Origin of the sequence: Paenibacillus agilis (assembly GCF_007786455.1) — a bacterium.
Classification (GTDB): domain Bacteria; phylum Bacillota; class Bacilli; order Paenibacillales; family Paenibacillaceae; genus Paenibacillus_B; species Paenibacillus_B agilis.
Genome location: NZ_VNJK01000001.1, coordinates 1,253,417 through 1,311,087, shown reverse-complemented (window position 1 = coordinate 1,311,087; position 57,671 = coordinate 1,253,417). Strand labels below are relative to the sequence as shown.

Sequence of the window (57,671 nt, the reverse complement as noted above, 5' to 3'; positions counted from 1 at the left end):
GACCGAAGTACTAGAAGGGCTGAAGCCTGGAGATCAAGTTACGCTGCAATAATTTATTTAGCTTCATAAAATGTGAAACAAATAAAGCAGTCCTCCCAAGTAAATGGGTTGGACTGCTTTTGTTATTGCCTCTCAAGCGGTACTATGATGTTGTTTAGTCCAAACTTAAATCGATGTCATCCAAGCTTACAAGCTGCATCAATTCAACATCTATTATAGGAATGGTTATATCTCTTGGCTCGGCTTGAGCTCCTTCTTCACTAGACACGATTTCTAGCAGCAAAGCTGTCTCGACCCGTACAATACCAAGCTCAATGCCCATACAAATGTCCGGATATGGAGCCAGCTTATGTAAAGCAGCTTCCCATAATTTAATCGCTCCTGCAGTATTACGATGATGCCAATGATGCAGCCCTACTGCCACTTGCAGCAATCCTTGATAAAATGGTTTGCGGCCCTCTTCCAACCACAGCTCCTCCATCACATCATGGCAAGTATAGTAATCACGATGTTCATTGAACAGCTTCAGAAAACGGATGAACAATCGATCATAGGACGTTCTCATCCTTCTGATTCGCCGCTCTTTTTCTTACATTCTTTAATCAAAAGACTCAGCTCTTCTTCCAATTGTTTAAAGCCGGTGAGATCACGTTCCATCCACAGACTGTTAAAGCGGCTTTGGAATGCTATCGCCTCACTAATACGATGATAGAAGTACAAATCTTGAATTAGCGTCAAGCACTTTTGAACGAGCTTCGCATCATCTTCGAAGTTCTTTTGAGCATCCAATATTTCTTGACGTATGCTGGACATCTCATTATCCAGTATAAAGGCTGCTTCCGCAGACTTTTTCAAGCGTTCACGCACTTCATCAGGCAAACTATCCCGATATTTATAGTTCAATGAATGCTCAATCGTTGCCCAAAAGTTCATCGCCAACGTACGGATCTGAATTTCGGCCAGTACATGCTTATAGCCCAACGCTGTCTGTACCGGATATTCTACGATCATATGAAAGCTTCGGTATCCGCTTTCCTTAAAGTTTGTTACGTAGTCCTTCTCATATAGAACAGTCATGTCCTTACGGTGACGGATCAGCTCTGCCAGGGAATGAATATCTTCTACGAACTGACACATGATACGAATACCTGCGATATCCTCAATACCACGCTCAATGTCATCCATATCTACCGATAATCGTTTCGCTTTCTCCAGAATACTGGAAATCCTCTTCACACGTCCCGTAACAAATTCTATAGGGGCATATTCCTCACGCTTCTTCAATTCGCTGCGCATTGTCTTGAACTTAACTTTCAATTCTTCAACAGCTTGTTCATAAGGCAGCAAAAATTTCTTCCAATCTCTTCCGTCCATAACGAACGCCTCCTGTCCGTTCCCATCGTTCATTGTATGCGGTTAGGTATGTTAACGTTGTCTGACTTTGTTATCGATTATTATTTATGATCTCGGCCGACTGCTTCAGATATGTGTCGGTAGCCATCGCGCTTCAACAAGGCTTTCAATCCCGTCGTTATCTCACGACTAATGCCTGGACCGCGATAAATAAGCCCTGTATACACTTCCACCAGGCTTGCACCCGCACATATTTTGGCATATGCATCCTCAGCTGTAAATACACCGCCTGAACCAATTATCGGAATACGTCCTCCCGCTTGGCGGTATACTTTACGAATAATTTCAGTAGAATGCTCCGTCAAAGGCTTGCCGCTCAAGCCGCCTGCCTCCATACGATTCGGATGATTCGTCCCTGCCCGTGACAACGTCGTGTTCGTTGCAATAATTCCTGAGACTCCGCTTTGCACGATTGTCTCTGTCATAGGGATCAAATCTTCATCAGTTACATCAGGTGCTATTTTAACCAAGATTGCTTTATTTTTCTGATTGTTAGCATTTAGTGTCTGCATTTCCGCTACAACTGCATTCAACAAAGTTCGCAGTTCATCACCATGCTGTAAATTACGCAGATTAGGCGTATTCGGAGAACTAATGTTCACTACGAATAAGTCTGCTACATCATAAAGCTTACGTATACATGCCAAATAGTCCTGCTCGGCCTGTTCATTCGGCGTTACTTTATTTTTGCCAATGTTCACCCATACAGGAATACGTCGTTCCTTTACACTTGTAAGACGATGCAGCATATGATCTGCGCCTTCATTATTAAATCCCATGCGATTGATGAGTGCTTCATCTGGAGGGAGTCGGAACATGCGAGGCTGCTCATTGCCTGGCTGACCGACAGGAGTAACGGTTCCTACTTCCATAAATCCTAATCCAATGGAGGAGAAGCCTTCCACAGCGGCGGCATTTTTGTCTAACCCTGCAGCGAGTCCGATTGGTGAATGAAAATGTAAGCCAAACAAATCGGTCGCAAGTGCTGGATCTTCTTTTACCCCATATATCGAACGCATCAGCGGCTTCATACCAGGAACTTTAGTAGCTCCTGCAAGCCCTCCGATGACGAGGTGGTGTGCACGTTCTGGATCCATTCGAAAAAATATCGGTTTGCCAATGCTGCGGTATATCAATCGTTCCACTCCGTTCTTCGCTCTTCATTAAAACAGCTTTATATTTTTTTATGTTATCTATTCTAACATAAAAAAGGGGTTCGGTCTCGAAAATACGCTTAATCTTATACAAATTCGCGTACCCATCCTATCATATTTTACTGATTTTCAATCAAAATGAAAAGAGATCCAAAAATTTATTATCACTCTAGCCAACTACTTAGTAAGCGATTACAATAAAAATAGGAATACATACGAAAGGTGATGACTTTATGAGCGCGAAGCGAATGCCACCCATTCGAAAAACAAAACAAGACGCACAGGTAAACCGCAAAGCAATCTACATCATTGGGAGTTCATTGCTTTTTCTTACTGTTCTACTAAGCGTGTTTATTTTACTGAAGTAACAATCCACATCTCATAACAAAAAGGTCTGCTCCTTCCACAGAGCAGACCTTACTTTTTTTAGCTTTTAATAATTAATCTAACCATTTGTAAACTTTTTTCGGGTTTTCTTGCCCTGGCGTTAGTGGTACACGATAACGCTCATCATCTGCCGGTACAACAGACATGTCTGGTAAATGGCCCGACGTAATGGTTACTTTCGTTCCCATCGCCACCATATCGAACAACTCTTCCACATCCTCATTGGACATTCGAATGCAACCAAGCGACTCATCCTGACCGATTGAATCCAGATCATTTGTCCCATGAATCGCATACTGTGTATTTGACAAGGCCATTCCACGGCTGCCATATGCCCCTGAAGAACTACCATTCGGATTGACCACTTTCTCAGATATAACAAATGAACCTTCCGGTGTACGATCGCCTCCTAAACCTACTTTATAATTTCGCAGCATAATGGAACCACTCACGACTGCTAATCGGTGTGTCTTTTTATCAATAATAATGCGAAGCGGCTCTTCGAAAGGTTCTGCTGCACCTGTCGCCCACTGCTCATCCAACACACGCTTCATCTTAGGCACAGTCTTAATGGGTGTAAGTTTTTTATGTACATCTTTATAGATCCCTGACCACTCTGCATGAACTCCTGAAACTACATTTCGAGGATAGCCTTTTGCTAATTCGCCGACCGAAGCTGGCGGCTGCTTCCCTCGCTGCAGTACAGCAGCATGTGTAGACATTGCCATTAAACGCTGCTCAGCAGCACGCGCCCATAAAGCAGCATCTTTTACTGCTTGCATACGTTCTGGCTCACATTCGCAATCAGCATCCCCTGGGAAATACGTTTGGCTGCTCTTACTTTCACTTTGCGCCTTGCTTTTAACGATTGCCCATACCTGTGGCTGAGTTGACCAGATACTCCAACGTCCATGTTTTTGCAAAGTAACAAGCGTGGACGACTGATTCTGTTTTGCAGCCTTAACGACTGCTTGTCTCAATTGGCGATCACTCTGGGCTGAACTCGTCTTTTCCACATACACAACCGTTCCAAGGCTAGGTGAAGGCAGCTTATTATCCTTCCCTGGGTCTGCATCTTTACCTACAGCATGTTTATCGACGGGCTTTAACGTTTGATTCTCTCCACCTTCAGGCTTTGGCTGTGCAATCTCCGTTTCACCCGGCTTAGAAGATGGTGCCATTGCATCTTCACCTGCTAACATAGCTCCGAATAATAGCAAAATAAGAAGAGATGCTAACACCCTTATTCCTAGCTTGATTCGATTACGTTTTCTCATTCGCTTCTGTACGGCTTGCATCATTAACAGTTGTTCTTCCTGAAACCGCTCTATGGGCAAAGGCTCATTTTCAAAAGCTTTATATATGTCTCCTGCTTGATTATAACAATAGCTAGCTTTACGCAGCTGACCGTCTTTTTCATATTGCTTTCCAAGTAAATACCATGCCATGCGATTGTCAGGATGAGCTTGTACATACTTCTTCATGTAGGCTTCGTCTTTCTCCGTCCATTCATCAAGCCGTTCGTTCATTATGTCCTCAACTCCCCCTGCCTCTATATTTCCTATATCGGCAATTGACAACCAGATCACAAGTGTTCCTTCATATGAAAATATGTATATAGTTAAAAATCCCCGCCGAGGCGAGGATTTGGTTGGTTGGGTGTATTCTCTTTATAATCTCTATATAACTTAGTTGAATGGCGTATCAGCAATTTTGATGGAGTCTGTTGGGCAGCCATCGCATGCATCTTGCATATCATCAAATAGGTCTTCAGGGATCACCTTCACACCCATATTGCCGTCTCCATCATAAATTGTTTCTGCTAGACCTTCATCATCGTAGTCATAAACGTCAGGAGCTGTTGCTCCGCAAGCGCCACAAGCGATGCACGTGTCTTTATCAACCCAAGTATATTTTCCCATTGGTAGTTCCCTCCTGGTATTCAAGTCAGATCGTCTTGATTCCTCCGTATTCAATATAATACAAACAAGTCTCAAGTTCAAACGATTTCCATGTTTTTTATAATAATTCGATATAGCATTTTCAGCTAATTTTGTATAAAATATTATGCCCAAAACTGCTATCTTACGTTTATTTCCAATCTTCGCCATCCTGTTTCTCATACTCTCGCAAGAAATCCGTCTGCAAGGAAGTCCCCCTCACACGATGGTTACGAATTAAAGCGGAGGGATCATCCCCTAGCATCCCCAACATGACGACCGCATTTTCACCATATTTGTTACGCAAACTGTCTACTGTCTCGTTCAATTTGTCACGCTTCGGCTGTTGTTTGTAGGCAAATAAATCAAGTTGTACAACCGCCTCTTCCTTAGCAACTAGATTTTGCCCTGTAATTCCCAACAATCGCAGTGGCCCACGACCTTGCCAATGACGCTCATACAGTTTCCATGAAGCTTCCAACAAATGCTGGGCATCATCTGTCGGCGTATCCACCGTTAACGAACGCGTAAACGTCTTCATATCTGGCGTGCGTAATGTTAACTGCACCGTCTGCGCCATCATTTGCTGCTTCCGCATACGACGAGCTACTTGGTCGGCCAAGTTTAGCAGTACTCGACGTATGTCACCATCTGACTCAATATCTTTCGGCAAAGTTGTCGTATGACCAATGGATTTGCTTGCTTCCCTCTCGGCTCGAACCTCGCCATGATCCATCCCATTTGCTGCCTGCTTCATTCCTATTCCAAGTACGCCGAAATGGTGCTCCAACCGCTGCGCATCTGTCCTGGCAAGCTCTCCAATTGTATGAATGCCAAGGCGACGCAGCTTCTCTGCAGTCTTACGGCCAATACCGAACAGCTCTTGACACGGACGATGCCACAGCTTATCTGGCACATCTCGTATTCTCAGCACGGTAATGCCATTCGGCTTTTTCATATCGGATGCCATTTTGGCCAGCAATTTATTCGGTGCCACACCGATCGAGCAAGGAATGCCTAATTCCTCACGAATGCGCATCTGCAGCTCTTCAGCAATGTGCAACGGAGTTCCGAACGACTTCGAACCCGTTATATCAAGGTAGCATTCATCAATAGATACAGCTTCAACTAATGGCGTATAGGAACTAGCTATATTTAGAAAAGCACGCGAATATTTACGATATAAATGAAAGTCTGGCTTAATAATCATAAGAGACGGGCATATTTTTTGAGCTTCACGAACACGCATGCCTGTACGAATTCCGTAACGTCTAGCTTCATAGGAGCAAGTTACAATAATCCCTTTACGCTGCTCGATGCTGCCTGCTACAGCGGTTGCCTTATTTTGATACGTATCCGGATCCTCGGCTGCGTGTACAGAACAGTAAAATGCGTTCATGTCCAAATGAAGAATAACTTTCCCTTTTGTCGGGTAGTAACGATGTATCTCTTCATTGGAAGTGCTCTCGTTCATCTTATACCTTCCTCTCTTTTCCGAAAGACTAGAACCTATCTATGAAATAAACGGCTATTATCTAATGCAACGCAAGACAATACCATGCAGCACACAAGCTTGTTTTCCCTATATATTGTAATACATTCGTACTCCCAATTGTTCTCTAGGGCATTAATCGGGTGACGCAGGAAATTACTGCTATACAAATACAAACGCAATGCTATAATTAGAAAAAAAATAATACCAGATTCATCCTGAAACGATCTGGAGGAGGAACTATCATGAAAAAGTCGATTGCAATATTCGATACGACCTTACGTGACGGTACACAAGGAGAAGGCATTAGTCTATCAGCTGAAGACAAATTTAAGATCGCCAGGCGACTCGATTCCCTTGGCGTTCATTATATTGAAGGCGGCATTCCGGGCTCCAACAGCAAAGATATCGAATTTTTCAGAAGAATCAAATCCTACACTTGGAACGCACGCTTTGTCGCATTTGGAAGCACGCGACGCAAAGATTCAATTGCCGATCAAGATGCGAATTTGAATCGCATTATCGAAGCCCAAGTTCCTGCAGCAACACTCGTCGGTAAGGCATGGGACTTCCACGTGCATACCGCCCTGCAAACCTCATTGGAGGAAAACTTGGCGATGATTGCCGACTCTATTGCATACTTGAAACAGCATCAATTAGAAGTGATGCTTGATGCCGAGCATTTCTTCGATGGCTTTAAGCACAACAGTGAATACGCCTTACAAGTGCTTCGTACAGCTGCAAATGCTGGAGCTGATTGGGTTGTTCTATGCGATACGAATGGCGGAACGCTCCCTCATGAGATTCATCAGATCGTAAGCGCTGCTATAGAAGGCACTCAAGTGAAGATAGGCATCCATACGCACAACGATTGTGAATTAGCAGTTGCAAACAGCTTGGCTGCCGTGCAAGCAGGCGCACTCCAAGTACAAGGCACAATGAATGGCTACGGAGAACGCTGCGGAAATGCAAACCTATGTTCGATTATACCAAATCTTCAGCTAAAACTCGACTATAACTGCATCGCCGACGATCAGCTTCAACAACTGACTTCAGTTGCGCGTTACGTAAGCGAAATCGCTAACGTTAATATGCCTGTTAATCAGCCATACGTCGGAAATGCATCTTTCGCTCATAAAGGCGGCATACATGTCTCTGCTATTCTAAAAGATTCGCGCACATATGAGCATATCCAACCAGAGCTAGTCGGCAATAAGCAGCGTGTACTCGTCTCTGAGCTTGCAGGTCAGAGCAACGTATTGTCTAAGGCGCAGCAGCTTGGCTACGAATTGGACGCCGGCAAGCCTGCGACGAAAGCAATCATCGAACGTATCAAGCAATTGGAGCATGAAGGCTATCAATTCGAAGGAGCCGATGCTTCATTAGAGCTGATGCTGCGACAAGCGATTAGCAATGAACAAGAACCATTCCAATTTGAATCATTCAAAATATTAGTAGAAAAATCCAAAAATCGACCTGTTGTATCCGAGGCAATCGTGAAGATTAATATCGATAACGAGTCGATTTATATGGCTGCTGAAGGCAACGGCCCTGTCAATGCGTTGGACAATGCCCTTCGCAAAGCATTATCACGCCATTATCCAGGCATTGAGGATATGCATCTAACCGATTACAAGGTTCGCGTACTAGATGAAAGCGACACGACTGCCGCCAAAGTCCGTGTACTTATTGAGTCAACAGACTTCGAACATACGTGGAGTACCGTTGGTGTTTCCCAGAACGTAATTGAAGCAAGCTGGGAAGCCCTTGTGGACAGTATCCGTTACGCTCTTTATGGCAAGGAGAAAAAGCTTCAGACCAATGAGCGCAAGGAAAGTCTCGGCATCGTGAATCATTAAAATATAAATGCCCCGAACAGCTTGTCTCTAAGATGTTCAGGGCATTTTGTATATACCTATTTCTCATCCAACAGCTCTTGAATGTCAGCTTCAATCTGGCTTGCTGGACGGAGTCCAATATAAAGTTTCCGTATGGTACCGCTTTTGTCTATAAGCAAATTCGTTGGAAAAGCCATACCGTTATAGGCACCAAACACACTGCCATCCAAATCCATCAATATCGGGTTAATTAGCCCATATTCATCGACGAATGCTTGGGCATCCTTCTTACTATCTGTAGATGTCACATTAACTGCATACATATCGAGCTGACTTTGATACTTCGCATATATTTTTACGAGATCAGGAGCTTCCAACTTGCAAGGGCCGCACCATGATGCCCAAAAGTTAATCAACACAGGTCGTTCCCTTTCTCCACCTACTCGATACGTTTGCGTGCCATCGATCGATTTCAATTCGAATGCCGGCGCCTGATAATTTACAAGCGGAGCTACTTTTGAATTCCGTACTGCAGCAGATGTTTCACGTTCTAAGCCTGCTGATTTTGTATTTAACCAAATGCCTGTTGCGCCTAAAAGAAGCACCAAAGCTAGTATGATTGTACTTTTTCTCATCATCCGCAATGCCCTTTCTGGTAACCGTATTCTTATTATTGTACCCTTTTTTCTCCAAAGATACAAAAAATACGAGCAGGTTCCTCCCAGCATACACCATACAAAAATAACGACAGAAAGACCTCACCAAATCTTGTGAGGTCTTTCTAGCTTCAATCACCGAACAGCTAGTCTAGCAATGACACCTAGTTTATGGAACGAGCTTCCACAGCGCTGGTACAGAAGTCGGCTCCCAACCTAGTAATGAAGTGTGCGGTTGACGACACTCGTAGGTCGCTCCATTGTAGGAAACCAATTGACCAACTGTATAAGCTGTATTGGCTGCCCAAGGCGTAGCTGCAGGAGGCTGAGACGTTGTAGCTGAGATAGAATTGCTGGCTGGCGATTGGTTGTTCGCGCCATCCACAGCATATACGGTAAAAGTATACGAAGTAGCTGCTGCCAATCCCGTAACCGTATAGCTAGTTGTACTGCCTGATACGGTAGCTACAAGATTTGAGCCATTATACACTTTATATCCTGTAACCCCAACATTGTCTGTCGAAGCAGACCACATGAGTGGCACCGAATTAGATGTCGGCGAGCCCATCACATGTAGATTGCTTGGTGCTGTAGGCGGAGCTACATCTACAATAGCTGGATTAGTTGTGGCTGCGATAGAACCGCTAGGCACTGAAGAGTTGCCCGCTCCATCTACAGCAACGACTGAGAACGTGTAACTTGTATTCGGCGTTAAGCCTGAAACCGTATAGCTCGTATTGGAACTAGAAATGCTTGCCACCAATGAGCTTCCGTTGTAAATCTTGTATTGGCTGACGCCTACATTATCTGTAGCCGCATTCCATGACAGAGAAACTGAATTAGAAGTTTTTCCTGTCACAGCTAGTGAGGAAGGCACTGTCGGTGGAGTTGTGTCGCTAGATCCTCCGCCGAAATTCGCGTCAATGACATTGTAGAATGCATTAGGCGTATCATGGACGGTCCATACCGCCAAAATAACATGGTAGCCTGTCCGCTGCGGTACATTACAAGTATCCGAATAATTAAATGGCGGTCGTGCACCACCGGTGTTGACAGAACAGAAAGGCGTCAAATCGAATTGAGCACGAGACAACGGCGCATTCGGATCCCAATTCGGCTTCGTAATAAAGTACTCCCATTTTGTTGTTGCATGTGCTGCTGTTAATTTCCAGTTAAACGTTACGGTACCACTCGACATATTCACCTTTGTCCAGCGCGTCGAAGATTGCGCGTTCAACTGATCAAATCCACCAAGACCAGCACTTGCCAACTTGCCGTCCGCCGGACCAGCAGCTGGGAATCCTTTTGGTCCTTCCAAACTTTGTGGCTCATACACAATTGGCCCACAATTCGTATTTTGACCCGTTTTACACAAATAGCCCCTGCTAGCAGGCCCTTCGATATAACCGTGAGCGAAAGCTTTGTCAGACATAAGCAGTACCAAAATTACTGTGAGAATAGCGGTCATTCCTACTAGCAGCCACTTGGAACCCAACATGCGCAGGTTGAACCTTTGATCCATCATCAACAGCCTCCTTTAATTTTTGGACTTGTCTTAGCCATGACTGAACGCTGGTAAACGCTCACCCCTCCTTTTAGAGAAATTTATATAAACGCAAATAAGCGTCTATATCGTGTGTTGTATATCGCTCACATATCGGAATATGGAATTTTAATGTAGGAGTTGTAGGAACTTTATAACACTTGGAGAAATAGATTTACAAAGCTAAACCATGCTAAACAATGTGAGTTAAAGCATGCTGCTTCAAAAAAATATGTGGGATATCTGTGAAAATGCAGTATTTAAATGATAGGCAGATTATTATTGGAGAACGAACCTTGTAGGTCGAATAAGTGGAGTGAGAAAAATCACTGGGTTATACTGGGTGTGATCACATACTAGCACATTTCCCTCTCAAATGACAACGCTTTCTTTTTTGAGAAATACAATATTTAAAGTTTCTTCATCATGAAATTGATTCCATAGATCTAGCAATGATTGCAGGTACTGTCAATCGTTTTCTTACTCCGCTGTAACAGATTCATTCCACTAACGTTCGCCATTGAGGCTATGCACACCTTCATCTGCTAAGGTAGCTTCCTATATTATTTAGCTGCGAATCTCACTTCATTAGGTGTAAAATTGATTATTAGACATAAAAAGGCGCTCCCAAGCCTTCCATTGAGATACGCCCCTTCTATGAATAATCGTAATAAATCAGCTATAATTTATATATATACACATTGAAAAGCAGGAGAGCGCTAAAACACAATGACAAATACACATAACATTCAAGCCAACCCGTTACCTATAGGCACGCTATCTATTATGCCGTCTGCTATTCAATCCATGCTGGAGCATTTGCGCATAAACTATCCTAATGAAGCATGTGGAATATTGCTACGTGATAAACACCTAAGACCGCATGCTTTTCACATTTTCGAGCCTATTCCAAATACGGATCAGCATCCACAACATCGTTTTCATCTTGATCCATCCATATACATCCCACTGTTATTCCGTTATCCAGAGACACAGTGGGAACGCATACTCGTACATTCGCATCCTCATACCCCAGCCACAATTAGCCTCGAGGACAAGCTGGGATGGAGGGACACGCAAGCAATATGGGCAGGATGGCTAGTTGTTTCGTTCCAATCTGGATTGGATAAACCATCGTTTAGCTATTACACGCACTTCTAAACTACTAAACTGAAATACTAGTATTGGCTTAAATACATATACATTTCCCTTAACGTCGTCACCCTTCTTTTTTCAGCTTGTTCAACAAAATGCAGCCATAGCTCAGCCGTCGCTCGCGCATCCCATAGAGCATGATGGCGCTGCTCTACATTGATGCCAATATGCTGCAGAAGCATATCTAAATCGCTGGACCTAAGCTGCGGATAGAGCCATCGAGCAATCATCATCGTATCCAACATACGATGGCGCCACGGAATTTTAAAATATCGCCACAAGGCTGTACGCAAGAACGCTTTGTCATGCGCGCTTGCATGCGCAATGACGATTCGCTCTCCTACGTAATCCATAAACTTCGTCAACCCTTCTGACACAGGAATCGCTTGAGCAGCCTCTTCTGAAGTTATATTCAATAATCGCTCCGTTGCAGCAGGTATCCGTATGCCCGGATTAACAATTTGATAAAAATGTGCGTCTTCTCCTTCACCCCATTTCTTCCCTTGCAGACGCCAAGCCCCAAAGGATACAATTTCATCTGCATGCGGTTCAAATCCTGTCATCTCCAGATCGATCACGACAACAGGAAGCTCCTTCAATGGAATATCAAGCACATGTAGACGTTGTATACTGCCATCGGATTCAAGTTTCAATCTTTCTTTTTGACGAGCACGCTCGTACGCTTTTTTAGCCCCTTCCGTCTTCAGATTGGAAGATGCCAGACCTGACATCCACGACTCAGAACTGGAAGGTGCGCGCTTCGGTTCAGCACCTGCGTTTTTAGGCTGTAACCGATCCAGCCGCTTCCACCAACTTCGACGTAAGTTATCTTCTCCTTCAACCACGCTCGCACCTCCTATTCAATACTTTTGACCACTTCTCTATACTTTGCGAACTTCTACGCAAGGCCAGCTTCTGTAATTCATGCAATTGTTCGGGATCAATCATCCCCGTTCCATTACACATGCCATCTTGAACCTCTGTCCCACACATCCATCTAATTGCCAGCACATCATCCCAGTATGCATACAATTTTCTAATCGTCTGTCGTTCCTCGCTATCTGACCACGTAGATAAAATACCTTCCATACGCTCCTTCGTAGATAATGAATGAGCAGCATCATCCACGATCCACGAGGTTGTTCGAACAAGCTGCACAATAGGTACGTATATCCGATATTTAATGTCAACTTGACCGACATAAGGATGTGTTCGTTCCTTTATTAATTGTCCAAATGCATTATGAGCCAGCTTACGATGCTGCTGATTGCGCACCAATGCCGTATGAGAAACCGCAGTAGAGTCAGAACAATCTCTCAGTTTCCTTATATATTGTCTCCACTCTGCTTCTAAATGAGCTGCTCCATAAACAGTTCTCATATCAAGCGCAATCGAAAAATATCGAATATGTTCCCAATCAGCCATCCGAATCCATTGTTCTGCTTTCATCTTCCATTCATCAAGCGAACCTCGCCACATCACTTCACTTGCCAGCACTTTCCCGCTGCACGGTGTAAATCCAATCTCCCTTAGCACATTTACCATGCAGCTTCCCCAAACACTGAAATACTGCTCCACTGCAATTCGCTGTGATTCATTCTCAACAGGCTGCCATAGGAGACCATGATCCTGATCACTCCAAGGAAGCATCTCCTTGCGCCCTCCACTCCCAAATAAGACGAAAGCATACGGAACAGGAGGTGGACCATAGCCGCTATTTATGAGTTGCCTTTCTACATATAAAGCAACTTCCCCAAAAAGCGCATCATAACAGGCGGTTACAATTTGATAACGCACACCTATAGATAGAGGAAAATCAGGCAAATCAAAATCGGACTCGACTCCAGACAGCCATTGCATTCGGAGCTGCTTCCATCCTTTTAATTTTGCATCAAATGAATCCTCATACCTATTTATCACTTGTAAATAACGCATCCACTGCTCTAAATAGGCGGAGCAACTGTTATTTCCTATAGGATGATTCACGCAATCAACTCACCCCTTCATGACGATCCACTTTTGAAGCTGAAGATAGCTGTTCATGTTGATGCAGCACTTTCATTTGTTCTGGATAACCGTAAACGCCATGTTCGCTCATATCCAATCCAACAAGCTCTTCTTCTTCCGAAACTCTTAGCCCAATCGTTATTTTTAGTACAAAGAAAATAGCAAAGGACAAAATAGCAACGAATACAAACACACCCATAATTCCTATCGTTTGTACAACGAGCTGTTCCCAGCCCCCGCCGTATAATAAACCTGCTTTACCAACTCCAACTTTCTCTACTAACGCAGGAGCTGCAAAGAACCCTGTCGATAGCGCTCCCCAAATTCCAGCTACACCGTGTACTGAAAACGCATATACCGGATCATCAATTCCAAGACGTTCGATCCATTGAGCTGTGAAAAAGGTAATAATACCTGCTACTGCACCAATGACTAACGCTGCCCACGGCTCAACAAATGCACATGCCCCCGTAATCGCAACAAGCGCTGCCAGCACTCCATTCAGCATGCTTGGAATATCAGCCTTCCCCCACACCAACCAAGACACTATCAATGCAGCAACTGCACCTGCCGCCGCTGCCAGCTGTGTTGTCATCGCAATATAGCCAAAAAATCCATCATTAACTGCGCCAAGTGTACTACCTGGATTAAAACCAAACCATCCTACCCATAATAGCAATACACCGAGTACAGACAGCACTTGATTATGGCCAGGTATAATGGTCGGCTTACCTTCAGCATTAAATTTTCCAAGACGAGGTTTCAACATAATCGTTGCAATTAAAGCCGCTGTCGCACCTTGCATATGAACAACTGCCGAGCCCGCAAAATCCTGCATGCCTAATGCATGCAACCAACCGCCGCCCCACACCCAGTGAGCAGCTACAGGGTAAATGAAAATAGTAAAGAGAAAACCAAACCATACATATACACTTAGCTTTGCACGTTCTGCAAAACCTCCGCATGCTATGGCAAGCGAAATCGCTGCAAATGCAAGTTGGAATAAAAACTTAATCGTTATCGGAACTTGTGAGAAATCAAGGGAGCTGAACAGCGCTGCCGCTGTTGATTCATTACCGTCGAAGAAGAAACCTGTTGTACCGAAGAAACCATTCGATTCACCGAAGCCAAATCCAAAGCCGAACATCCAAAATGCAATTGCACATATGCCAAATGTTAAAATTGTCTTACCCGCAACATGCCCTGCATTTTTCATCCGAGACGATCCTGCTTCTAACAGCGCGAAGCCTGCTTGCATCATAATAACAAGTACCGCTGCAATTAAAATCCAAACTGCATCAAGGGCTTGATGTACTTGAGCCGTAGTTACCTCATCAGCAGCATAAGCTAACGATGAAATCCCCATAAATAAACTTAACATTATAGCCACACTTACTAACAACTTGCCATACATAGACCTTAAATAACTAAACACGATGAAACACTCCCCTTTTATGTTATATTTTCTAACACAATAAATGATTAATGATGACATTATAAGCTTGCGAGGTAAGTTTTGACAATCATTTATTCAAAAATAAATTAAAAAATGAGTTCTCGAGTGATTTTAATGTCATATTATCTAACATTATGGTTTAACCAAATGTTTGACTGCACTGTTCAAAATGCAGTAAAATAAGAAGAAGAATTGAGGTGAGAACCGATGGGGATAATCAACTGTTGCGTATCGGAGAATTAGCTCGTTTAGCTTCGGTCAATCAGCGAACGATTGATTATTATACTTCACTTGGCCTCATCGAGCCTACGAAGCGAACCGATACGAATTATCGTCTCTACCATATGGAAACGATAGAACGACTACAACGAATTATTCAGATGAAACAAGAGAAATATACCCTTGATGAAATCAAAGAGTATTTCTCACAACTTCAGCAAGTTTCGATTGATGAGCAGCTTGTCAAACGTTTGACTGATTTGCAAGTCCATTTGCAGCAGGTCGAGCGCGAAGCAAAAGAACTCCAACCAATATTAGACAAGCTGAAACCAACTCAGGCGAAGTCTTTGTTCCAGCGCATCGCCCCACAAAGCGCAGCCTGCATTGATGTGTTAATTGCCCTCGCGGACAAACAACACATGCTTTAAAACAGCATAAACCAGCCCGGGAGGTAATCATCATGTTCTTTCACCCAATGGATTTTCTAATCCTAATCGCCTTCGGTATTAGCATATGGGCACAATTCCGAGTCAAAGGTACGTTCAACCAATTTGCTAATGTACAAGCTTCCAGCGGATTGACTGGCTATGAAGCAGCAAGACGCTTGCTTGATGCACAAGGCTTGTACGATGTTCCTGTCGAACCAGTCAGAGGACATTTATCAGATCATTACGATCCGATTCAAAAAGTTGTACGCCTATCAGAGCCCGTTTACTATGAACGCTCTATCTCAGCTTTGTCTGTTGCCTGTCACGAAGTTGGACATGCTATTCAAGATCAGGAATCTTACGCTATGCTAAGATTGCGCCATCGTATGTTCCCGCTTGTGAATATTTCCTCAGGTGTTGCACCATTTTTGCTGATTGGCGGTTTTCTATTCCAAGCGTCTGGACTTATTCTGCTGGGGATCATCTTCTTCTCAGCTGCAGTCGCATTCCAACTCGTAACATTACCTGTAGAGTTTAATGCGAGCAGCCGTGCTAGAGATCTGATGATTTCAGAAGGATTCATCAGAAATGATGAAGAGCAGGGAGTTAGCAAAGTATTAAACGCAGCAGCGTTAACGTATGTAGCAGCAGCCCTAATATCCTTGCTGGAACTGATCAAGTACATTATGATCTTCCGCAGCCAAGATAATTAACACAACCTTAATTCGATGAGCTAATTACAATGACAAAAGCCCCGTACGCATAAGCGCACGGGGCTTTTTGGAGCCGATTCCTATTCTAAATTAAGATTGCACATTAAAGTATTCAAGCAAAAAGCGATGGAACGTCTGCGCCACCAATGGCAGCTTCTCGTCTTTGCGACGGATAAGCCCGATCGTCCTTGTCACTTGCGGCTTATTAACCTTAACACAGACTGGTTGCAGCTCAGATGTATGACGCAAAGCCATATCAGGCAACAAGCTCACTCCCATACCCGCTGCTACGAGCCCACGAATCGTATCCGTCTCTTCCCCTTCAAAACCGATTCTTGGCGTGAATCCCGCTTCAATACATGCGTCCCACACAATTGGACGAAGCGAATAACCAGGACTAAAGAGAACGAATGTATCATCCTTCAATTGAGCCAAATCAATCTCTTCCTCATTTGCCAGCGCATGATTAGGAGGCAAAATTGCCGACAGCCTCTCCGTAAGTATGACTTCCCCAGTCACATGCTCTGACGCCTCAGGGAACGGCGAAATAAACGCCAAATCAACTTCCGCACGCACCAAATCACGAATGAGGGAAGGGTACATTCCTTGTTTAAAGCGAAACTTCACATTCGGATGCGTTTTGCGGAAAGCAGCTACAACCGAAGGGATTAAATGAACACCCAAGCTATGCGGAAATCCAATTCGAATCTCCCCCAACTCAGGATTAATAAATTCCTGGACTTCCTGTACAGATCGATCTAGCTCTTTCAAAATGGCTTCCGCACGCTTCATAAATAACTGCCCAACAGGAGTTAAATGAAGATTTCTTCCCTTCTGCAAAAAAAGCTTAACTCCAAGCTCTTCCTCTAGCTGGTGAATCTGCCTGCTCACCGCAGATTGAGCCACATGCAGCTCCTCCGCTGCTTGTGTGACATGTTCTTTTTGCGCTACTTTGACAAAGTAGTGCAACTGCCTAAGTTCCACAGTCCATCAACGCTCCGTTCTTCACATTTATCCTATCGTATACGCCGCAGCAACCAAAATAGAACGAAGCCCGCAGCCAAACCTCCAAAATGAGCATATTGATTAATACTGTCAATGAGGAACGTTTGAAGTATGCCAATGACTAGAATAACACCAAGCGTCTTCTGCGTAGCGAAATCCATTGCTTGTTTGTAGAACAAACCAACAAATAAATAAGCTCCAAACAAACCATAAATCGCACCCGAAGCCCCCACTGACAATGTGCCCCATTCATTACCCCAGTTACTTACGACATTTCCAACAAATCCACTCGCAATATACAGCACCGCATACGGAAGATGCCCCATCGCACGCTCCAAGGGAGGAGCAAATACAAACAACGTAAACATGTTAAACAGAAGATGCTCAAAGTTTGCATGCAGAAACATTGAAGCAAACATGCGCCATGTATCATTTATAAACAGATCCACCTTAAGCATTGCCCCGAAACGGAGCATCGTTTCCAGATCATCCGTACCGCCGTTCACGACGACCAAAATATACATAATAATATTCGCTGCAAGCAACAAACTCGTCACTTTGTAAAACTTTAAATAACTTCGCCAATCTTCATTTCGTTCAAAAATCATTATTACCCTTCCTTCCTTTACCCACCCTTACCTTTCTCAACCGAAGCTCATTTTCATTCCATACGAAGATTGGACACACCCTATCCTTTACGCTTATAATGAAATGGATTTACTATCCCGTTTCACCAATTTGAAGGAGGATCTACATATGACTACAGAACGCACAGGCGTTGCAACTCTAAAAGGAAATCCAATCACACTTATCGGACCAGAACTCAAAGTAGGAGATCAAGCCCCTGATTTCAACCTTAACCGTTCATTGGTCGAATTCGCAAGCCTTAAGGACTTCGAAGGTAAAGTAAAGCTTATCAGCGTTGTTCCATCCATTGACACAGGCGTGTGCGATACACAAACTCGCCGCTTCAATGAAGCAGCAGCTGAGCTGGGTGACAACGTAGTTGTACTCACAGTAAGTGCTGACCTTCCATTTGCACAAGCTCGTTGGTGTGGAGCTGCTGGTGTAGATAAAGTAGTTATGCTATCCGATTACAAAGAACTTAGCTTCGGTAAAGCATATGGCGTTCTTATCAAAGAATTCCACCTAGATATGCGTTCCATCTTCGTTCTAGATGCATCCAACACCATTCAACATGTTGAATACTTGGCTGAAATGAGCGAGCATCCTGACTACGAGAAAGCATTAGAAGCGGTTCGCGGTTTACTATAAACCACATTCTGTGCTGCTATGTGCAAAAAGCGAGGGAAGAATGTATTTACATTCTTCTCTCGCTTTGTTCTATTCAGCCTCTTATTACATAAGAAGACAATTTCTTATCAAACACATCGAATAATTCCATTACAACCCGATAGTTCGACCCTAAGTCCCCCATGCCACCCCGAGAAGCAGAGTACACATCAACAGCAGTCTTCGATGGACCAACAGATATCAGGGAGACGGTAATATCCATGGCTCGTCCAGTCATCGTTCGTTTCTCTAATGTAATTTCCCCTACTGAAGGCACCTCATGCAGCACTTTGTAGCCTTGCATTTTTTTTAAGGTAGAAGTAACCTCTGCCCATGTTTTTTCTTTGGAAAGTTGATAATAGTGCGTCTTTAACTTGGGATCTTTAGCTCGGTCACTGCTCGATTCAAAGCTTCGAAACAGACCAGCGAGTGTGCGCTTGAATGACAACAGCGTGTTCCTCCTTTACTCTACTACCCTTTGCTTATATACTCATCTCTAGTTTAGCATTGTTGTTCGCTAACTGGAAAGGCTAAATGTCGAAAAGTCTTGCAGTATTCATCGAATCCTACACAAACGAGTGTTGAATGGAACAAAAAAAGCCTTCAAGCGAATTCTCATTCACCTTGAAGGCATTGTTATTTCAGTTATACCCGCAATTGCCGTTCGGCTTTAATGTTTCTGAACCTGCTCTGGCAGGTGGGTGTCCTCACAGACGAATTTGACTACTTACGCAAAAGGAAAGCCTGTCAGCAACGCCTAGATATCGAACTCCCGTGAAACAAACATTGGTTCAAAACAACGAAAACCGTGACGTACATTGCAGGATATAAACTCATTATAGTGAATCCATTAGACAAAAGCAATTCATAATCGGGATAAGTAAACATTTTACACAATCTTTATAGAAACAACCTAACATGCTTCCATTCGAATCCTAACTTTCTGCTGCTTCTCGGGCCTCCACTGCTTGCTGAAGCTTCTGATAAGTGAGGTAAAAGTTAAAGAACGATAGATAAGCAATCAATGAACCCGCCCCGAAGATGATGATCACTGGATATTTCAATCCCATAAACAAGATGGCAACGCTCACAATTCCAGATACAACCACACGGATCGGACGGAAAATCGTCATAAATATGCTATTCTTAATTACCTGCAAAGTAGTCGCGTGGTAATGAGCAATAATCGAGAAAAAGTTAAATAGTGACGCAAGAAACACAACTAACATAGCCAATACCATAATTCCAAGCACCTGCATGGATTGCATCTCTGTCATGTATATCGTATAACCTGCATACATAATGACAGCTAAAACGGTATAAAAAATACCACCAAGCATCGCTTGTTTGTAGTTGGCCTTGTATGAGCTAAAAAATGTCTTAAGCAGTTTCGCATCTACATCCCCCATCACCCACTTGCGAGTAACAGAGAACATTGCTGCCGTTGCTGGAAATAACGTAAATGGAGCCAAAATCCCCATTAACCATTTCATCTGCAACACTTCATTCATAAAATTACTGTTGGCCATAATGAGCATCATTACAAAACAAAAGAAAAAAGGAGCCGAACACAGCAACCATAAAATGTTCGTCACCGAGATTCGCATAATCCATTCGCTAATGCGATACAACCCACCCATAATCCCTCTAGTTTCCAACCACAATTCCTCCTCCATGCTGCCTCTATAATGTAACTATAATACAAAGCCCACCCTTAGACCAGTGCCTAATTTCTCTCGAGTGGGTGAATATCCATGCCAAGTGCGATAGCCTGCATAGTATATACAGTGATTCAAAACAAGAGTCTTGAAGGAGGTAATACAATGGGTCAACTCGGATACGGCGGCGGTTATGGTGGATGCGGTGGCGGTTACGGATTCGGTACTGGAATAGGTTGCATTTTGGTACTCTTTATCCTACTCGTCATCATCTCCCGTGCCATCTGCTTCTAAGGAAACGGCGCCCTTCCAACAAGCAAGGAGAGGAACTCCCTCTCCTATGCTTTCACCGGCAGCTGCTTGCGCTTAATCCAGTTCGAGCATAATCTATTGGCGCACAAACCATTAACTTACGACACACGTGTATTCCACAGAGTTTGAGCATAGGGCAAAGGGCGATCTGCTGCGAGCATTCTCAGATCGCCCTTGTACTCTAGCTTCAATCTCGAACATTTTCGAAAGTCATCAGGGGTAATCCATTCTGCAGCTTGTTCAAACAAGTCAATTCCCGCATATGTAAATAACTCTGCAACGAACTGCGAGCAAAAATAAGCTTGATTCCGTTCAATCCGTACTTTAAGCGCAATCCCGAACAGTCCTAACAAGTTATATTTGTAGCTATCTTTGCGCTTATCAACATATCGTATTCGCTGGCGTATGATTTCGTACTGCTCTTCACTTACTTCGCAGCTGTACAACGCCCCAAGTGTAGGACGAAAAGGCGATCTAATAAGATCACCTTCAAGGTTTTCCTTCACAAATCCTCCTGTTAAAGGATGCATCCCCCTCGTGCGACCAAAGCTATATATTTCTTGCAACTCTTCATCCAGTACAATAGAGCAATGATTCAACGGCTTATCTGTATACCATTTAATACATTGAGATAGCCACGAACCTGTATCGGAAAGTAGTACATATACTTTTCTATTTTTAATGTTCATGTGATTAAATCCACCCATCATTCAATTATGTCGTTACTTACATTTTAGATACGAAGATGAGTTTCCACTATGAACCAGAGACGTATATAAAACCCCGACTTAGGTTGAGGTATATTCTAGTTTTTATAGCATTTTTACAGAAAAAGGGACTCCTCCCAAGCAGCTATTAACTGCTTGGGAGGAAGTCCCTTATTACATTTCCTATTCTTATTCGCTATCTGTTGAGCGAGTACGGTTGCCTTCGTACGGACGACGCGGACGACGATCTTGGCGCTCACCGCCACGATCATTGTTCTCACGACGTTGACCGCCGTTGCCACCATTGTTACCACGATACTCACCGCGCTCGCCACCACGAGAATCACGGTTACCGCGGTATCCACCACCGCCGCCGCCTTCACGACGACGATCTCCACCACCAGTACCACCTTCACGACGACGATCTCCACCGCCGCCTTCACGGTTACCATAAGAACGGCCACGGCCGCCATATGGCGCGGACAATTTACGACCGCTTGTGCGTACATCCGGTTTGCGACGCTTCGCACGGATAGGATCTTCTGGTGTAAGTTGAATATTAACATCTTTCTTCTCACCAGTCAGAAGCTTGAACGCTGCAGACAGAAGGTGAACAGAATCCGTTTGATCCAACAATTGAATTGCAATCGCTTTGTACTCTTGAAGATCGCCAGCTTGCAATACATCAAGTAGACGCTCAGCAACAACACGTTGTTTACCTTCGATCGCTTCAGCCAAGCTTGGAATTGGCTTGCGTGCAATACGATGGCGTGTTACGCGTTCAATAAAGTGCAAGTGATCAATCTCACGCGGAGTAACGAACGACCAAGCACTTCCTTCTTTACCAGCACGTCCTGTACGACCGATACGGTGTACATAAGACTCTGGATCTTGCGGAAGGTCAAAGTTAATTACATGCGTTACACCAGATACATCAAGTCCACGTGCAGCAACGTCAGTTGCTACAAGCACATCGATACTGCCATCGCGGAATTTACGCATAACATTATCGCGCTGATTCTGGGACAAGTCACCATGTAGACCATCAGCAGTATAGCCGCGCTTCTGCAATGCTTCTGCCAACTCATCTACACGACGCTTTGTACGTCCAAATACGATTGCAAGGTCAGGAGACTCCATATCCAACAAGCGGCTAAGTGCATCGAACTTCGAGCGCTCAGGAATTTCCATATAGCATTGCTCAATAAGCGGAGCACTAACTTGCTTCGGCATTACGGATACATGCTCTGGGTTCTTCAAGAACGTGTTTGCCAACTTCTGAATGTTAGGAGGCATTGTTGCAGAGAACAACATTGTTTGACGCTCATCTGGAACTTGGCTAAGAATGCTAGTGATGTCTTCCATGAAGCCCATATCCAACATTTCATCCGCTTCATCCAATACGACTGTAGTCACATCAGAGAGACGAATTGTCTTACGATTAATATGATCAAGCAAACGACCTGGTGTACCGATAATAATATGTGGGCGTTTTTTCATTGCACGGATCTGACGACCGATATCTTGGCCACCGTAAATCGGCAAAGAACGAACTCCTTTAAAACGAGAAAGCTTTCCGATCTCTTCTGCTACTTGAATAGCTAGCTCACGTGTCGGTGTCATAACAAGCGCAACTACTCGCTCATCTTCAACGTCGATTTTAGAAATTAGCGGGATACCGAAAGCGGCCGTCTTACCCGTACCTGTTTGAGCTTGTCCAATCATGTCGCTCCCCGTCATCGCTACAGGAATCGCTTTTTCTTGAATTGGTGTTGATTCTTCAAATCCTAACTCTGTAATTGCTTGAAGAACCTTAGGATCTAAACCAAATTCTGCAAATGTCTTCAAAATATTCATGCTCCTTCGTTGTGGACAATCCACAGCCTTATCTGTATTCTTAAGTAGCGTGACTAGGTGACGAATGGCACTTCAGGCCGACCGTCTCATCATATACAATGCGGTGAGGCTTACGCCCTCCAGCCGCGTATGGGTCTGAGGTTAAATCAATCTTTATGCGTACTCAAGAATATCCTATACATTATAGCATAAAGCTAACGATGAATACCAGTAATGTAGTCACGATTTATTATTTTATGAGGTGAGCTCGTCTTGAAACGCATCATGGATTGCATCGTCATCATAATAGGTGCCGCATGCATAGCAGTCGGATTTAATTTATTCCTCATCCCCCACCAGTTGTTGAGCGGTGGTGTGTCCGGTGTATCGATGATCACAAGCTACTTTACACAATGGAATGTAAGCGTGCTTTACTTCGCACTCAACTTACCACTCATCGTGTGGGGCTGGTTTATTATCGGCCGTCGATTTATTAGTTATAGTTTGTTGAGTGTTGTTGCTACTACCTGGTTCATTAGTATCATACCCGAAATTTCAATATCACCTGAGCCTTTGCTCTGTGCAGTTTTTGGAGGCACATTTATAGGTATAGGCGCTGGAATTTCGTTACGGGTTGGAGGCTCTTCAGGGGGCTTTGACATTGTTGGATCTATTATTAATCGTTATCGAGATGTACCAATCGGCATGATATCTGCAGCAATGAACGCAATTGTCATATTGACTCATGGCTTATTGACTAATGATTGGGAGCTAGTGCTTTACTCAATGGTCTCGATTTATTCGACGGGTAAAGTTATCGACACCCTATACATTAACCATTACAAAGTAACCGTATATATCATTACAAGTAAACAGGAGCAGCTGTTAGAAAAACTGCTGAATTTACCACACGGGATTACAGTCATTAAGACAAAAGGCGCCTTCTCCAACATCGAGCGCGATATGCTTATGACGGTCACTACTCGATATGAGCTGAACGAGCTAAAACGAGCAATACAGGAAACGGATCCTAAAGCCTTTGTGAACATCGTAGAAACGGTTGGCATTATGGGGAACTTCCGTCGTCCTAAACCATTATAAACAACAGATAGGAACTCCCTAATCATCTGGCATATGACTAGGAAGTTCCTTTTTTACATCCACTTTGTGAAATGTTTGATTATTACTACTTAACATGGTAATATCTACATCAGCTTACTTTATTCCCCGTAACAACACTCTATAGGTTACCACCCAGCTCTGCTATCTGTATTTTCATTCCCAATAATGATTTTATTTCAACTTCATTTGCACAAGGAGGAAGATAACAATGGATAACACGACGACAAAAGATTATCTTGATAGTGATCAAGAGGTTTGGGATCAAGAGTATAAGAACAAGACATGGGATTATTTAGCTGATATCACCGAATTTTCAAGATATTCGATTGTTTATGGGTACATAAGAAGGTATTTAGGATCAAACGGAATATTGGATATGGGCTGTGGCACGGGGATTTTGTACGATTCACTGCTCGATAGCGAGAAAAAAGGCTTTACAGGTGTTGATTTGTCCACAGAAGCCATTAAGATAGCATCGCAAAAAGCTCCATCGAATACGTTTCAAGTTGGCAACATTATGGACTATACACCTCAGAAGCAATATGACATCATCGTGTTCAATGAATCCTTGCACTACGTAACAAACACGACAAAAGTCCTATTAAACTACTCAAATCACCTAACTTCAAACGGAGTAATCATTTCTTCTTTGTATTCTCATAAAAACACCAATGACCCAGCGTATACGATCATAGAGAATAAAATTGCTGAGATGGAGAATTCACCCGACTTCGAAGTGCTTGATAAAGTCAGCTTGTTTAACCATCAAGCAGGACTGAAATGGTATATTCATCTTATGAAAAGAATAGATGTAAAGAGCTAATTTAATAGCAAACAAAAGTAAACCCGTCAGCCTACACTGACGGGTTGTTGTTTATATATCTAAAATATAATGATTTCCATTATTGAGAAAGACGGCAAGACAAGTCATAAAGTTCTTGATTGAATTCTTTCTTCGTGTTAACAACGAGGTCGATATCAGTTGCAACACATTCTCCTTTGATGACTCCACAACCTTTACCGGAGTCACCTTCCATAAGTCTGCGGACAGCGAAATCACCAAGACGGCTCGCAAGAATACGATCATTAGCCGTAGGTGTTCCACCACGTTGAATGTGCCCAAGAACTGTTACGCGCGGCTCAATCGAAGGACAACGCTCAACGATGCCGTTAGCAATGTCATCGCCTTTACCTACACCTTCAGCTACAAGGATGATACTGTGGCGTTTGCCATTTTCAAAGTTTTGTTTCATGCGATCTGCCACTTCATCCAAGTTGAATGGCACTTCAGGAAGCAGGATAGATTCCGCACCACTCGCAACACCAGCATACAATGCGATGTCTCCGCAATGACGGCCCATTACTTCAACAACAGAAGAACGTTCGTGAGAACTCATCGTATCACGAAGTTTGTTAACTGCATCTACAACGATGCTTACTGCTGTATCAAAGCCAATTGTATAGTCTGTAAAGGAAATGTCGTTATCAATTGTACCTGGCAGACCCATCGTTTTAATGCCAAGCTTGCTTAGTTTATTTGCGCCTTGGTAAGAACCATCTCCACCGATAACGATTAGACCGTCGATGCCGAATTCGCGCAAAATTTCTGCGCCCTTTTGCTGACCTTCAGCTGTTCTGAACTCTTGACAGCGAGCAGATTGAAGAATGGTACCACCGCGTTGGATGATGTCACCTACGCTGCGGATATCCATCTTGCGCAAGTCTTTATTAAGCAATCCGTGGTAACCACGTTGAATGCCGTATACCTCTATTCCATGATAAATGGCAGTGCGAACAACAGCACGTACAGCCGCGTTCATCCCTTGAGAATCTCCACCACTTGTTAATACAGCAATTCTTTTTACAGCAGACATCATTTCTTCCTCCTCTTATCCTCATTACATATGTTTACGAATCCAGCGGCTATTTATCCAGAAAAATAATCTCATAATTGGACTACCTTTCATTAACCTTTTGGAAACATCTAAAACTTCTCTCTGTTCTGCTACTTTAGGATCTGACAAGTACAATGCCAGCAATCCCTCTACAATCATTCGATGAAAACGATTGTCCGACAGATGGCTCACTCGTTCACAAGAACGATCTGCAAAGTACCCAATACGCTGAAACATCATTTCGTCATTTTCGTAGTAATGACAGAAATTCAAATCCCCGCCAATTCGATCTTCTTCTTGATCAATGAAGTAATCGAGCAATATATGAAGACCGCATACATATGGAAAATACGCAGCGCTAACATCTTGAGCTTCTTGAAGTGTACAATCCTTGCATGAGGCTAACACAAACAATTGGAACATACCTAGTGTGGATCCCGTAGCTGCTGCGAATTCGTTCCAAGAAAGGTCAGGATAGCGGGCTTGATGTAACTGCCACCATTCCAACAACGCTTTTTCGCGCTTCGACCATTCAATATGCTTATAGATTTGCAGTTCTGTGTACAGTTTCACAAGAGGTACCAGCTCTGACCTTACTTGACTGTATCCAGGAAGCTTAGCGATGCAGGCGCGGCAACGATTCACAAGTGATACTAAATAACCACCGTCATCGTTATCCTCTCGCTCCGCATAATAATCCGTCAAATTTCGTTCTGGCTGCACGGCATCCAACATGGACTCATGCAATAACCGGAAATCTTCTGGATCAAGCGAAGTGCTGCGATCACATAGATTATCCAAGTAGTCACTAATCGTTTGAAAAGCAACAATTAATGGAATAAGTACATCTCGCGTATCAGGACACACTGCTGCGTACACAGCTCCGCCTTGACAATGGAACTGCTTCGTCCGCAAACTATCTAACGCTTGTTTGCGTAACTCCTGACTCGGAATTTGCTCAGCTTGGCTTGTCCAATAAGATAGCTCAGACCGAACCTCTGGCAATATGTATTTATATACACGGTACATTAATTGCACAGACCCTTTGGGGGCTGCTGTTCTAAGCCTTTTACTATCCAAAACAAGCCTCCGATCTCACCTTGTTAGAGTTGTATTCTCATTTTAACCGATACTATTATATTACGAAGTGATTGAATGCACAAACAATATCAGCTACTGGTGTAATTTGGCATCTACATCTTGCTGCGTCCGGTACCAAATATGAAGGTCATTAATGGCACTCGCAAGTTCAGATATTTCACTATTTAGTCTGCATGACTCTTCAAAACAATCCTCTTCATAGAGTGCTTGCTGCTTTAGAATAATGACACGTTCTAGATCAAAAATACGATCAGGTATACGGCCACGAATGATTTCCCACTGCATAAGCAGATTATTCTGCTCTTGAGCGCTTAATTGTTCCCATTCGCAAAGCAGCACCGGCGTATGAATTTGTAAACGTTCATCCCAATCGAATCGATATCTTTTCATACGCACTCCCTTCTCCACCTATCTTTGCCTAGATTCGACACCAGTCTACATCCTTCTATCTTCTCTATGGTAATGTACCACTTCTCATAAGTGCCTGTAAATGTATCATCATTCGTATTGCTGCCACTGCCTGTCGGCTTCTTTGCAAGCATGATATACTACTAACTAAATTAGATAGAGAATGATTACCATATTGGATCATTTAAAAATATGGAGGGAGCCTACATCATGAATCCAGCTTCACCGACATCGGAAATCAACAAGCTGCGTACGTATACGTTTGCTGTATTTATGATTTCTGCCGTTATTATTTCATATTTACCTTTATATTTAAAATCACTTGGGTATAACGCTGTACAGATCGGACTGCTTTATTCGATAGGTCCGCTTATATCCATTTGTTCAAACTTTATTTGGGGTGTAGCAAGCGATAAGTCTCAAACGATTAAAAAAATCATACTCATTCTACTTGCTGTTCAGACCATTATGATCGTCATCCTAAGCTTTGCCTCGTCATATACGACAGTTATGATGCTTCTTGTCGTGTTCTACTTCTTCTACTATCCGGTCTTTCCACTGACTGATACGCTAACGATTGTAACTACGCAATCCCATAACCGCAGCTTTATTGGTGTTCGGGTGTTTGGATCGATTGGTTTTGCTTTTTCGGCGTTAGCCTTCGGATATTTGCTAAAATCGATTGGCGCTTCATATACGTTGGTTGTTATCGGTGCATTAAGTGTGCTGTCATTGATGCTCTTATTAGTTGTTTCTGATAAAAAAGCCTCGATCAAAAAGATGGAGTTCGGTGGTCTATGGGAAGTCATTAAGCAACCAAATGTGTATCTCTTCCTTATCTGTGTACTGCTGCTAGCGATTGGACATCGGTTCAATGATGCATTTCTTGGTCTCTCTCTCCTTTCGCTTGGTGCCGACGAATCGATTGTTGGATGGGCTTGGATGATTTCTGCTGTTAGTGAAATCCCTATCTTTTTCCTATTAAATGCATATGGAGAACGAGTAAAGGAACTTCCCTTGTTAGCGATCTCCTGCGTTATGTACATGCTGCGCTTTCTTATAGCTGGCTATGTTCAAGATCCGATCTGGCTGATTAGCACGCAGGTGATGCACAGTGTAACGTTCGGTATTTTTTATTTCGTTGCAATTCGTTACTTGAACAAAGTTATTCCTGAGCAATTCCGCTCAACAGGTATGGCAGTCTACACGATTGTCTGGTCAAGTATATCTGGTCTGCTTAGTGGTACCATTGGTGGGAAACTATTAGAGGTATATGGAAAAGATATCGTCTTCTTCTCCGCAGCCGGCTTCGCAATAGTTGCTGCCTTTGGATTTGCACTGCTTCATCTATATGTAAAGCGCAATGAAAAATCAACAGCTGCATTGCATTTTTAACAGTTCCTCTTATAATAGTAGTAGGTATTAGTATTAGGTACTAATTTTTTTGTTATGTGAAGCAAATTGGATAGGACCACTACCTTGACAGAGGATGATTGAAATTGAACACATATGAAATTGTAAAAGATACGATTCACGGAAGACGAAGTGTTCGCAATTATGATGAGCGACCTGTATCGGCAGAGGATATTCAAGAGCTAATTGACTGTGCACGATATGCACCTAGCGATACGAACTCACAGACTTGGGAATTTATTGCGATTTTGAATGCAGATATGATACGTACTATTGAGGAGTTAACATGGGAGAAGCTTCATGAAAGAGCTGCTCAAGCTGAATCGCAAGGACTTACAAGAGAAGCGCGCATGCTGTTAAAGTCATTTGGTCCCTATGCCACTGCTTTCTCAGGAGCTCCTGCGCTATTAATCTGTCTGGCAACACCGTATCAATCTAAGTTCCGTGCAAAAATCTTCGATCCTATACAGCTTGTTCCTGAGTCTGTATGGCAAGAAGAAGGGATCAAAAGCAGCTGTTTGGCAGTACAAAATGTGATGCTCGCTGCCCATGCTAAAGGGTTAGCTACATGCCCGATGACTGGACCTGTGTTGCTGGCCGAAGAAGCTATTAAGGAGCTGCTTCATATTGAATCCGATCGGACAATTAATATGGTACTTTCGCTCGGCTATGCGAAGGAGAAGCCAGCAAAGCTTTCTCGTAAAGAGGTAAGCGATATTTTGCGCATCATTTATTGAAGACTTGTTACCTTAGTTAAGAACGAAAAAGGAGCCCACTCATTCTATATAGAACGAGCGGGCTCCTTTAACAATGCTATGGCACTATTTATAAAGATTCCCTAAGGAATTCGATTATAATTTAATGACATTAGCAGCTTGTGGTCCACGATTTCCATCGGAAATCTCGAATTCCACTGCTTGGCCTTCTTCAAGTGTCTTGAATCCATCTGTTTCAATTGCGGAGTAGTGTACGAACACGTCGTCTCCACCGTCAACAGAAATGAATCCGTAGCCTTTTTCTGCGTTGAACCATTTAACGGTACCTTTCAAAGTAAAAACCTCCTCACATCTTCGCCTCAAAGGCGAATATTTACATTATAGTCGGCTGTATACGAAAAAGCAACTTTTTTCAAATACCTCTTGCTATTATATCAAATATCATGTATGTAGATAAGCTTTATTTGCTTTGTTTCGACCCCTGCGTTAATATGAACGTAAGGTTGTTATTGCTTGATACATCAAGGAATAACATAGATTTGAAACTAGAAAGAGCGAGGTACAACATGGCTAAGAAACATCTGATTTACAAGAAGGACAAATGGAATATGCTTACGGTAGAAGTTCACGGACGCCAGCTCGTCCTTCGTGAAATATCTGACCAATGGGGAGAAGAGTGTCATACGTTCCTCGGTCGCCCTGAGATGATGCAATGGGTTTCTCAACGCTTCCCTAAAGAACAATTCGCTGGGAATGAAGAAGAATGGGATCAACTAATGGCGGCTTTTAAAGAAGTATAGTTAGTTCTCCCCTATCCTTGTAAGAAGGTACGGTGATTATGGATTCTTCAATGACGCTTGTATTTATCATTACAGCATTCTCACTAGGTGCTGTTATCGTTTGGAAGAAGGATACTATACCACAGCAACTGCGCAAATTTATGGCTCTCACTACGCTAGGGCTAGTATTATTTGCCTTTTTCCTAATCGTGTACAGTTTCATTACGCTTGGTTCAGCCTCATAAGAGGCTGTTCGCATACATATCGTTATTTATCTGGCCTGCTTATCATCTGTATTGGATAAAACAACAAGCTGAAGCATTAATCTTCCTCCTTCTCGGTCATACTAGTCCTGAGCCCAAGTCGTCGGATACGGGACTGTAGACGACAGGAGGAATACGATGAATGGCAATTATCGCACTACCATTGCACGCTGTCTCCTTATTGCCATTATACCGCTGGCTCTTGGCATTTGCCCGTCAACCGTACGGTCATTTCGCAACAGTCATGCTGTGCAAGCCAGTGTAAGCAACTTCAATACATATAGTGATTTTAGGAGGGTACATATGTCACAATTGACGAAACGTTCGGAAGTACCACAGGAACACCGTTGGAAGCTTGAAGATTTATTCGGCTCGCAAGCTGAATGGGATCGTGAGCACGCATTATTGCAACAACTGCTGGCAAAAGCAGATCAATTTCACGGTAAACTAAACGAACCAGCTGCGCTCAAAGCATGTTTTGAGCTGGAAGATGACATTTCACTTCACGCTGAGCGATTATATGTATACGCTAATATGCGTCATCATGAAGATACGGCTGAAGCACAGTACCAGGCACTATCCGATAAGGCTAAGAAACTAAGCGTTGAGGTTAGCGAGAAATTATCCTACATCACACCAGAGATTCTTTCTCTATCTGATGATAAGCTTGATGCATTTATAGCAGATGAACAATTGAAGCCTTACCGCTTCACTTTACAAGAAATGAAGCGTCAGAAGGCTCATGTTCTTTCCAAACAAGAGGAAGCACTACTTGCACAAGTAGGCAGCTTATCCAGAGCTCCAGAAACCATTTACAGTATGCTGAACAATGCTGACATGAAGTTCCCTAAGATTAAAAACGATAAAGGTGAAGAAGTAGAGCTTACGCATGGCAGCTACATTCAGATGCTGGAAAGCCGCAACCGCGACGTGCGCCGAGCAGCTTTCGAAGCCGTCTACAGCACCTACAAGAAGCAAAGCAACACAATTGCAGCTGCTTTAAGCGCAAACGTTACGAAGAACTTATTTTATGCGAAAGCTCGTAAGTACCCTTCAACTCTGGAAATGTACCTTTACGGTGACAACATTCCAAAAGAAGTGTATACGAATCTAATCGGTGCCATCCATAAGCATCTTCCGCTTATGCATCGCTACATGAAACTTCGTGCTAAGCTGCTTAAGGTCGACAAGCTGCATATGTATGACTTGTTTGCCCCTATTGTGGAGCAATTCGATATGAACATTCCTTACACGGAAGCAACTTCGATTGTAAAGGAAAGTTTGAAGCCGCTAGGCGAAGACTATTTGAATGCCATTCAAGAAGGATATGATAACGGCTGGATTGACGTATATGAAAATGAAGGCAAACGCAGCGGAGCTTACAGTTGGGGTGCTTATGGCACACACCCATACGTGCTCTTGAACCATAAAGATAACTTGAACAGCATGTTCACGTTGACGCATGAAATGGGTCATGCACTGCACTCCTACTATTCAGACAACAATTTGCCATATCGGGATGCGCAGTATACCATCTTCCTAGCTGAGGTTGCTTCCACTTTGAATGAAGCATTGCTAATGGACTTCATGCTCAAGAAGAGCAATGATCCTAAAGAAAAGATGTATTTGCTCACCTACTACATCGATCAATTCCGTACAACGGTATTCCGTCAAACGATGTTTGCTGAATTCGAGTTGATTATTCATGAGCGTGCTGAGAAAGGTGAAGCATTGACTCCGCAGTTGTTGAATGAAGTTTACTACGACTTGAACAAGAAATATTACGGCGACGAAATGGTCGTTGACCAAGATATTGAGATCGAATGGGCTAGAATCCCGCATTTCTACACGAGTTTCTACGTGTATAAGTACGCAACAGGATTCTCTGCTGCACAAAGCTTCGCGAAGCAGATTCTAGATGAAGGTCAACCAGCAGTTGATCGTTACCTGGGCTTCCTGAAGAGCGGCGGCAGCGACTTCTCCATTAATATTTTGAAGAAAGCTGGCGTTGATATGTCCACTCCTGCTCCTATCGAAGAAGGAATGAGTGTACTCGAATCCCTTATCGAGCAAATGGAACAGATGGCAAAAGAGCTGTAATAGCCTATCTCAACTAAGCTACTAATCGCATTACCAAGTAAATAAGTCCACTTGACTCCTTCCCTTGCTACGCATCGGAAGGAGTTGCTATTTACTACAATGAGCTTACACGATAATCACCCGATTTATCTCATAATGAGATTGTGGCGCTGGATCAGTAAGGATTATACTACAAAGAAGGAGTTGATCAAACATGGCTAACAAAACAACAAAAGTACCCAATTCCAACAACAAGAATAATGACTTGCGCATCCAGTGGACCTTATTTGCTGCACTCGTATTTGCGCTTCTAACAGCGATTTTTGCCATCGTGAATGTAGAGCCCGTACAAGTCAATTTGTTATTCGGCACATTCGATGTACCACTTATCCTGCTTATTTTAGGATGTACACTGCTAGGAGCTCTGATCGTTGGATCTTACGGAGTATATGCACAATACCGTATTCGACGCAAAGTGAAAGAGCTAGAGGCCAAAGTGGCACAACTCGAAGCAGAATCTGAGAATGGATATATGTTTCCTGAACCAACGAATGCGCAGCTGCAAGAAATTGAGGATGTTCTTGCGGATAAACGTGATTTAAAAGATTCAAAAAACGAGTAGGCTTTCAGGTGAGAATACCTCTGCAGCAGTAACTTGGGTTTCTCACTAGGCTACTTTACATTTCAAATCAAAGGAGCAAACTTCTTATGAGCACACTTTTTGATTCCCCATATGCTGCAATAAAGAACGAAGCACTTGCCATTCCAATCGATGAATCTTACGTGCTTAGCCTGCTGATGGAACTGCTTCAAACCTCTAGCCCAACAGGCTACACGCACCATATTATGAACCGTATTCACGAAGAAGCACATAAGCTCGGCTATACAATGGAACGTAATCAAAAAGGCGGCGGCTACATTCGAGTGAAAGGCTCTCAAGAAGACAGCACGCAAGTAATCGGGCTTTCTGCTCATGTGGATACGCTCGGCGCTATGGTCCGTTCGATTCACACAGACGGTACACTGCGACTTACGCCATTGGGCGGCTACATGATGAGTTCCATCGAAAATGAATACTGTCAAATACATACGCATGCAGGACAAACGTACACAGGTACAATCATGACGAAGCAGCCGTCTGTTCATGTCTTTGATAAAGCAAGCGAATTGGCTCGCAACGAAGAAAACATAATCGTTCGTATCGATGAGATCGTACATACCAAAGAAGATACAGCGAAGCTTGGCATTCGTACCGGAGACTACGTTTCCTTTGACGCTCGTCCCGTTCATCTTCCAAGCGGATTTATCAAATCGAGACATTTGGATGACAAAGCAAGTGTAGCTGCTTTATTCGGCTTGCTGCACAGTATGAAGGTCCATCAATGGAAACCTCAGCACGATATCATCATCTTCATCACCAACTATGAGGAGATTGGTCATGGTGCCTCATCATTGCCTAGTGGCATCACTGAGCTTATTGCCGTGGATATGGGTGCAATGGGAGATGACCTAAACTGTAAAGAAACAGATGTATCAATCTGTGCCAAAGACTCGTCTGGCCCTTATGATTACTTTATGACTTCTCGACTCGTTCAGCTTGCGGAAAGAGAAGGCATTGCTCATGTCGTCGACATTTATCCGCGCTACGGTTCTGATGCTTCAGCTGCGCTGCGTGGAGGAAACGATATACGCGCTGCTTTAATCGGTCCTGGTGTGCACGCTTCTCATGCGATGGAACGCACCCATTTGCAAGCCGTGATCAATACAGCAAAACTGCTCGCAGCTTATATTACGGAATAAGACCTTGCACTTGCATGAATTTAGAGTAGTAGTTGTTTACGTGAAACGTATATAGGGAGTCATGAATCGTATATAGTGGGTTGTAAAAATAAGCTGCGTTTACTTTTACTTATTGCAATAACGTTGGCACAGGCTATTCGGCTTCTATCACGGAGTAGCAGTTATATAAGCCTTGTAAAATAGCAGCATTTTTATGGCCTTATTGTTCTAACGGTCGACACAGAGGCTATTGAGCTTAATTTCACTTATTTGGATGTGTAAGGGATGTAGGAGAGCTTATTTTCTATATTACACGTGTAAAATTGCCATAATAGCTGAAATAAGCTCGCTGACAACCGTTAAAATTCTACTTTAGACGTTTTCATTAAAATAACGTCAATGGCGCTCGTTAGAGTAAGCTGAGATGTTTAATGTTTAATGTTTAATGTTTAATGTTTAACAGCAGTTACAAATGCACTGGCAATTGAAATTTCCCTTTTAATTGTATTTGCAATTGCATTTGTACTTGCATGAATTAAGCTTTCATTTACACAATGGTGTAAGGATATACAGTTACAGTACCTTTGCAGCTTCCACTAGGTATGTTGTTTTTATTGAATAAAAAGGGTTGGAGGAATACGAACATGACAGAACATCCACTTCCGCAAGTTTTCCCTAATGACTTCAATGCCCTTGTTGTTGAACCAAATGAAGCTGGTGATATATTACCTAGCGTTCGTTCGATTTCTATACATGACCTCCCTGAAGGAAATGTTACGATCAAGGTCGCTTATTCCAGCTTGAATTACAAAGACGCTTTAGCTTGTTCGCCAAATGGCGGGATCGTCAAATCATACCCTTTCATCCCAGGAATAGACGCTGCAGGTACAGTCGTAGCATCCGCTGATGAACGTTATCAAGTTGGACAATCTGTCCTGCTGACTGGCTATGAATTTGGCGTTAGCCACTCCGGTGGATTGAGTGAGTACGTCCGAGTTGCAGGTGATTGGCTTGTCCCTTTGCCTGCCGGAGCTAGCCTTCGTGATGCGATGGCATTCGGTACAGCTGGCCTTACTGCTGCTCTTTCCATCGATAGATTGAAGAATCACGGATTGAAGCCTGAAGATGGTCCTATTCTCGTTACGGGGGCTAGCGGTGGAGTTGGTTCTTTATCCGTCGGCATTCTATCGAAGCTAGGCTATGAAGTAGTAGCTGCTACTAGCAAGGCAACTTTCGAGCCCATTCTGAAACAGCTAGGGGCTGCAAAAATTATTTCCCGTGAGCACCTGCTTCCTGAGAAGCAGCGTCCACTGAATAAGCAACTGTGGGCAGGCGTCGTCGACGTCTGTGGCGGAAATATTTTGGCATCTGCGCTTGCTTCTGTAAACTATGGTGGCGCAGTCGCTGCGAGCGGATTAACAGCTGGAGCAAACTTGCCAACAACGGTGCTGCCGTTCATTTTACGGGGTGTTGCCCTATACGGCATTGATTCTGTCTATGCATCGATTACGCAAAGACAAACGCTATGGAATAGATTGCTCACGGACTGGTCTTCCATTGTTCATACAGACGGCTTCGTACATGAACATACGCTGCAAGAGGTTCCAGCATTGACGACCAACATGCTGCAAGGGGCCAGTGAAGGAAGACGCATCATTCGTTTGGAAGAGTAAGCATTGCTCATATGTGGATAGTACGACTAGAGAGTTAACAAGACATAGCATTATAATGTGTCTTAAAACTTAGTAATACAGCATACAGCAAGCAGCAAGCAGCAATCAAGTTCAGTAAGTACTGTAAGTTCAGTTCAAGAAATCTAGAACTACCATTTCAGATGCCAACCGGAGGATGAGACGACACATGGATAGCTCTATCAAGCAGCCTGCATGGGACTCCGAGCTAAAGCAAGCGGTTCAATTGCGGCAGGAGTCTCAGTTAGAATCTTCACTGCAATTGTTGGTAAAGCTCGCAAACAACTACCCTGACGAAGGTGTCGTACAGTATCAATGTGCATGGGCACATGATGCACTTGGAAAAGAAATATCCGCCGTCCCCTACTATGTACGAGCACTATCGTTACAACTCACGGACGAGGATCGCCGCGGTGCTTATTTAGGATTGGGCAGCACCTATCGAGCCATTGGTGAGTATGAGAAATCAAAAGTACTGCTAGAAGAAGCAATCGCCCACTTCCCAGATGCACGAGAATTCAAAGTGTTTTACGCCTTAGCCTTGTACAATCTTAATTATCATGAAGAGAGTACTTCTTTGCTGCTTCGTCAGCTCGTGGAGACTACACAAGATGCTCATATTTCGCAATATAATCGCGCCCTGCTCTTCTATGCAGATCATCTGAACGAAGTGTGGGCAGATGAGGAATAAATGCAGTCATCTCATATAAAGCAGAACAACAACTTCATGTAAAGTCAACATCCGTATCCAATGCACATCAATACGCTTTCGCTGTAATCCCTAATGATTAGAGAGGCTCAACTATTCGTAACATCAATCATTATCGAGCGAGACTCAATTACATATAAAACAACCCGCTTCACTCCTAAAAGTGATACGGGTTGTTTTTGTGTTACGCTATTTTAAAAAAAGTATGCGCTGTTGAAATCAGTTTATCTCCGTTTGGAGTATATCATCGTAAACAAACGTTTCCTCCATAGCCTGTACGTACAACAGTTATGAACGTTTTGCCGCCTCGATCTGCTCAGCCAGTTCATTTAGCTCTGTCCAACGCTCCAACAGGTCACTTAGTTTCTGCTCAGCCTCTTGCTGCTGCTTCATTAGCTCTTGCAGGCGCACGGAATCGTTGAATGCTGCTTCCATCTCAGCGTTATTACGCTCCATTTGCGCCTCTACATCTGCGATCCAGCCATCAATTTGATTGTAGTCCTGCTCTTCCTTATACGACATTTTCAGCTTTGGCTTGCGTTCTGACTTCGCCGCTGCTGCTTCAGTCGATGTATGAGCTTGATTGCCCTGCTTATCGCTTGCTGCAGACTTCTGGTCGTTAAGTGCAGACAAGCCTTGAGCTGCTCTCCACTCCACGTACTCCGTATAGTTACCAACATGATTACGAATTTCCCCATTTTCAAACGACCAAATCCGATCCACAACCCGATCAAGGAAGTAGCGATCATGTGATACGGTAATTACAACACCAGGGAATTCATCCAAGTAATTTTCTAACACCGCTAACGTTTCTACATCCAAGTCATTCGTAGGCTCATCGAGCAGCAGCACATTTGGCGCAGTCATTAACAATCGCAGCAATTGCAAGCGACGCTTCTCGCCACCAGAAAGCTTGCCAACGAGCGTCCACTGCATCGATGGATTAAATAAGAAACGCTCCAACATTTGTGCAGCACTAATCGTGTGGCCTTCAGCCGTCTTTACCGTTTCAGCAGCTTCACGAATATATTCGATAACGCGCATCGATTCATCCATTTCATCATGCTCTTGCGTGAAGTATCCGATGCGCACCGTTGGTCCAAGTACAATGCTCCCTTTATCCGGCTGTCTCGTCCCCGCAATAATTTGCAGCAAGGTCGACTTACCGCTGCCATTCACACCAATAATACCAATGCGATCATGCGGAACGGCGATGTAATCCAACCCACGGAACAACTGACGCGTTCCAGCATCAGCCCCAATAGACTCGAGCTCCATTATCTTTTTCCCAAGACGAGCACTAGCAGCAGACACTTCAACAGCGCCCTGCTTCTGTGTCGGTCCTTGAGATTGCAGATCTTCGAAGCGATCAATCCGTGCCTTCTGTTTCGTTGTACGCGCCTTTGCTCCACGGCGAATCCATGCTAGCTCTTGGCGCAAAATATTTTGACGCGTCGATTCAGCGGAAGCCTCGCGTGCTTCACGATCAGCCTTCAATTCAAGGAAACGCGTATAGTTCGCCTCGTAGAAATGTGCACGGCCATAATCAAGCTCGATCATTCGATTCGCAACACGATCAAGGAAATAGCGATCATGCGTAATCATAATTAACGCACCTGAGCGCTTCTGAAGATAGGATTCCAACCACGCAACCGTATCATTGTCAATATGGTTGGTAGGTTCGTCTAGCAGCAGCAGATCTGACGGGTGAATCAATCCTGCAGCAAGTGCGACTCGCTTGCGCTGACCGCCGGACAACTCACTAACGCGAGCATCATAACGAGTAATACCGAGCTTGGACAAAATAGTCTTCGCGTCACTTTCGATTTGCCAAGCCTGTAGTCGATCCATATCATCACTAGCTTGAACGAGCTGCATTTGTAGCTTCTCGTCTTCTGGTTGAACACGCAAACGCTCTAAAATATCTGTATATCGACGAACCGCCTTCATTTCAGGCGCATCCCCGCTCATGACCGTTTCCAATACCGTGGCGTGCGGTTCAAATTCAGGTTCCTGTGCCACATACTGCACACGGATCGCATTCCCTTTCATGATACGTCCCGTTTCAATCGAGTCAATTCCTGCCAACGTACGCATAAACGTTGATTTGCCGGTTCCGTTCACACCGATGATTCCAAATCTATCTCCTGTCGCTATACCGAAAGATACATCTTTAAATAGTGTCTTCTCGCCGTAGCTTTTACCAAGCTGTTCTACGGTAATTACATGCATATTTCTTCCCCCGAACTTTGTGAATATCAATAAACAAGGAGAACCTATGGTTCTCCCTAGCTTCTTATCTATACAGCTATGATCGCTATGCTAGCCAAAATAGATTCTCGCTGTTAAATCAGTCTTATACTGGCTAATTCAGCCTCTACGTCATCTACTTCTGATGCATGCAACCATTCATAAACAAGTTTGTAGCAAAAACCACTCGCTGTTGTACATCTTCCTCTTTAAAAGTCGGATCGAATAGAATATCCATCTTCATCATATCCAAAATGCCTACAAATGACTTGGCAAGCAGCTTAGGCTCTGTAAAGCCACCATCATCAAGCATATCCGCTAGAATTCGTATATACTGAGCCATAAAAGACTGTATCTCCTGCAGCATCTCTGGATCATTGTTAGGCATCATGAAAAATAGCTTCGTATAATCCCTACGGTCATAGAAATAACGCAAATGATGACTAGCTGCTACGGATAAGCGCTCTTTCAAAGACTCACCTTGCTGCAAGCCGTTCGCAATCTGCTCTAGAAATTGCTCAAAGTCTCGCTTCGTCATAGCCGCAAACAATTGCTCCTTGCTGCTAAAGTACAAGTACAATGTCCCTTTCGCAATTCCCGCTCGATCAGCAATCTCAGACATTTTCGTTTCATAGAAGCCGTTGGCACCGAAGAGCTCGTAAGCTGCATCCAAAATCAAATTCCATTTGTCTCCCTGTACTTGACTCATCGGCCCACCTCCTTCTGCTAAACATGACTAAACACCTTTTTGATATGTCTTATTATCATATATCGAATATAACACGGTACATAAAAGATGTCGATTCAGAGCAAGGGCAATCCAGTGAATGTGACAAGCCTCATGTACTATCCTAGCAGCAAACTACCGATTAACCAAGCCAACAAACCGCCAACGATGGAACTTAGGCTATTGACCAAATCATTCGTCATCCAACGGAAACCGCGAACGAGTGTAGTTGCCTGATCACAATGCTGCAATCTTTCTGTTGCAACACCACACTTCTCGCATCGGTAGGCAGCCTGCCAAGTTGCACCCAGCAAGGAATCTGTAAATGCACCTGCCACACCGCCAACGGCTCCACTAATGCCGATTGCAAGCAGCAAATACCAGCTATATGGATATGGAAAAGCGAGATCTTGAGCGATGTACAAGCAGACAACAGCCGCTCCTCCAATGGTGAGCGCTCCTCCAACTGCAGCCCAGCTACCGAGTGCCGATACAGCTCCTGACGTACCTGCTGGCACAGGGCGCCACGTGATGACCGAACGCGGCTGCGAGCGGCTCAAGCTGCCAATTTCCGTCGCCCATGTATCCGCATTAACGGTAGCCATAACCCCAACGAATAAAAATACCCAAGCTGGATGTGGAAATAATGCGTTCGCCACACATAACAGCATACCGATTCCGCCGTTAGCCCATACTTGGTGCGCATCTCGCTGACCCGTTTTTTCATAAATCGTATCAAAGCGGCTTTTCGCGCGCTTTTTCCATTTTGACCAACCCGTTGACGTTATAAAAAAGGTGAGCAGCAGCCCGAACCATAGCAAACTACCACTTCCAAAGTACACCGTTCCCATTACAAAAGCTGCTAGTGCACCTGAACGAGTAAGTGAGCGTTTTTTATAAGCAGCGCCGGCCATAAAGAAACTACCAACTAATCCAATTATCCAGTCCATTTTGTTTCCTTTCTCGTTTCCTTACTATCTTAATTGCTTTCTTACATTGCTATTTTAATGACTACCTATACAAATACTATTATTACTATTGTTTAGCCTCTATAACACAGGAACCGATCGTCTCGCCATTCCATTGCAGCTCAAGTACATCTCCAGCTTGTACCGCCCCAACGCCTGCCGGTGTTCCCGTGAAAATAACATCACCTTTACTTAAGCCATAGTTAGACGCTACAAATTGAATGAGCTGCTGCAAATCGAAAATCATATCAGCTGCTGTTCCCTGCTGCACGACCTCACCATTGCGCAGCAACGCAAATGGCGTACGGATAACTTGCTGCGCTCCCTCAAAAGGAATCGTATTCGTGATTGGTCCTGAATTATGAACGCCTTTAGCAGGCAACCATGGATGGCCTTTCGTCTTTAGCGTCTCCTGTACATCACGCAGTGTAAAATCAAGGCCAAGTGCAACGGCTTCAATCGCCTCATCAACCTGCGTATCTGGTGTAATCTCTCTGCCAATGTAAAGTACAATCTCAATCTCATGATGAACCGCCCCTTGATGCAGCGGCAATGCGAGCGGCGTACGATCACCAATTGGCACGACCGAATGGGATGGCTTCATAAACACCATTGGCTTCGTAGGAACGTCATTGCCAAGCTCAAGCGCGTGCAGCTTGTAATTGCGACCGATGCAGTAAACATTGCGAATATTTGCGGCAAAAGAATGCTCATAATTGCTAGCTTGTTGATGTGTCATTAGAAACCTCTCCTTATTGTTGATGAACGCTGATTACTAAAATCATAGGGACTATAAAGATTCAAAGAGATATGTACAAGAACATTAACTATGTTCATTGTATTCGAATTCGGCCATTCTTTCATCTATATCACATAATTGTGACTTCAAGTGTAATGAAAAACCAGTCGCCGATTGCAACATCGACGACTGGCAGTTAACTATACCATCTATTCCGTTAAGGGAGGACTACAACGGGATTTACAACACGGAATGTTCCTGTACCAATCGTTCCTAAGGCTCCACCGCTGCTTTCCACCTTACCTGTACAGGTCAGTGAACGACCTGACTGATGAATGACCTCTGCCGTCACAATAAGCTCTTCGGCCTTCATGGGAGCAACAAAATTAACATTTAAATTGGACGTAACCGTATTTTCATGCGGACGAAGCAGCATCGTAGCCAGCCCCATCGCATTATCGAGCAGCGAAGCAAGCACACCACCATGAACGATTCCGATCACATTCAAATGGTGTGGCTGCACGTTAAGTTTGAGTACAACCTTAGCTGTAGAAGCTTCGATCACTTCGCAGCCAATAAAGTCCCAGAATGTACCGCGTGCACGCTCCGTTAACGTACTCAGCCATTTCTCTTGTCCTTCCGTAACCGGCTTTAAACTCATCGGACAATTCCTCCTGATTTTTACTACACACAGACTGTATTGCGGCTGTTATACACTTTTATTACTTTTATTACTTTTATTACTCTTGCCTATTTCATCAACGCAGTCGTCTCTTCTTCCAAGAGGGCACGTTTCAGCACTTTACCAGCAATCGTCTTCGGCAGTTCAGCCCTAAATTCATAGTGGCGCGGCACCTTATAGCTGGCCAGACGAGCTCGGCACCATACATTCAACTCTTCTTCCGTTACATGCTTGCCAGCACGCAGCACAATGTATGCCTTGACCGTTTCCCCCCGGTACTCATCTGGAATACCGACCACACTGGCATCTTGAATGTGAGGATGCTCAAACAGCACCTCTTCAATTTCTCGCGGATAAATGTTAAATCCACCTGCAATAACGAGGTCCTTTTTCCGATCAACAATCGTGAAAAATCCTTCCTCATCCATGCGTGCCATGTCGCCGGTATATAACCAGCCATCGCGCAATACTTTGCTCGTTTCTTCAGGTCGCTTCCAATAGCCCTTCATCACCTGTGGTCCCTTGACGACTAACTCGCCAATTTCGCCAACGGGCATTTCTTCGCCTGTATCAGGAGCTACAACCTTGGCATCCGTATCCGGAAATGGAATACCGATCGTTCCATTTTTCCGCTTCCCCCACAGTAGATTTGCATGCGTTACTGGAGAGCTTTCCGATAACCCATACCCTTCAATAAGCTTACATCCGCTCAATTGCTCAAACTTCGTCTGCACTTCAAGCGGCAGTGAAGATGCCCCACTAATGCACATTTCAATGGAAGAAAGATCGTAATTAGTAATAGTAGGGTGATTGATGAGTGCAATATACATGGTTGGAGCCCCTGGAAACATCGTTGGTTTGAGTCGTTGGATCGATTCCAATATGTCTTTGGCATCGAATTTGGGGATAAGAATATTCATCCCTGCCGTAAGGATCGACAAGTTCATAAGTACCGTCATGCCAAACACATGGAAAAAAGGAAGCGCTCCCAAATATATAGACTCGCCCCGCTTTGCCTTATAGAACCAGCGGGAAACTTGCAGCGTGTTGGCAATGAGGTTACTGTGTGTCAGCATGACACCCTTGGCAGCACCCGTTGTGCCACCTGTGTATTGCAGCAGTGCAAGCTCATTCACTGCGTCTACATCAACGCATACAGCTTCCTGCGAAGCAAGTTGTATAAGTGAATGAAAAGAGTGGACGCCCTTGCCGTAAGGGACGTCCAGATTCGCTCCACTGCGCTTTGCTTTGAATGGATAAAGCAAATTTTTAGGAAACGGCAAAAATTCTTTAATGGAAGTTACAATAATGTGCTCTAGACCCGTTTGCTGCTTTACCGCATGCACACGAGGGAACAGCAGGTCCAGTGTAACCATTATTTTGGCCTCGGCATCATTGAGCTGATGTTCAATTTCCCGCTCCTTGTAGAGCGGATTCGTAAGCACGGCAACGGCACCAATCATTAGAGTTCCGTAGTAGGCAATGACTGTCTGAGGACAGTTAGGCAGCATAATTGCCACCCGGTCACCGCGTTTCACACCAAGGCTCTTCAACATATTTGCGCAGCGGTATGCAGCTTCCAACAGTTGCTCATAGTTTATCTTTTTTCCCATAAAATGTAGGGCGGTTCGTTCTGGATAATCACGTGCCGCCTGAATGAGAAACAATGCCAAATTATGCTTAGGATATTCGTAGGTAGAGGTGATCTCACTAGGATAATGACAGAGCCATGGCTTATCCAATGGCATACAAGCTCATCCCTTTCCCCAGGTCCACGCCGTTCGATTACGGCGTTGTTGGTTAGCGTGTGTCAGCCATATTTTCGACGATATCAACCGTTAGACGATGTACTTTTCTGCACCAATTACACGAGCCGCAATACCGCGCTTTACAGCTACCGTATCAATCGGCGTGTTGCGAGTCAGCTTCTTCAAAATCGACAGCTGTGTACGCAGTACATCGCCACTTTCCATTGTCGCAAGGGCCTCTTTTGCAAAACGATCAACGTCATCAAATGCTTCGTGTACATATACTTTCGTCATTTCGATAGCATTGGCAGCCTTTTGTTCACCTAGTTTGGCAATCATTTTACGTGTCCGCAGCAGCGCACTCTCCATGGCATAGACGAGAATCATAACATCCGCCAAATTACTGAGCACTTCCTGCTGCTTATCAAGCTCCATGGCGTACTTTTGCATTGCTAATCCACCAATCATGAGGAATATTTTTTTGGCCATCAACAGCAAATGCGTCTCATGCTCCAACGTGCCCTCAAATGTTTGTCCAGGTACGAGCTGCATAAGTTCAGCTTGCAAGCCTTGTGCTTTTTGCATGAGAGGCAGTTCGCCTTTCATCGCTTTTTTGACCAAAGTGCCTGGGATAAGCAAGCGGTTAATTTCATTTGTGCCTTCAAAAATACGGTTAATTCGCGAATCACGGTAAATACGCTCGATTTTATATTCCTGCGTAAAGCCGTAGCCACCATGAATCTGCACGCCTTCATCTGCAACGAAGTCCAGCACTTCGGACGCAAATACTTTGTTAATCGAGCATTCTAAGGCATATTCTGCAATACTCTTCGCCAGCAATTGACCGGAATCAGGTTGATTTTGGTCAATGTCCTTCATACTCGAATCAATCAAGCCGGAAGTGCGGTACACCATGCTTTCCGTCACGTACGTACGAATGTTCATTTCTGCCAGCTTTTTGCCGATGAGTGGGAAAGCAGACAACGGTTTACTGAACTGTGTACGTGTATTTGCATATTTGGAGCTGAGCTCAATCGCTTCTTTCGCTGCGCCAAGACAGCCAGCACCTAATTTAAATCGACCAATGTTCAAAATATTGAACGCGATAACATGGCCACGGCCAATTTCACCGAGTACATTTTCAACAGGAACTTTTACATCTTCAAAGAACAATGGGCACGTAGATGATCCTTTAATACCCATCTTTTTCTCCTCAGGGCCGATCGAAAACCCTTCCATATCACGCTCTACAATAAAGGTCGTAAAGTCCTTACCATCCACTTTCGCATATACAATGAAAATATCTGCAAATCCAGCATTCGTAATAAATATTTTGGAGCCATTCAAAATGTAATGCTGACCGTCTTCAGACAGCTTCGCTGTCGTCTTCGCGCCCAATGCATCCGAACCAGATGTCGGCTCTGTTAAGCAGTAGGCTGCAATCTTTTCACCTGTAGCCAATGCCGGCAAATATTTGCGCTTCTGCTCAGCTGTTCCGAAAAAAACGATCGGCAGCGTACCAATACCAACATGCGCACCTACGGACAGGGCAAACGAAGAGGCTTTAGCAAGCGTTTCGTTAATAAGTGTGGAACTAACCTTGTCCAGACCAAGACCGCCATACTCTTCTGGAACGTCTGAGCCAAGCAAGCCAAGCTCACCCGCTTTACGAATCAGCTTAACCGTCAGCTCGTAATTGAGCTTCTCGATTTCTTCGTCGTGAGGCATTACTTCTCCCTCTACAAAGTCACGTGTTGTCTCCATCATCATGCGCTGTTCTTCTACAAAGTCCTCAGGTATAACGACGGAGCTCGCCTCAACATCATCAATAATGAAGCTTCCGCCTTTCACTTTCGTACCTTTCGTGTCCAACATATCCAATCTCTCCTTTATCATATAATGAATGCGTTTACATTAAGATAAATTTCTATTAAAAATTAATGGATATAATTAGTTGATTTCTATTTCTTCTGTGCGAAGGAATAACCTCATATTCACGCCAATACTACCTTCCACAACCGTACACAAATGAAAACTAAAGATAGGGCATGGACAAATGTGCAGCTATTTTTAGCAGAAAACGCCATTTTGCAGTAAATACGGACAAATGTGCAGTTCATTTTCTCGATTAGGCACTTTAAATGGGTGAGTAGACCAAAATAAATGTATTTTTGGCGTTAATCTGCGAAATAGGCAGATTTACAAATGAAATAACTGCACAATTGTCACTAATATCGATTAGGAACGTTATGAACTTTCCACTTACTCAGTGCTTAAGCTCCATACACCTCAATTACTCCGGCCGCTCCCATACCGCCGCCAATACACATCGATACGACGCCATATCCTCCGCCGCGGCGACGCAGCTCATGGACGAGCGATGCGGTCAGCTTCGTTCCTGTGCAGCCAAGTGGATGCCCAAGCGCAATAGCCCCACCGTTCACGTTGACTTTGCTTTCATCCAATTCCAGCTGACGAATAATAGCTACGCATTGTGAAGCAAATGCTTCGTTCAGCTCATATAGATTCACTTGCTCTTTCGTAATACCAGCCAGCTTAAGCGCTTTTGGAATCGCTTCGATTGGGCCAATTCCCATCACTTCAGGGTCAACACCCGCCAATGCAAAGGAGCGAAATGCTGCCAGCGGCTTCAGACCTAGTGCTTCTGCACGCTCTCTGGACATCAGTACAGCAGCAGCAGCACCATCACTCATCTGTGAGGCATTGCCAGCTGTGACCGAGCCTTTCGCTGCAAAAGATGGCTTCAGCTTAGCCAAACCTTCTATCGACGTGTCAGTGCGAACACCTTCGTCCATATCGAATACGATATCCTTCTCCCACGGACGCCCATTCTCACCGATGCCCTTTACCTTCGTCGAGACTGAGACGATCTCATCTTTGAATTTGCCTTCTGAAATTGCCGCTGCCGCTTTCCTATGGCTGTTATACGCGAATTCGTCTTGCGCTTCGCGGCTAATGTCATAGCGGTTCGCCACATTTTCCGCAGTATGGCCCATGCCCATATATACTTGCGGCATTTCTGCTACAAGCTGAGGATGCGGTGCAAGCTTGAATCCTGTCATCGGGACGTGACTCATACTTTCGACGCCCCCCGCCACGATGACATCGGCGTGCCCAAGCATAATCCGTTCAGCCGCATAAGCAATCGACTGTAGTCCCGATGCGCAAAAGCGGTTGACTGTAACAGCTGGCACAGTCGTCGGAAAGTCTGCATACAGCGACATTACACGGGCAAAGTTAAGGCCTTGCTCACCCTCAGGCATTGCACAGCCGATAATGACGTCATCAACGTCCTCTTTGCGCAGACCAGGCGCCCTACGGATTGCTTCATCCAGCACAATGCGGCCTAAATCCTCGGAACGTGTATGCGCTAAACTGCCGCGCTTCGCTCTGCCAATCGGTGTACGCACGATGGATACTATGACTGCTTCTTTCATCGTAATCTCCCCTCACTGGTTCTGATCTCAGTTATTTGGTTAGCTAAATAGTTTAATAGCTCGATGATTCGTTAATACGAAACCCATTCAACTCTACTAGTTGCGCAGTGGTTTACCCGTCGTCAAAATATGCTGCATCCGCTGCTGCGTCTTAGGCTCACCCGTTAAGCTTAAAAATGCTTCTCGCTCCAGATCGAGCATATACTGCTCCGAAACATAGCTGTTCGCTGGCACATTTCCGCCAGCCAATACATGCGCAAGCTTGTTGGCGATCAGTTGGTCGTGCTCGCTGATAAAACCACTTTGGCGCATCGTATACGCACCTAGCTGCATAACCGCTTTGCCTTGTTCGCCGACAACGCGGATACGCTCTTCGACTGGCGCAGTATAGCCAGCACGATCCATATCCAGCACGGCCATTTTTGCTTCATAAATACGGTGATCCGAGTTAATAACGACCGAATCTTGCGGTGCCATGTAACCAAGTCGCTTCGTATCATGACCGCTCGTTGACACTTTCGCCATCCCAATCGTTTCAAAGTAACCATTCATAAATGGCTGCAAATCAACTTCAGGATTGCTCACTAAGCGGCTTGTGCGCAGTGCAACTTCTTTACAACCACCGCCTGCTGGAATAAGACCAACACCGACTTCAACAAGTCCATAGTAAGTTTCAGCCGAGAAAATCACCTTATCAGCTGGCATACAAGCTTCCACTCCACCACCAAGCGTCATCTGATGCGGAGCAGCCACGACCGGCTTCGGCAACCGTTTCAATGCCATCATGCTGTTTTGGAACAATCGAATTATGCTATCCACTTCATCCCACTCGCCATCCTGCGCTTCCATTAATAGCAGCATCAAGTTGGCACCGACGCAAAAATGTTTACCTTCATTCGCAATGACGAGACCTCGATAGTTGTTGCGCACTTCTTCTGCGCTCTTCTGAATCATCGTTAAAATGTCCCCGCCAATGGCGTTATTAGGCGAACTGAACTCCAGACAGGCAACATCGTCACCAATATCAATCAAATTCGCACCTGAGTTAGACAAAATAATACGATTTTGCTCTTTCAGCGCACGCAGGGAAATGTGCTCAGGCCGAGTTTCAACAGCAGTTAGGGCGCATTCATAATAGAAGGCGCTGCTTCCAGCTTCTCTCACGTAAAAGCTCGTATGACCAGCAGCAATCCATGATGTAACCCAATCTGGCAGGACGTCCCCTTCCGCCTCCATTCGCTGCGCACTTTTTACAAGACCGATGGCATCCCATAGCTCAAACGGCCCGAGATCCCAGTTGAAGCCCCACTTCATTGCATTGTCAATCTCAACAATGGAGTCTGCTATCTCACCCAATTTATTTGCAGCGTACAGCAGTACAGGCTTGAGCACGTTCCACGCAAGCTCCGAATAACGGTCACCCGTTCCGAGAAGCGCCTTTATTTTGGCTGCTGCGCCTTTAGCAGATTTAGCCGCTTCTAGTGAAGCTCCCTTCACTTTTTGCGACAATGCATACTCCATCGTGTCCAGTTTCAGCGCCTGAATCTCTTTTCCAGTCGCCGTCTTTACTTTTTTATAGAAGCCCTGTCCCTGCTTCTCACCGATCCAGCCTAGTTCCACCATCCGGCGCAGCACGGTCGGCGCATCAAAAATAGCTTTCTCCGACTCATCCGTCGTATTGTCATACACGTTCCCAGCCACATGAACAAAAGTATCCAGACCAACAAGATCGAGCGTACGGAAAGTCGCGCTTTTCGGTCGGCCCATAGCTGGCCCTGTAACTGCGTCGATTTCTTCGACGGTATAACCTTTTTCCAACATTTCACGCAGCGTCACGAGCAGCCCATACGTACCGATCCGATTGGCAATAAAATTCGGCGTATCTTTGGCCGATACCACGCCTTTGCCGAGGCTCTTTTCACCAAACAGAGTCATATATTTCACAATTTCAGGGTCCGTAGTCTGGCCTGGAATAACTTCCAGCAGCTTCATATAACGCGGTGGATTAAAGAAATGAGTGCCTAAAAAATGACGTTTGAATGCATCCCCACAAGGCTCTACCATTTCGTTGATCGAAATGCCTGAAGTGTTAGAGGAAACGATAGTACCTGGTGTCCATACCTGCTCAATGCGCTGCAGTAATTGGCGCTTCACGTCAAGACGCTCTACGACAACTTCGATAATCCAGTCCACTTTGGACAATTTGTGCAGGTCGTCTTCCAGGTTGCCTGGTGTGATTCGAGTAGCAAATGCCTCGCTATACAGCGGAGCTGGCTTTGTTTTCTTAAGCTTTTCAATTGCTGTTACGGCAAGCTTACTGCGCACTTTGGGATGCTCTAAAGTAAGACCTGCTTTTTTCTCATCTTCGGTAAGCTGTGTTGGAACGATATCAAGCAGCAAACAAGAGATACCTGCACCTGCTAAATGTGCGGCTATCGCTGCTCCCATCACACCTGAGCCAATCACGGCGGCTTGCTGAATCGGTTTGACCATGTTCGGAAACCCTCCTGTTTGAAAATGGTGAGCTTATATTGGTAATGAAATTGTTGCTAATTAAGAGTTGATGTGTCGTTTGCGCTGTAAATTTTAAATGTGGAATCTCAATTCAAGTAGAATAATTGGAGTCGTATAAGTAGCGAATAGTAGTCATATCGTTAAAGTGGTTTTACTTAGTAGAAGCAATGCAATCTCTGTGAAGTTGTTGTTGTTTTTCTTGATTAGGACCTGATGCTCACATTTAAATCTGCATCCTATACCCTATGCCGTTACAGCCTCCTTATCACCAGACGAGACAGGGCCAAACACGGCAAGCTCCAGCAGCTCGGCAATATCCTTCGTTTGCACACTTTCCTCGGCATTCAACAGCTTGGTGCCATCCTCCATCATCGTCAAGCAAAATGGACACGCGGATGAGATAACCGTTGGCTTCACTTCGAGTGCCTGCTCGGTTCGAGCCAAGTTCACTCTTTTGCCCGCCGTTTCTTCCATCCACATCATGCCGCCGCCAGCGCCGCAGCACATGCCGTTTTCGCGTGTACGCTCCATCTCCAACAGCTCTACGCCCTCAATCGCGCGCAGCACGTTGCGCGGTTGGTCATAGACGTTGTTATAGCGCCCTAAGTAGCAGGAATCATGGTACGTTACACGCTCTTTCACCTCATGCTTAGGAACTATGCGCTTGTCACGAACGAGTTCGTCAAGCAGCTCGGTATGGTGCAGCACTTCTGCTTCTAGGCCGAATTCAGGATACTCATTTTTGAGCGTATTGTACGTGTGCGGACATGCCGTCACAATTTTACGAACATTGTATTTTTGGAACGTGCCTATATTTTCTTCACACAGCTGCTGGAACAAAAATTCATTGCCCATGCGCCGTGGCGTGTCGCCGGAGTTCTTTTCCTCGTTGCCAAGGATCGCGAAGTTTACACCTGCTTCATTAAGCAAACGGACAAAGGCCCGTGTTACTTTGCGACTGCGGTTATCGTAAGAGCCCATCGAGCCAACGAAGAATAGCACGTCGAAAGCTGGATTTTCTTTAACTGTAGGCACTTTTAGAACGCCCTCTGGATCAACATCCTGCACCCATTTCACACGATCGTTGCGGCTAATGCCCCACGGGTTGCTTTGACGCTCGATATTTTGCAAAGCACGCTGCCCATCATGCGGCATGCTGCCTTGAGTAAGTACAAGGTAACGGCGTAAGTCAATAATTTTATCAACATGCTCATTGCCGACCGGGCATTGGTCTTCACAGTTGCGGCACGTTGTGCAAGCCCATATTTCTGACTCACTCATAATATCACCGACAAGTTCTAGCTGCCCTGATGTACGCCCATCTTCTACAGGCAGCCAAGATCGTGCCTGCGCTTGCATGGTCGCACCGATGTCCGTAATGCCCTGCCCATTCCATGCTCCTAGCTGCTTCCCCTCCATTCGCATCATATGAGTCGTCTCGCCTGAAAAAGCAAATGAAGGAACCCAAGGGGATTTCGATGTAATTGCAGCACCCTTTTCGGTTAAATGGTCGCGCATTTTTATAATCATGTGCATCGGTGACAGCCATTTACCAGTGCTCGCTGCTGGGCACACATTCGTACAGCGGCCGCATTCCACACATGCATACAAATCAAGTAACTGCTTTTGCGTCAAATCTTCAATTTTGCCGACGCCAAATGATTCCACTTCTTCATCTTCCAAATCGAGCTTGCGCAATCGACCAACAGGCTCCGTACGCCGCAGAATGATATTGAGTGGTGCCGTAATTAGGTGAAAGTGTTTGGATTGTGGCACATATACGAGGAACGCCAGCAAAATAAGTAAATGAGCCCACCAGCTAATTACATACAAAACAGTTGCAGCTTCTGTACTCATACCAAGTGAGTCGAACGGTATAGCGATCAGTGATGAGAAAGGCGCGTGCCAGGATGGCTCCAATCCTTCTCGTATTCGGGCGAAAGTTTGTGTGAACAGTACAGAAAGCATCAAGCTGTAGATGAAGAAAAGGACTAGACTTGGCTTCCAGCCTCGCTTAAGTCTTTGCAGTCTCTCTCCATATCGACGATATGCAGCGTAGCCCATCGCAATGAGAATCGATGCTACGGTCAGCTCTTGCAGCAGCTCGAAGTAAGCAAATCCGGGAATAGGCAGCGAACGTCCTGCCAAGCCTTTGTAAATAATATCAATGGCTCCGAGCTGTAAAATAAGGAATCCATAGAAGACAACAAGATGCATCAATCCGCTTTTGCGGTCCTTCATCAGCTTCGTCTGTCCAAACACTTGCCCCATAAACTCGCGCAAATTGTGCTTAACCCGCCCCTTCCAATTAACGGGCTGCCCCAATTGGACGTACAAATAACGATGGTACACCGCTTCGAAAAACCAATAGACGCCAAGCCCAGTAACGCCCAAAAATAGCAGCAGATGCACGAACGCTCCTGGCATTAAAACCAACTCCTTTCTGAGATGTCCATACCTAGTAAATAGTACATTAGTTAAAAAAACGAATGAACGCTCATTCATTTTGTGGTTAAGCGCTTCCAATTGCTACTTAATCACGGAGCTACAAAGCTAACTTGCCTCTTTATGAAACGCTTTGCGATGAGCAAATGTCATTGACAAGGAAAAGTTTGTATTTTATGATAGCAGCAACTGAATGAGTATTCATTCATGATTTAGCCATATTCTAACATCGAGGTGATTCCATTGACAAGTAGCAAAAAAGAAAAATATACCCAAATTCTCGAAGCGGCCTTAAAAGTGTTTGCCGAGCACGGGTATCACCGCTCTCAAGTTGCTCGGATAGCTAAGGAAGCTGGAGTTGCTGACGGTACTATTTATTTGTATTTCAAACGGAAGGAGGATATTCTCATCTCTCTGTTTCGAGAGAAACTGGGCGAGCTGGTGAGTAAATTTCATGCGACTATCGAGCAAACAACCAGTGCGAAAGATGCGCTGCGTAAAGTGTGCGAGATTCATTATACAGAGCTGGAGAACAATGTGGACCTCGCGTTTGTCACTCAAATTGAGCTGCGTCAAAGCTCTCTTGAGCTGCGCAAAGAGATAGGAAGCGCAATTAAGCCCTACATCACTTTAATTGAGCAGCTGCTTCAGCAAGGTATTGAAGAGGGCCTCTTCCGTCCTGATCTCGATGTAAAGCTGACACGTTTGCTTCTATTTGGTGCGATGGATGAGGTTGTGACCTCGTGGTTGATTTCCGGTAGAAAATATTCGCTATCCGGCCAAGTAGATGGGACAGTAAACTTCTTTTTTAAAGGTATCGAACAAGTATAACCAATTTTTATTCCAGCCTTTGTAACTGGATGTTGCTCCCCTTAGATGCATTTGCTGCGAGGTTACTCGGCTTTCTCTTACTTCATTTATTTTGAACGAAAGGGGCAGTGCAAGATGAACATTATCGTCTTAGTAAAGCAAACGTTTGATACGGAGGAAAAAATCGTCGTGGAACAAGGCTCCGTTGTAGAAGATGGTGTTAAATTCGTCATTAATCCATATGATGAATATGCCGTTGAGCAAGCGATCCAAATTCGCGACGAGGCAGGCGGTAAAGTAACCGTTGTCTCGGTAGGACCTGAACGAGCAGCAGAAGCGCTGCGCACCGCACTCGCCATGGGGGCTGATGAAGCTGTACTTATAAATGACAGCCGCATTGGTCATGATGAGCATTCTGTCGCTATGGCCTTGCACGCGTTTGTCTCGCAAGAGCCGTACGATTTAATTCTCGGGGGCAATTTCTCCGTAGACAACGGAGCAGGTCAAGTCGCCGTTCGACTGGCCAAATTACTTTCCATCCCGCACACTTCATCCATTACAAAGCTGGACATTGCCGCAGGCAGCGCAGTCGCTCACCGCGATGCAGAGGGCGACCTCGAAACAGTTGAGCTGCCCTTGCCTGCTTTATTTACAGCACAACAAGGCTTGAACGAGCCGCGTTATCCTTCCTTGCAAGGCATTATGAAAGCAAAGAAAAAGCCGTTCCGCGAACTGTCACTCGACGACTTGAATCTCGATGCTGGCACGGTTGCTCCTCGTACGGAACGCAAAGATTTGCAGCTCCCCCCTGCTCGCCAAGCTGGAAAAATGATTTCCGGTGAGCCAGCAGAGCAGGCACAGGAGCTGTTCCGTCTGCTGCGTACAGAAGCAAAAGTCATTTAATTGTTCGAATTCGAGTTCGCATAACTTCACTATTATTTCTTTGCATTCCAAGGAGGCGATTTTACGATGTCGAAAACATTTCTTGTTGTAGCTGAAACGAGAGGCGGCTCCCTACGCCAAGTATCCTTTGAAACGATTAGTGCAGCACGCTCAGCTGGAGGAGCAGACACGACTGTAGCAGCCGTGCTACTTGGTGCAGCGACTGACGCGTTTGTTAACGAACTGACTCAATACGGTGCAGATCGCGTGTACACGGTCGCGCATGCCGACTTAGAGCATTACAACCCGCAAGCTTATTTTGCTGCGCTGCAGACCGTTGTGCAAACCGTACAGCCAGATGCTATTTTCTTCGGGCATACCGCCATCGGTAAAGACTTGGCGCCACAATTTTCGGCTGAACTTGGTGCTGGTCAAATTTCAGATATTACTGCGATTGAAGTGGATGACAGCGGACAAGCGCTGTTTACACGTCCGATTTATGCAGGTAAAGTGCTGGAGAAAAAAGCGTTCACCGCTTTGCCTTGGATTGTTACGGTACGCCCGAACAATATCGCGCCTTTGGCCATCGATGCGACACGTACGGCAGCAGCGGAAGCAATTGCTTATCCAGAGCCTTCGCTGCAAACGATTATTCGTGATGTCGTACGCAACACATCAGGGAAAATCGACTTGAGTGAGGCGAAAGTCATTATTTCAGGCGGGCGCGGTGTTCGCAGTGCAGACGGGTTCAAGCCGTTGGAGGAACTAGCCGCCGTATTGGGCGGCGCAGTTGGCGCATCACGCGGTGCGTGTGACGCAGGATACTGCGACTACGCCCTGCAAATTGGGCAGACAGGCAAAGTGGTGACGCCTGAGCTGTATATCGCCTGCGGCATTAGCGGTGCGATTCAGCACGTTGCGGGCATGAGCTCTTCACGGGTTATTATCGCGATCAATAAGGACCCGGAAGCACCTATTTTTAAAATTGCCGACTACGGGATTGTGGGCGACCTGTTTGAAGTGGTTCCGCTGCTGACAGAGCAGTTCAAGTTGGCATTGCAGCCGTAATAGATATAAATACGAAAACACTGAGGCCACCACGGCTTCAGTGTTTTTTTGTTGAGCAGCATCAGCTTTGCTTATGTATCTGTACTGCTCGAACCTACTATTCACCCTTGTTTCATTCTACATTCTCGTATAGAGAGTGACAAAGATGCGGAATTTTCGTGGCTGCCTAACTCAGTTTCAATCCACACTCTCGTATAGAGAGTGACAGGACCGTTTTGAGCCCTTGCTGTATAAGGATTCAGAGGTCCAAAAGTGCGAATCTCGCTTTTCACTCCACTTTCAAAGGCGTGAAAATTAAAAAACGCTCTCAACCCGCTTACTACGTAGGTGCGAATACCCCAGGGATTTTATGTGCACTTCAGGTTCGCACCAACACTAATATATTAATAAGGTTATCAAACTTTTTCCATCACCTTGTTGAATTATCTAGAATATCGGCTTTAAAAACTACCAAGACAGCGAAAAGATTTAATGACTAAACATATCAAATGCACAGAACCGAAGAACAACTCGTGTAGGATGTGACTGGCCAAAGCTGCTGAGATTATGTCCACAGCCATCTTTTAATCCACTCATCCGTGCCGGATGTGACGTGACAGTATCGAGATGACTCTTAAGTCAGTTCAGTACTTTAAGCACTACTATTTCATCACAACAATGTTGTTTGCTGCAATGGATACAATACGTGCTCTCTCAGAGCTGTAGCCACTAAATGTTTAAGTTGTTACCTTTAATTATATTGTGGCTTACTTTGATTGTATAGTTGTCTCACACTATTTAGAGTTTAGTCGTCAACCAAATCCATCAGTGAATAATCAAAAACTTGTCTGCATTGAATCAAATCACCTCTACTCTACTCTCCTCTGCCAAAAAACATAAAAAAGTTAGGTCGAAAGCACTTAAATAGTTAAAAAGGAAATTTGATGAGGAATAGTGATGAATTACGAATTTAAATTTGGTTTAAGGAAAAAATATCAGATTGCAGAAGAAGAGAATAAATACCGTGAACTCATAATCACCATACAAAATGATGAGATAAATACATTAACATATAGAAAGGGGAAATGACCTTGAGTAACGCTACTATTATACAGACTAGAGACGATAGTTTTATAAGTTCTGGTTCAGCAACTTCTATTACTTTAAATAACCAACTATATAGAGTAGATGAACAAAACCAAGTTATATATTACATAAACAACTTGGTTTTGTTCTGGGGACTTATCTTTTTGTTATGACTTAATTAAGAAGTATGAAAAAGAATCAATGCACGCTTTAGATATCATAAGAAGATTAATAATCAATAGCTACAATGGAGAAAACAATGTTATTGTTCTTTGCAAATATAAAGATGGTCAGTCTCACGTGAATCAGCTTTCTCTGTATAATGATTTCGCAATAGTTAATTATCTGTTGTAAATAGACTAGGCGGTATGCCGCCTAGTCTTTATATATAGATTCACTTTATCCACTAGGCCTTTCTCTTCTTAAAATACGCATTTCTAGATCCTCTAACTTATCATCTAAATAGTACAAAAAATTAGTTCTATTACTTTTAATGTGTTCAAAATCTTCTATTGAAATACTTAATATATATTTCTTTAACCTGGCATATTCAATTTGGCTAGCTTTAGCGTGCTTCCACTCATCCCCAGAAAAGTGTTTTCTTGAAAAAATAATCCCCGTTTTACAATGATCAATCTTATCTATTCCGCCGGCTAACTTATCCACCCATAGACTTGGAACATTGTTATCTTCATTTTTACATTCACAAATTACTCTTCTCCCCATCGATATAAGTATCGGTAACTCTATCAACTTAAGATATGGCAATAAAGTCACTGTTACGTCAATCTGATTTGACTGAGTGTGGACAGTAGGATCAACTCTAAAAAAGGTTATAAATGACAAAAGCAAACAACTTATATCTTCAAGTGCCTTTCCTTTTTCTTCTGTACTTACACCTTCATCAAAACTGTTAACCAACCTTTCAAAAGCTTGATCAAATTCTTCCCATCTTGGTTTGAACAATGTATTATCTATTTCCTCTCTTCCTAAATCATTTGAAAGGAAATCTTTTGCACTAACTGAAACTTTAGGAGGTTCTTTAGGTTCTACATCATGAACTTCTTTTACAAATTCTACAGATTTCTTCGGCTTTATAGGCTTTAAAATATCATACAATCCATTGTATCTTTTTTTAGGCTCAGTAG

General features: G+C 44.3%; 54 protein-coding genes and 1 other RNA gene (2 of these 55 running past the window's edge). 22 read left to right on the top strand and 33 right to left on the bottom strand.

Going from position 1 to position 57,671, the window contains the following annotated elements:
* Positions 1 to 52 carry the final stretch of an efflux RND transporter periplasmic adaptor subunit gene (locus FPZ44_RS05755; protein ID WP_261378219.1) on the top strand. The gene continues 1,034 nt to the left of window position 1, outside the view, so the window shows 52 of its 1,086 coding nt (coding positions 1,035–1,086); its start codon lies beyond the left edge, outside the window; the stop codon is at positions 50 to 52.
* A gap of 102 nt (positions 53 to 154) precedes the next feature.
* Here FPZ44_RS05755 and FPZ44_RS05750 read toward each other — a convergent pair whose 3' ends face one another.
* The 6 genes from FPZ44_RS05750 to FPZ44_RS05725 form a co-directional block, all read right to left on the bottom strand.
* Positions 155 to 565, bottom strand: a complete 411-nt coding sequence (locus FPZ44_RS05750; protein WP_144988209.1) for a DUF309 domain-containing protein — start codon at positions 563 to 565, stop codon at positions 155 to 157.
* On the bottom strand, positions 562 to 1,374 hold the full coding sequence (gene yjbM, locus FPZ44_RS05745; RefSeq protein ID WP_144988207.1) for a GTP diphosphokinase: 813 nt from the start codon (positions 1,372 to 1,374) through the stop codon (positions 562 to 564). Before yjbM ends, FPZ44_RS05750 begins: the two co-directional genes overlap by 4 nt.
* 80 nt (positions 1,375 to 1,454) lie before the next feature.
* A complete protein-coding gene (locus tag FPZ44_RS05740) occupies positions 1,455 to 2,549 on the bottom strand; it encodes a quinone-dependent dihydroorotate dehydrogenase (RefSeq protein ID WP_144991705.1) in 1,095 nt (364 codons plus the stop codon).
* A 458-nt stretch (positions 2,550 to 3,007) separates the two neighbouring features.
* Positions 3,008 to 4,483, bottom strand: coding sequence for a L,D-transpeptidase (locus tag FPZ44_RS05735; RefSeq protein WP_144988205.1), 1,476 nt, complete (start codon positions 4,481 to 4,483; stop codon positions 3,008 to 3,010).
* Positions 4,484 to 4,642: 159 nt separating this feature from the next.
* Positions 4,643 to 4,876 (bottom strand): ferredoxin, encoded by a 234-nt coding sequence (locus FPZ44_RS05730; RefSeq protein WP_144988203.1) that lies wholly within the window; start codon positions 4,874 to 4,876, stop codon positions 4,643 to 4,645.
* 169 nt (positions 4,877 to 5,045) lie between these two features.
* Positions 5,046 to 6,368, bottom strand: coding sequence for a DNA polymerase IV (locus FPZ44_RS05725; protein WP_144988201.1), 1,323 nt, complete (start codon positions 6,366 to 6,368; stop codon positions 5,046 to 5,048).
* Positions 6,369 to 6,631: 263 nt separating this feature from the next.
* Between FPZ44_RS05725 and cimA the strand changes: the two genes are divergently transcribed.
* Complete coding sequence (gene cimA / locus FPZ44_RS05720) at positions 6,632 to 8,245, top strand: citramalate synthase (RefSeq protein ID WP_144988199.1); 1,614 nt, start codon at positions 6,632 to 6,634, stop codon at positions 8,243 to 8,245.
* Positions 8,246 to 8,301: 56 nt separating this feature from the next.
* Here cimA and FPZ44_RS05715 read toward each other — a convergent pair whose 3' ends face one another.
* Entirely contained in the window at positions 8,302 to 8,862 is a 561-nt protein-coding gene (locus FPZ44_RS05715; RefSeq protein ID WP_261378218.1) for a TlpA family protein disulfide reductase, read from the bottom strand.
* A gap of 187 nt (positions 8,863 to 9,049) precedes the next feature.
* Positions 9,050 to 10,402, bottom strand: coding sequence for a lytic polysaccharide monooxygenase (locus tag FPZ44_RS05710; RefSeq protein ID WP_144991703.1), 1,353 nt, complete (start codon positions 10,400 to 10,402; stop codon positions 9,050 to 9,052).
* A 750-nt stretch (positions 10,403 to 11,152) separates the two neighbouring features.
* Between FPZ44_RS05710 and FPZ44_RS05705 the strand changes: the two genes are divergently transcribed.
* The gene (locus tag FPZ44_RS05705) at positions 11,153 to 11,584 is read left to right on the top strand and encodes a M67 family metallopeptidase (protein ID WP_144988197.1); all 432 of its coding nucleotides are present in this window, start codon (positions 11,153 to 11,155) and stop codon (positions 11,582 to 11,584) included.
* A 17-nt stretch (positions 11,585 to 11,601) separates the two neighbouring features.
* Here FPZ44_RS05705 and FPZ44_RS05700 read toward each other — a convergent pair whose 3' ends face one another.
* From FPZ44_RS05700 to FPZ44_RS05690, 3 genes are read right to left on the bottom strand one after another with little or no spacing between them, the layout of a single operon-like run.
* Entirely contained in the window at positions 11,602 to 12,423 is an 822-nt protein-coding gene (locus tag FPZ44_RS05700; protein ID WP_144988195.1) for an exonuclease domain-containing protein, read from the bottom strand.
* Positions 12,416 to 13,564 (bottom strand): DUF294 nucleotidyltransferase-like domain-containing protein, encoded by a 1,149-nt coding sequence (locus tag FPZ44_RS05695; RefSeq protein WP_144988193.1) that lies wholly within the window; start codon positions 13,562 to 13,564, stop codon positions 12,416 to 12,418. Before FPZ44_RS05695 ends, FPZ44_RS05700 begins: the two co-directional genes overlap by 8 nt.
* Positions 13,565 to 13,568: 4 nt before the next feature.
* Complete coding sequence (locus FPZ44_RS05690; RefSeq protein ID WP_144991702.1) at positions 13,569 to 14,999, bottom strand: ammonium transporter; 1,431 nt, start codon at positions 14,997 to 14,999, stop codon at positions 13,569 to 13,571.
* 239 nt (positions 15,000 to 15,238) lie between these two features.
* Between FPZ44_RS05690 and FPZ44_RS05685 the strand changes: the two genes are divergently transcribed.
* Positions 15,239 to 15,688, top strand: coding sequence for a MerR family transcriptional regulator (locus tag FPZ44_RS05685; RefSeq protein ID WP_261378217.1), 450 nt, complete (start codon positions 15,239 to 15,241; stop codon positions 15,686 to 15,688).
* Positions 15,689 to 15,720: 32 nt separating this feature from the next.
* A complete protein-coding gene (locus tag FPZ44_RS05680) occupies positions 15,721 to 16,401 on the top strand; it encodes a zinc metallopeptidase (RefSeq protein WP_144988191.1) in 681 nt (226 codons plus the stop codon).
* Positions 16,402 to 16,491: 90 nt separating this feature from the next.
* Here FPZ44_RS05680 and FPZ44_RS05675 read toward each other — a convergent pair whose 3' ends face one another.
* Together FPZ44_RS05675 and FPZ44_RS05670 are read right to left on the bottom strand one after the other, a co-directional pair.
* Positions 16,492 to 17,385: a LysR family transcriptional regulator gene (locus tag FPZ44_RS05675; RefSeq protein ID WP_144988189.1), complete on the bottom strand. Its 894-nt coding sequence runs from the start codon at positions 17,383 to 17,385 to the stop codon at positions 16,492 to 16,494.
* A gap of 32 nt (positions 17,386 to 17,417) precedes the next feature.
* Complete coding sequence (locus FPZ44_RS05670; protein ID WP_144988187.1) at positions 17,418 to 18,014, bottom strand: rhomboid family intramembrane serine protease; 597 nt, start codon at positions 18,012 to 18,014, stop codon at positions 17,418 to 17,420.
* 148 nt (positions 18,015 to 18,162) lie between these two features.
* Between FPZ44_RS05670 and tpx the strand changes: the two genes are divergently transcribed.
* A complete protein-coding gene (gene tpx / locus FPZ44_RS05665; protein WP_144988185.1) occupies positions 18,163 to 18,681 on the top strand; it encodes a thiol peroxidase in 519 nt (172 codons plus the stop codon).
* A 73-nt stretch (positions 18,682 to 18,754) separates the two neighbouring features.
* Here the strand turns inward: tpx and FPZ44_RS05660 are convergent, their stop codons facing one another.
* The 3 genes from FPZ44_RS05660 to FPZ44_RS05650 all read right to left on the bottom strand — a co-directional run bounded on the left by FPZ44_RS05660 (position 18,755) and on the right by FPZ44_RS05650 (position 20,357).
* The gene (locus tag FPZ44_RS05660) at positions 18,755 to 19,147 is read right to left on the bottom strand and encodes a DUF1499 domain-containing protein (RefSeq protein WP_028596288.1); all 393 of its coding nucleotides are present in this window, start codon (positions 19,145 to 19,147) and stop codon (positions 18,755 to 18,757) included.
* A 196-nt stretch (positions 19,148 to 19,343) separates the two neighbouring features.
* Positions 19,344 to 19,529, bottom strand: a non-coding RNA gene (gene ssrS, locus FPZ44_RS05655) — 6S RNA.
* A 105-nt stretch (positions 19,530 to 19,634) separates the two neighbouring features.
* A complete protein-coding gene (locus FPZ44_RS05650) occupies positions 19,635 to 20,357 on the bottom strand; it encodes a YesL family protein (protein WP_144988183.1) in 723 nt (240 codons plus the stop codon).
* A 165-nt stretch (positions 20,358 to 20,522) separates the two neighbouring features.
* Here FPZ44_RS05650 and FPZ44_RS05645 point away from each other — a divergent pair, with 165 nt between their 5' ends.
* Positions 20,523 to 20,651, top strand: a complete 129-nt coding sequence (locus tag FPZ44_RS05645; RefSeq protein ID WP_144988181.1) for a sporulation protein YjcZ — start codon at positions 20,523 to 20,525, stop codon at positions 20,649 to 20,651.
* Positions 20,652 to 20,767: 116 nt separating this feature from the next.
* Here the strand turns inward: FPZ44_RS05645 and FPZ44_RS05640 are convergent, their stop codons facing one another.
* Positions 20,768 to 21,358 (bottom strand): C40 family peptidase, encoded by a 591-nt coding sequence (locus tag FPZ44_RS05640; RefSeq protein WP_186785927.1) that lies wholly within the window; start codon positions 21,356 to 21,358, stop codon positions 20,768 to 20,770.
* Between the two features lie 207 nt (positions 21,359 to 21,565).
* Positions 21,566 to 23,224, bottom strand: coding sequence for a degradosome RNA helicase CshA (cshA, locus tag FPZ44_RS05635; RefSeq protein WP_144988179.1), 1,659 nt, complete (start codon positions 23,222 to 23,224; stop codon positions 21,566 to 21,568).
* A 261-nt stretch (positions 23,225 to 23,485) separates the two neighbouring features.
* On the opposite strand from cshA, the gene FPZ44_RS05630 reads away from it, so the two are divergent.
* Together FPZ44_RS05630 and FPZ44_RS05625 are read left to right on the top strand one after the other, a co-directional pair.
* Positions 23,486 to 24,313: a YitT family protein gene (locus FPZ44_RS05630; RefSeq protein WP_261378216.1), complete on the top strand. Its 828-nt coding sequence runs from the start codon at positions 23,486 to 23,488 to the stop codon at positions 24,311 to 24,313.
* A 229-nt stretch (positions 24,314 to 24,542) separates the two neighbouring features.
* Positions 24,543 to 25,157: a class I SAM-dependent methyltransferase gene (locus FPZ44_RS05625; RefSeq protein ID WP_144988177.1), complete on the top strand. Its 615-nt coding sequence runs from the start codon at positions 24,543 to 24,545 to the stop codon at positions 25,155 to 25,157.
* Between the two features lie 79 nt (positions 25,158 to 25,236).
* Here the strand turns inward: FPZ44_RS05625 and pfkA are convergent, their stop codons facing one another.
* The 3 genes from pfkA to FPZ44_RS05610 form a co-directional block, all read right to left on the bottom strand.
* Positions 25,237 to 26,208, bottom strand: coding sequence for a 6-phosphofructokinase (pfkA, locus tag FPZ44_RS05620; RefSeq protein WP_144991699.1), 972 nt, complete (start codon positions 26,206 to 26,208; stop codon positions 25,237 to 25,239).
* 24 nt (positions 26,209 to 26,232) lie between these two features.
* Positions 26,233 to 27,258 carry a tetraprenyl-beta-curcumene synthase family protein gene (locus FPZ44_RS05615; protein ID WP_144991698.1) on the bottom strand — a complete coding sequence of 342 codons (1,026 nt, stop codon included), beginning with the start codon at positions 27,256 to 27,258 and terminating at the stop codon, positions 26,233 to 26,235.
* A 144-nt stretch (positions 27,259 to 27,402) separates the two neighbouring features.
* The gene (locus tag FPZ44_RS05610; protein WP_144988175.1) at positions 27,403 to 27,720 is read right to left on the bottom strand and encodes a hypothetical protein; all 318 of its coding nucleotides are present in this window, start codon (positions 27,718 to 27,720) and stop codon (positions 27,403 to 27,405) included.
* A gap of 228 nt (positions 27,721 to 27,948) precedes the next feature.
* On the opposite strand from FPZ44_RS05610, the gene FPZ44_RS05605 reads away from it, so the two are divergent.
* Both FPZ44_RS05605 and FPZ44_RS05600 read left to right on the top strand, forming a co-directional pair.
* Positions 27,949 to 29,133 carry an MFS transporter gene (locus FPZ44_RS05605; protein WP_261378215.1) on the top strand — a complete coding sequence of 395 codons (1,185 nt, stop codon included), beginning with the start codon at positions 27,949 to 27,951 and terminating at the stop codon, positions 29,131 to 29,133.
* A 104-nt stretch (positions 29,134 to 29,237) separates the two neighbouring features.
* A complete protein-coding gene (locus FPZ44_RS05600; protein WP_144988171.1) occupies positions 29,238 to 29,888 on the top strand; it encodes a nitroreductase family protein in 651 nt (216 codons plus the stop codon).
* 114 nt (positions 29,889 to 30,002) lie between these two features.
* Here FPZ44_RS05600 and FPZ44_RS05595 read toward each other — a convergent pair whose 3' ends face one another.
* A complete protein-coding gene (locus FPZ44_RS05595; protein ID WP_144988169.1) occupies positions 30,003 to 30,200 on the bottom strand; it encodes a cold shock domain-containing protein in 198 nt (65 codons plus the stop codon).
* A 233-nt stretch (positions 30,201 to 30,433) separates the two neighbouring features.
* Between FPZ44_RS05595 and FPZ44_RS05590 the strand changes: the two genes are divergently transcribed.
* The 8 genes from FPZ44_RS05590 (at position 30,434) to FPZ44_RS05560 (ending at position 37,149) form a co-directional block, all read left to right on the top strand.
* Positions 30,434 to 30,667, top strand: coding sequence for a hypothetical protein (locus FPZ44_RS05590; RefSeq protein WP_144988167.1), 234 nt, complete (start codon positions 30,434 to 30,436; stop codon positions 30,665 to 30,667).
* Positions 30,668 to 30,705: 38 nt separating this feature from the next.
* On the top strand, positions 30,706 to 30,891 hold the full coding sequence (locus FPZ44_RS05585) for a hypothetical protein (RefSeq protein WP_144988165.1): 186 nt from the start codon (positions 30,706 to 30,708) through the stop codon (positions 30,889 to 30,891).
* 160 nt (positions 30,892 to 31,051) lie between these two features.
* Positions 31,052 to 31,174, top strand: coding sequence for a hypothetical protein (locus tag FPZ44_RS26770; RefSeq protein WP_261378214.1), 123 nt, complete (start codon positions 31,052 to 31,054; stop codon positions 31,172 to 31,174).
* A gap of 38 nt (positions 31,175 to 31,212) precedes the next feature.
* Complete coding sequence (gene pepF, locus FPZ44_RS05580) at positions 31,213 to 33,009, top strand: oligoendopeptidase F (protein ID WP_186785926.1); 1,797 nt, start codon at positions 31,213 to 31,215, stop codon at positions 33,007 to 33,009.
* 244 nt (positions 33,010 to 33,253) lie between these two features.
* Positions 33,254 to 33,610, top strand: coding sequence for a LapA family protein (locus FPZ44_RS05575; RefSeq protein ID WP_144991696.1), 357 nt, complete (start codon positions 33,254 to 33,256; stop codon positions 33,608 to 33,610).
* 86 nt (positions 33,611 to 33,696) lie between these two features.
* Complete coding sequence (locus FPZ44_RS05570) at positions 33,697 to 34,788, top strand: M42 family metallopeptidase (protein WP_144988163.1); 1,092 nt, start codon at positions 33,697 to 33,699, stop codon at positions 34,786 to 34,788.
* A 623-nt stretch (positions 34,789 to 35,411) separates the two neighbouring features.
* Positions 35,412 to 36,440 (top strand): oxidoreductase, encoded by a 1,029-nt coding sequence (locus FPZ44_RS05565; RefSeq protein WP_144988161.1) that lies wholly within the window; start codon positions 35,412 to 35,414, stop codon positions 36,438 to 36,440.
* A gap of 187 nt (positions 36,441 to 36,627) precedes the next feature.
* Positions 36,628 to 37,149, top strand: coding sequence for a tetratricopeptide repeat protein (locus FPZ44_RS05560; RefSeq protein ID WP_144988159.1), 522 nt, complete (start codon positions 36,628 to 36,630; stop codon positions 37,147 to 37,149).
* A 306-nt stretch (positions 37,150 to 37,455) separates the two neighbouring features.
* On the opposite strand, the gene FPZ44_RS05555 is transcribed toward FPZ44_RS05560, so the two are convergent.
* From FPZ44_RS05555 to FPZ44_RS05510, 10 genes are all read right to left on the bottom strand, one after another.
* Positions 37,456 to 39,399, bottom strand: a complete 1,944-nt coding sequence (locus tag FPZ44_RS05555) for an ABC-F family ATP-binding cassette domain-containing protein (protein ID WP_144988157.1) — start codon at positions 39,397 to 39,399, stop codon at positions 37,456 to 37,458.
* 154 nt (positions 39,400 to 39,553) lie between these two features.
* Positions 39,554 to 40,126, bottom strand: a complete 573-nt coding sequence (locus FPZ44_RS05550; protein WP_144988155.1) for a TetR/AcrR family transcriptional regulator — start codon at positions 40,124 to 40,126, stop codon at positions 39,554 to 39,556.
* 137 nt (positions 40,127 to 40,263) lie between these two features.
* The gene (locus tag FPZ44_RS05545; protein ID WP_144988153.1) at positions 40,264 to 41,094 is read right to left on the bottom strand and encodes a DUF92 domain-containing protein; all 831 of its coding nucleotides are present in this window, start codon (positions 41,092 to 41,094) and stop codon (positions 40,264 to 40,266) included.
* Between the two features lie 85 nt (positions 41,095 to 41,179).
* Positions 41,180 to 41,851: a fumarylacetoacetate hydrolase family protein gene (locus FPZ44_RS05540; protein ID WP_144988151.1), complete on the bottom strand. Its 672-nt coding sequence runs from the start codon at positions 41,849 to 41,851 to the stop codon at positions 41,180 to 41,182.
* Positions 41,852 to 42,068: 217 nt separating this feature from the next.
* Positions 42,069 to 42,512 carry a PaaI family thioesterase gene (locus FPZ44_RS05535; RefSeq protein WP_144988149.1) on the bottom strand — a complete coding sequence of 148 codons (444 nt, stop codon included), beginning with the start codon at positions 42,510 to 42,512 and terminating at the stop codon, positions 42,069 to 42,071.
* Between the two features lie 89 nt (positions 42,513 to 42,601).
* Entirely contained in the window at positions 42,602 to 44,281 is a 1,680-nt protein-coding gene (locus tag FPZ44_RS05530; protein ID WP_144988147.1) for an AMP-binding protein, read from the bottom strand.
* A gap of 90 nt (positions 44,282 to 44,371) precedes the next feature.
* Positions 44,372 to 46,156, bottom strand: a complete 1,785-nt coding sequence (locus FPZ44_RS05525) for an acyl-CoA dehydrogenase family protein (RefSeq protein WP_144988145.1) — start codon at positions 46,154 to 46,156, stop codon at positions 44,372 to 44,374.
* A 398-nt stretch (positions 46,157 to 46,554) separates the two neighbouring features.
* Positions 46,555 to 47,739 (bottom strand): acetyl-CoA C-acyltransferase, encoded by a 1,185-nt coding sequence (locus FPZ44_RS05520; RefSeq protein WP_144988143.1) that lies wholly within the window; start codon positions 47,737 to 47,739, stop codon positions 46,555 to 46,557.
* A gap of 96 nt (positions 47,740 to 47,835) precedes the next feature.
* On the bottom strand, positions 47,836 to 50,232 hold the full coding sequence (locus tag FPZ44_RS05515; protein ID WP_144988141.1) for a 3-hydroxyacyl-CoA dehydrogenase/enoyl-CoA hydratase family protein: 2,397 nt from the start codon (positions 50,230 to 50,232) through the stop codon (positions 47,836 to 47,838).
* A gap of 264 nt (positions 50,233 to 50,496) precedes the next feature.
* Positions 50,497 to 52,680: a (Fe-S)-binding protein gene (locus tag FPZ44_RS05510; protein WP_144988139.1), complete on the bottom strand. Its 2,184-nt coding sequence runs from the start codon at positions 52,678 to 52,680 to the stop codon at positions 50,497 to 50,499.
* A 261-nt stretch (positions 52,681 to 52,941) separates the two neighbouring features.
* On the opposite strand from FPZ44_RS05510, the gene FPZ44_RS05505 reads away from it, so the two are divergent.
* From FPZ44_RS05505 to FPZ44_RS05495, 3 genes are all read left to right on the top strand, one after another.
* The gene (locus FPZ44_RS05505) at positions 52,942 to 53,529 is read left to right on the top strand and encodes a TetR/AcrR family transcriptional regulator (protein ID WP_144988137.1); all 588 of its coding nucleotides are present in this window, start codon (positions 52,942 to 52,944) and stop codon (positions 53,527 to 53,529) included.
* A 114-nt stretch (positions 53,530 to 53,643) separates the two neighbouring features.
* Positions 53,644 to 54,411, top strand: a complete 768-nt coding sequence (locus FPZ44_RS05500; protein ID WP_144988135.1) for an electron transfer flavoprotein subunit beta/FixA family protein — start codon at positions 53,644 to 53,646, stop codon at positions 54,409 to 54,411.
* A 66-nt stretch (positions 54,412 to 54,477) separates the two neighbouring features.
* Positions 54,478 to 55,458 carry an electron transfer flavoprotein subunit alpha/FixB family protein gene (locus FPZ44_RS05495; RefSeq protein ID WP_144988133.1) on the top strand — a complete coding sequence of 327 codons (981 nt, stop codon included), beginning with the start codon at positions 54,478 to 54,480 and terminating at the stop codon, positions 55,456 to 55,458.
* A 1,464-nt stretch (positions 55,459 to 56,922) separates the two neighbouring features.
* On the opposite strand, the gene FPZ44_RS05490 is transcribed toward FPZ44_RS05495, so the two are convergent.
* A protein-coding gene (locus FPZ44_RS05490) for a hypothetical protein (RefSeq protein WP_144988131.1) crosses the window boundary here: on the bottom strand, positions 56,923 to 57,671 show its 3' portion. Its footprint extends 376 nt past the window's final position; only the last 749 of its 1,125 coding nucleotides appear in the window; its start codon lies off the right edge, out of view — the gene reads right to left on this strand; the stop codon is at positions 56,923 to 56,925.

Excerpts from the sequence above, each read along its gene's own strand:
- FPZ44_RS05735 (WP_144988205.1), bottom strand. The coding sequence starts at position 4,483 with ATGAACGAACGGCTTGATGAATGGACGGAGAAAGACGAAGCCTACATG.
- FPZ44_RS05555 (WP_144988157.1), bottom strand. The coding sequence starts at position 39,399 with ATGCATGTAATTACCGTAGAACAGCTTGGTAAAAGCTACGGCGAGAAG.
- FPZ44_RS05670 (WP_144988187.1), bottom strand. The coding sequence starts at position 18,014 with ATGATTTTTGAACGAAATGAAGATTGGCGAAGTTATTTAAAGTTTTAC.
- FPZ44_RS05605 (WP_261378215.1), top strand. The coding sequence starts at position 27,949 with ATGAATCCAGCTTCACCGACATCGGAAATCAACAAGCTGCGTACGTAT.
- FPZ44_RS05640 (WP_186785927.1), bottom strand. The coding sequence starts at position 21,358 with ATGAACATTAAAAATAGAAAAGTATATGTACTACTTTCCGATACAGGT.
- FPZ44_RS05705 (WP_144988197.1), top strand. The coding sequence starts at position 11,153 with ATGACAAATACACATAACATTCAAGCCAACCCGTTACCTATAGGCACG.
- FPZ44_RS05560 (WP_144988159.1), top strand. The coding sequence starts at position 36,628 with ATGGATAGCTCTATCAAGCAGCCTGCATGGGACTCCGAGCTAAAGCAA.
- FPZ44_RS05645 (WP_144988181.1), top strand. The coding sequence starts at position 20,523 with ATGGGTCAACTCGGATACGGCGGCGGTTATGGTGGATGCGGTGGCGGT.
- FPZ44_RS05550 (WP_144988155.1), bottom strand. The coding sequence starts at position 40,126 with ATGAGTCAAGTACAGGGAGACAAATGGAATTTGATTTTGGATGCAGCT.
- FPZ44_RS05515 (WP_144988141.1), bottom strand. The coding sequence starts at position 50,232 with ATGGTCAAACCGATTCAGCAAGCCGCCGTGATTGGCTCAGGTGTGATG.
- FPZ44_RS05625 (WP_144988177.1), top strand. The coding sequence starts at position 24,543 with ATGGATAACACGACGACAAAAGATTATCTTGATAGTGATCAAGAGGTT.
- cimA (WP_144988199.1), top strand. The coding sequence starts at position 6,632 with ATGAAAAAGTCGATTGCAATATTCGATACGACCTTACGTGACGGTACA.
- FPZ44_RS05710 (WP_144991703.1), bottom strand. The coding sequence starts at position 10,402 with ATGGATCAAAGGTTCAACCTGCGCATGTTGGGTTCCAAGTGGCTGCTA.
- FPZ44_RS05500 (WP_144988135.1), top strand. The coding sequence starts at position 53,644 with ATGAACATTATCGTCTTAGTAAAGCAAACGTTTGATACGGAGGAAAAA.
- yjbM (WP_144988207.1), bottom strand. The coding sequence starts at position 1,374 with ATGGACGGAAGAGATTGGAAGAAATTTTTGCTGCCTTATGAACAAGCT.
- tpx (WP_144988185.1), top strand. The coding sequence starts at position 18,163 with ATGACTACAGAACGCACAGGCGTTGCAACTCTAAAAGGAAATCCAATC.
- FPZ44_RS05535 (WP_144988149.1), bottom strand. The coding sequence starts at position 42,512 with ATGAGTTTAAAGCCGGTTACGGAAGGACAAGAGAAATGGCTGAGTACG.
- FPZ44_RS05540 (WP_144988151.1), bottom strand. The coding sequence starts at position 41,851 with ATGACACATCAACAAGCTAGCAATTATGAGCATTCTTTTGCCGCAAAT.
- FPZ44_RS05750 (WP_144988209.1), bottom strand. The coding sequence starts at position 565 with ATGAGAACGTCCTATGATCGATTGTTCATCCGTTTTCTGAAGCTGTTC.
- FPZ44_RS05610 (WP_144988175.1), bottom strand. The coding sequence starts at position 27,720 with ATGAAAAGATATCGATTCGATTGGGATGAACGTTTACAAATTCATACG.
- pepF (WP_186785926.1), top strand. The coding sequence starts at position 31,213 with ATGTCACAATTGACGAAACGTTCGGAAGTACCACAGGAACACCGTTGG.
- FPZ44_RS05520 (WP_144988143.1), bottom strand. The coding sequence starts at position 47,739 with ATGAAAGAAGCAGTCATAGTATCCATCGTGCGTACACCGATTGGCAGA.
- FPZ44_RS05530 (WP_144988147.1), bottom strand. The coding sequence starts at position 44,281 with ATGCCATTGGATAAGCCATGGCTCTGTCATTATCCTAGTGAGATCACC.
- FPZ44_RS05525 (WP_144988145.1), bottom strand. The coding sequence starts at position 46,156 with ATGTTGGACACGAAAGGTACGAAAGTGAAAGGCGGAAGCTTCATTATT.
- FPZ44_RS05565 (WP_144988161.1), top strand. The coding sequence starts at position 35,412 with ATGACAGAACATCCACTTCCGCAAGTTTTCCCTAATGACTTCAATGCC.
- FPZ44_RS05715 (WP_261378218.1), bottom strand. The coding sequence starts at position 8,862 with ATGATGAGAAAAAGTACAATCATACTAGCTTTGGTGCTTCTTTTAGGC.
- FPZ44_RS05510 (WP_144988139.1), bottom strand. The coding sequence starts at position 52,680 with ATGCCAGGAGCGTTCGTGCATCTGCTGCTATTTTTGGGCGTTACTGGG.
- pfkA (WP_144991699.1), bottom strand. The coding sequence starts at position 26,208 with ATGTCTGCTGTAAAAAGAATTGCTGTATTAACAAGTGGTGGAGATTCT.
- FPZ44_RS05730 (WP_144988203.1), bottom strand. The coding sequence starts at position 4,876 with ATGGGAAAATATACTTGGGTTGATAAAGACACGTGCATCGCTTGTGGC.
- FPZ44_RS05680 (WP_144988191.1), top strand. The coding sequence starts at position 15,721 with ATGTTCTTTCACCCAATGGATTTTCTAATCCTAATCGCCTTCGGTATT.
- FPZ44_RS05690 (WP_144991702.1), bottom strand. The coding sequence starts at position 14,999 with ATGTATGGCAAGTTGTTAGTAAGTGTGGCTATAATGTTAAGTTTATTT.
- FPZ44_RS05545 (WP_144988153.1), bottom strand. The coding sequence starts at position 41,094 with ATGGACTGGATAATTGGATTAGTTGGTAGTTTCTTTATGGCCGGCGCT.
- FPZ44_RS05585 (WP_144988165.1), top strand. The coding sequence starts at position 30,706 with ATGGATTCTTCAATGACGCTTGTATTTATCATTACAGCATTCTCACTA.
- FPZ44_RS05570 (WP_144988163.1), top strand. The coding sequence starts at position 33,697 with ATGAGCACACTTTTTGATTCCCCATATGCTGCAATAAAGAACGAAGCA.
- FPZ44_RS05725 (WP_144988201.1), bottom strand. The coding sequence starts at position 6,368 with ATGAACGAGAGCACTTCCAATGAAGAGATACATCGTTACTACCCGACA.
- FPZ44_RS05495 (WP_144988133.1), top strand. The coding sequence starts at position 54,478 with ATGTCGAAAACATTTCTTGTTGTAGCTGAAACGAGAGGCGGCTCCCTA.
- FPZ44_RS05615 (WP_144991698.1), bottom strand. The coding sequence starts at position 27,258 with ATGTACCGTGTATATAAATACATATTGCCAGAGGTTCGGTCTGAGCTA.
- FPZ44_RS05590 (WP_144988167.1), top strand. The coding sequence starts at position 30,434 with ATGGCTAAGAAACATCTGATTTACAAGAAGGACAAATGGAATATGCTT.
- FPZ44_RS26770 (WP_261378214.1), top strand. The coding sequence starts at position 31,052 with ATGGCAATTATCGCACTACCATTGCACGCTGTCTCCTTATTGCCATTA.